The sequence below is a fragment of the Micromonospora qiuiae genome (assembly GCF_016863555.1).
GTDB classification, from domain to species: domain Bacteria; phylum Actinomycetota; class Actinomycetes; order Mycobacteriales; family Micromonosporaceae; genus Micromonospora; species Micromonospora qiuiae.
This window is the reverse complement of record NZ_BOPC01000039.1, coordinates 1-57,671: the sequence shown is the minus strand read 5'-3', so window position 1 is coordinate 57,671 and position 57,671 is coordinate 1. Positions and strand designations below refer to the sequence as shown.

45 protein-coding genes and 2 pseudogenes (1 of these 47 running past the window's edge) are annotated in these 57,671 nt (G+C 71.2%); 24 read left to right on the top strand and 23 right to left on the bottom strand.

Annotated features, from left to right (window positions below; translation table 11 throughout):
- The 5 genes from Vqi01_RS15505 to Vqi01_RS15485 form a co-directional block, all read left to right on the top strand.
- Window positions 1-861: the 3' portion of an acyl-CoA dehydrogenase family protein gene (locus Vqi01_RS15505; protein WP_204035502.1), read on the top strand. 354 nt of this gene lie to the left of the window's left edge; 861 of the gene's 1,215 nt are visible here — the last part of the coding sequence; its start codon lies off the left edge, out of view; the stop codon is at window positions 859-861.
- Between the two features lie 46 nt (window positions 862-907).
- Complete coding sequence (locus tag Vqi01_RS15500) at window positions 908-2,470, top strand: AMP-binding protein (protein ID WP_204035501.1); 1,563 nt, start codon at window positions 908-910, stop codon at window positions 2,468-2,470.
- A gap of 192 nt (window positions 2,471-2,662) precedes the next feature.
- Window positions 2,663-4,033, top strand: coding sequence for a gluzincin family metallopeptidase (locus Vqi01_RS15495; RefSeq protein WP_204035500.1), 1,371 nt, complete (start codon window positions 2,663-2,665; stop codon window positions 4,031-4,033).
- Complete coding sequence (locus Vqi01_RS15490; RefSeq protein WP_204035499.1) at window positions 4,030-4,665, top strand: hypothetical protein; 636 nt, start codon at window positions 4,030-4,032, stop codon at window positions 4,663-4,665. The genes Vqi01_RS15495 and Vqi01_RS15490 overlap by 4 nt, the downstream gene beginning before the upstream one ends.
- A gap of 353 nt (window positions 4,666-5,018) precedes the next feature.
- Window positions 5,019-5,579 carry a hypothetical protein gene (locus Vqi01_RS15485; RefSeq protein ID WP_204035498.1) on the top strand — a complete coding sequence of 187 codons (561 nt, stop codon included), beginning with the start codon at window positions 5,019-5,021 and terminating at the stop codon, window positions 5,577-5,579.
- A gap of 29 nt (window positions 5,580-5,608) precedes the next feature.
- Here Vqi01_RS15485 and Vqi01_RS15480 read toward each other — a convergent pair whose 3' ends face one another.
- Window positions 5,609-6,292: a response regulator gene (locus Vqi01_RS15480; RefSeq protein WP_204035497.1), complete on the bottom strand. Its 684-nt coding sequence runs from the start codon at window positions 6,290-6,292 to the stop codon at window positions 5,609-5,611.
- Window positions 6,289-7,620 (bottom strand): sensor histidine kinase, encoded by a 1,332-nt coding sequence (locus tag Vqi01_RS15475; RefSeq protein ID WP_204035496.1) that lies wholly within the window; start codon window positions 7,618-7,620, stop codon window positions 6,289-6,291. The genes Vqi01_RS15480 and Vqi01_RS15475 overlap by 4 nt, the downstream gene beginning before the upstream one ends.
- A 195-nt stretch (window positions 7,621-7,815) precedes the next feature.
- On the opposite strand from Vqi01_RS15475, the gene Vqi01_RS15470 reads away from it, so the two are divergent.
- Complete coding sequence (locus tag Vqi01_RS15470; RefSeq protein ID WP_204035495.1) at window positions 7,816-8,682, top strand: N,N-dimethylformamidase beta subunit family domain-containing protein; 867 nt, start codon at window positions 7,816-7,818, stop codon at window positions 8,680-8,682.
- Window positions 8,683-8,746: 64 nt separating this feature from the next.
- Here the strand turns inward: Vqi01_RS15470 and Vqi01_RS15465 are convergent, their stop codons facing one another.
- The 6 genes from Vqi01_RS15465 to Vqi01_RS15440 form a co-directional block, all read right to left on the bottom strand.
- A complete protein-coding gene (locus Vqi01_RS15465; protein WP_204035494.1) occupies window positions 8,747-13,780 on the bottom strand; it encodes a DNA repair ATPase in 5,034 nt (1,677 codons plus the stop codon).
- On the bottom strand, window positions 13,773-15,794 hold the full coding sequence (locus Vqi01_RS15460) for a flotillin family protein (RefSeq protein WP_204035493.1): 2,022 nt from the start codon (window positions 15,792-15,794) through the stop codon (window positions 13,773-13,775). Before Vqi01_RS15460 ends, Vqi01_RS15465 begins: the two co-directional genes overlap by 8 nt.
- A 170-nt stretch (window positions 15,795-15,964) precedes the next feature.
- Window positions 15,965-16,597: a hypothetical protein gene (locus Vqi01_RS15455; protein ID WP_204035492.1), complete on the bottom strand. Its 633-nt coding sequence runs from the start codon at window positions 16,595-16,597 to the stop codon at window positions 15,965-15,967.
- Between the two features lie 216 nt (window positions 16,598-16,813).
- Window positions 16,814-18,064 (bottom strand): phosphoribosylamine--glycine ligase, encoded by a 1,251-nt coding sequence (gene purD, locus Vqi01_RS15450; RefSeq protein ID WP_204035491.1) that lies wholly within the window; start codon window positions 18,062-18,064, stop codon window positions 16,814-16,816.
- A gap of 84 nt (window positions 18,065-18,148) precedes the next feature.
- On the bottom strand, window positions 18,149-19,084 hold the full coding sequence (locus Vqi01_RS15445; protein ID WP_204035490.1) for a type IV toxin-antitoxin system AbiEi family antitoxin domain-containing protein: 936 nt from the start codon (window positions 19,082-19,084) through the stop codon (window positions 18,149-18,151).
- Between the two features lie 185 nt (window positions 19,085-19,269).
- The gene (locus Vqi01_RS15440; RefSeq protein WP_204035489.1) at window positions 19,270-20,559 is read right to left on the bottom strand and encodes an adenylosuccinate synthase; all 1,290 of its coding nucleotides are present in this window, start codon (window positions 20,557-20,559) and stop codon (window positions 19,270-19,272) included.
- Window positions 20,560-20,685: 126 nt separating this feature from the next.
- On the opposite strand from Vqi01_RS15440, the gene Vqi01_RS15435 reads away from it, so the two are divergent.
- Both Vqi01_RS15435 and Vqi01_RS15430 read left to right on the top strand, forming a co-directional pair.
- Window positions 20,686-21,684 carry a diacylglycerol kinase family protein gene (locus Vqi01_RS15435; RefSeq protein ID WP_204035488.1) on the top strand — a complete coding sequence of 333 codons (999 nt, stop codon included), beginning with the start codon at window positions 20,686-20,688 and terminating at the stop codon, window positions 21,682-21,684.
- A gap of 67 nt (window positions 21,685-21,751) precedes the next feature.
- Window positions 21,752-24,049: a MinD/ParA family ATP-binding protein gene (locus tag Vqi01_RS15430; RefSeq protein ID WP_204035487.1), complete on the top strand. Its 2,298-nt coding sequence runs from the start codon at window positions 21,752-21,754 to the stop codon at window positions 24,047-24,049.
- Between the two features lie 32 nt (window positions 24,050-24,081).
- Here Vqi01_RS15430 and Vqi01_RS15425 read toward each other — a convergent pair whose 3' ends face one another.
- Window positions 24,082-24,510, bottom strand: a complete 429-nt coding sequence (locus Vqi01_RS15425) for a DUF3151 domain-containing protein (protein ID WP_204035486.1) — start codon at window positions 24,508-24,510, stop codon at window positions 24,082-24,084.
- A gap of 251 nt (window positions 24,511-24,761) precedes the next feature.
- Here Vqi01_RS15425 and Vqi01_RS15420 point away from each other — a divergent pair, with 251 nt between their 5' ends.
- A complete protein-coding gene (locus Vqi01_RS15420) occupies window positions 24,762-26,018 on the top strand; it encodes an LOG family protein (protein ID WP_204035485.1) in 1,257 nt (418 codons plus the stop codon).
- 62 nt (window positions 26,019-26,080) lie between these two features.
- Here Vqi01_RS15420 and fbaA read toward each other — a convergent pair whose 3' ends face one another.
- Both fbaA and Vqi01_RS15410 read right to left on the bottom strand, forming a co-directional pair.
- On the bottom strand, window positions 26,081-27,106 hold the full coding sequence (gene fbaA / locus Vqi01_RS15415; RefSeq protein WP_204035484.1) for a class II fructose-bisphosphate aldolase: 1,026 nt from the start codon (window positions 27,104-27,106) through the stop codon (window positions 26,081-26,083).
- Between the two features lie 221 nt (window positions 27,107-27,327).
- A complete protein-coding gene (locus tag Vqi01_RS15410; RefSeq protein WP_204035483.1) occupies window positions 27,328-27,711 on the bottom strand; it encodes a phage holin family protein in 384 nt (127 codons plus the stop codon).
- Window positions 27,712-27,868: 157 nt separating this feature from the next.
- On the opposite strand from Vqi01_RS15410, the gene Vqi01_RS15405 reads away from it, so the two are divergent.
- Together Vqi01_RS15405 and Vqi01_RS15400 are read left to right on the top strand one after the other, a co-directional pair.
- The gene (locus Vqi01_RS15405) at window positions 27,869-28,081 is read left to right on the top strand and encodes a hypothetical protein (RefSeq protein ID WP_204035482.1); all 213 of its coding nucleotides are present in this window, start codon (window positions 27,869-27,871) and stop codon (window positions 28,079-28,081) included.
- A gap of 334 nt (window positions 28,082-28,415) precedes the next feature.
- A complete protein-coding gene (locus Vqi01_RS15400; protein ID WP_204035481.1) occupies window positions 28,416-29,351 on the top strand; it encodes a DUF368 domain-containing protein in 936 nt (311 codons plus the stop codon).
- A gap of 51 nt (window positions 29,352-29,402) precedes the next feature.
- On the opposite strand, the gene Vqi01_RS15395 is transcribed toward Vqi01_RS15400, so the two are convergent.
- From Vqi01_RS15395 to Vqi01_RS15360, 8 genes and pseudogenes are all read right to left on the bottom strand, one after another.
- Window positions 29,403-29,780, bottom strand: coding sequence for an ArsR/SmtB family transcription factor (locus Vqi01_RS15395; RefSeq protein WP_111244082.1), 378 nt, complete (start codon window positions 29,778-29,780; stop codon window positions 29,403-29,405).
- A 57-nt stretch (window positions 29,781-29,837) separates the two neighbouring features.
- Window positions 29,838-30,368 (bottom strand): orotate phosphoribosyltransferase, encoded by a 531-nt coding sequence (gene pyrE / locus Vqi01_RS15390; RefSeq protein WP_204035480.1) that lies wholly within the window; start codon window positions 30,366-30,368, stop codon window positions 29,838-29,840.
- Window positions 30,369-30,537: 169 nt separating this feature from the next.
- Window positions 30,538-31,347 carry an SDR family NAD(P)-dependent oxidoreductase gene (locus tag Vqi01_RS15385; protein ID WP_204035479.1) on the bottom strand — a complete coding sequence of 270 codons (810 nt, stop codon included), beginning with the start codon at window positions 31,345-31,347 and terminating at the stop codon, window positions 30,538-30,540.
- A gap of 161 nt (window positions 31,348-31,508) precedes the next feature.
- Window positions 31,509-32,105, bottom strand: a pseudogene (locus Vqi01_RS15380) (hypothetical protein); the annotation flags it as partial.
- Window positions 32,106-32,183: 78 nt separating this feature from the next.
- A complete protein-coding gene (locus Vqi01_RS15375; protein ID WP_204035477.1) occupies window positions 32,184-33,035 on the bottom strand; it encodes a cation:proton antiporter family protein in 852 nt (283 codons plus the stop codon).
- Between the two features lie 140 nt (window positions 33,036-33,175).
- Window positions 33,176-33,553 carry a hypothetical protein gene (locus Vqi01_RS15370; protein WP_204035476.1) on the bottom strand — a complete coding sequence of 126 codons (378 nt, stop codon included), beginning with the start codon at window positions 33,551-33,553 and terminating at the stop codon, window positions 33,176-33,178.
- Between the two features lie 46 nt (window positions 33,554-33,599).
- Window positions 33,600-36,191 (bottom strand): ATP-dependent chaperone ClpB, encoded by a 2,592-nt coding sequence (clpB, locus tag Vqi01_RS15365; protein ID WP_204035475.1) that lies wholly within the window; start codon window positions 36,189-36,191, stop codon window positions 33,600-33,602.
- Window positions 36,192-36,288: 97 nt separating this feature from the next.
- The gene (locus tag Vqi01_RS15360; RefSeq protein ID WP_204035474.1) at window positions 36,289-37,380 is read right to left on the bottom strand and encodes a hypothetical protein; all 1,092 of its coding nucleotides are present in this window, start codon (window positions 37,378-37,380) and stop codon (window positions 36,289-36,291) included.
- Window positions 37,381-37,453: 73 nt separating this feature from the next.
- Here Vqi01_RS15360 and Vqi01_RS15355 point away from each other — a divergent pair, with 73 nt between their 5' ends.
- The 4 genes from Vqi01_RS15355 (at window position 37,454) to Vqi01_RS15340 (ending at window position 40,308) form a co-directional block, all read left to right on the top strand.
- Window positions 37,454-37,954 (top strand): cation:proton antiporter regulatory subunit, encoded by a 501-nt coding sequence (locus tag Vqi01_RS15355; RefSeq protein WP_204035473.1) that lies wholly within the window; start codon window positions 37,454-37,456, stop codon window positions 37,952-37,954.
- Between the two features lie 5 nt (window positions 37,955-37,959).
- Complete coding sequence (locus tag Vqi01_RS15350; RefSeq protein WP_204035542.1) at window positions 37,960-39,171, top strand: cation:proton antiporter; 1,212 nt, start codon at window positions 37,960-37,962, stop codon at window positions 39,169-39,171.
- Between the two features lie 181 nt (window positions 39,172-39,352).
- A complete protein-coding gene (locus tag Vqi01_RS15345) occupies window positions 39,353-39,781 on the top strand; it encodes a hypothetical protein (RefSeq protein WP_204035472.1) in 429 nt (142 codons plus the stop codon).
- A gap of 212 nt (window positions 39,782-39,993) precedes the next feature.
- Window positions 39,994-40,308 (top strand): hypothetical protein, encoded by a 315-nt coding sequence (locus tag Vqi01_RS15340; RefSeq protein WP_204035471.1) that lies wholly within the window; start codon window positions 39,994-39,996, stop codon window positions 40,306-40,308.
- A gap of 283 nt (window positions 40,309-40,591) precedes the next feature.
- Here the strand turns inward: Vqi01_RS15340 and Vqi01_RS15335 are convergent, their stop codons facing one another.
- The 4 genes from Vqi01_RS15335 to dnaK form a co-directional block, all read right to left on the bottom strand.
- A complete protein-coding gene (locus Vqi01_RS15335) occupies window positions 40,592-41,029 on the bottom strand; it encodes a heat shock protein transcriptional repressor HspR (protein WP_204035470.1) in 438 nt (145 codons plus the stop codon).
- Between the two features lie 29 nt (window positions 41,030-41,058).
- A complete protein-coding gene (dnaJ, locus tag Vqi01_RS15330; RefSeq protein ID WP_204035469.1) occupies window positions 41,059-42,234 on the bottom strand; it encodes a molecular chaperone DnaJ in 1,176 nt (391 codons plus the stop codon).
- 85 nt (window positions 42,235-42,319) lie between these two features.
- Window positions 42,320-43,096, bottom strand: coding sequence for a nucleotide exchange factor GrpE (gene grpE, locus Vqi01_RS15325; protein WP_204035468.1), 777 nt, complete (start codon window positions 43,094-43,096; stop codon window positions 42,320-42,322).
- A gap of 46 nt (window positions 43,097-43,142) precedes the next feature.
- On the bottom strand, window positions 43,143-45,020 hold the full coding sequence (gene dnaK / locus Vqi01_RS15320) for a molecular chaperone DnaK (protein WP_204035467.1): 1,878 nt from the start codon (window positions 45,018-45,020) through the stop codon (window positions 43,143-43,145).
- Window positions 45,021-45,241: 221 nt separating this feature from the next.
- Between dnaK and Vqi01_RS15315 the strand changes: the two genes are divergently transcribed.
- The 9 genes and pseudogenes from Vqi01_RS15315 to Vqi01_RS15275 form a co-directional block, all read left to right on the top strand.
- Entirely contained in the window at window positions 45,242-47,080 is a 1,839-nt protein-coding gene (locus Vqi01_RS15315; RefSeq protein ID WP_204035466.1) for an ABC transporter, read from the top strand.
- A gap of 64 nt (window positions 47,081-47,144) precedes the next feature.
- Window positions 47,145-48,821 (top strand): GTPase, encoded by a 1,677-nt coding sequence (locus Vqi01_RS15310; RefSeq protein WP_239098419.1) that lies wholly within the window; start codon window positions 47,145-47,147, stop codon window positions 48,819-48,821.
- A gap of 72 nt (window positions 48,822-48,893) precedes the next feature.
- A complete protein-coding gene (locus tag Vqi01_RS15305; RefSeq protein ID WP_204035464.1) occupies window positions 48,894-50,114 on the top strand; it encodes a hypothetical protein in 1,221 nt (406 codons plus the stop codon).
- A gap of 146 nt (window positions 50,115-50,260) precedes the next feature.
- A complete protein-coding gene (locus Vqi01_RS15300; RefSeq protein ID WP_204035463.1) occupies window positions 50,261-50,740 on the top strand; it encodes a hypothetical protein in 480 nt (159 codons plus the stop codon).
- 637 nt (window positions 50,741-51,377) lie between these two features.
- Entirely contained in the window at window positions 51,378-52,553 is a 1,176-nt protein-coding gene (pdhA, locus tag Vqi01_RS15295; protein ID WP_204035462.1) for a pyruvate dehydrogenase (acetyl-transferring) E1 component subunit alpha, read from the top strand.
- Entirely contained in the window at window positions 52,553-53,542 is a 990-nt protein-coding gene (locus Vqi01_RS15290; RefSeq protein WP_204035461.1) for an alpha-ketoacid dehydrogenase subunit beta, read from the top strand. Before pdhA ends, Vqi01_RS15290 begins: the two co-directional genes overlap by 1 nt.
- 5 nt (window positions 53,543-53,547) lie before the next feature.
- Window positions 53,548-55,005: a dihydrolipoamide acetyltransferase family protein gene (locus Vqi01_RS15285; protein ID WP_204035541.1), complete on the top strand. Its 1,458-nt coding sequence runs from the start codon at window positions 53,548-53,550 to the stop codon at window positions 55,003-55,005.
- Between the two features lie 215 nt (window positions 55,006-55,220).
- Window positions 55,221-55,358, top strand: coding sequence for a hypothetical protein (locus Vqi01_RS15280; RefSeq protein WP_204035460.1), 138 nt, complete (start codon window positions 55,221-55,223; stop codon window positions 55,356-55,358).
- A 328-nt stretch (window positions 55,359-55,686) separates the two neighbouring features.
- Window positions 55,687-57,671 (top strand): annotated as a pseudogene (locus tag Vqi01_RS15275) (hypothetical protein); the annotation flags it as partial.

The window sequence follows — 57,671 nt, the reverse complement described above, 5'->3', positions numbered from 1 at the left end:
GTCGACTCGCCGGCCGTCGCCGCATTCTGCTCCTCCGAACCGGAGGCCGGCTCGGACGTCGGCGCGATGCGCACCCGGGCCCGCTACGACGAGGCGACCGACGAGTGGGTGCTGCGCGGGCAGAAGGCGTACGCCACCAACGGCGGGATCGCCGGGGTGCACGTGGTGATCGCCTCGGTCGAGCCGGAGCTGGGGTCACGGGGGCAGGCGGCCTTCGTCGTACCGCCGGGCACCGCCGGGCTCAGCGCCACCCGCAAGCTGCGCAAGCTGGGCCTGCGGGCGTCACACACGGCGGACGTCTTCCTCGACGACGTACGGGTGCCCGGGCGGTGCCTGCTCGGCGGCAAGGAGGCGCTGGACGAGCGGCTTGCCCGTGCCCGGTCCGGGCAGCGCGCATCCGGACAGGCCGCGATGCGTACGTTCGAGCTGTCCCGGCCCACCGTCGGCGCCCAGGCGCTCGGCGTGGCCCGGGCCGCCTACGAGTACGCGCTGGACTACGCCAAGGAGCGCGTCCAGTTCGGCCGGCCGATCATCACCAACCAGGCGGTCGCCTTCGCCCTCGCGGACATGAAGATGGAGATCGACGCCGCCCGGCTGCTGGTCTGGCGGGCCTCCTGGATGGGCCGCAACAACCGGCCGTTCACCGCCGGCGAAGGGTCGATGTCCAAGCTCAAGGCCGGCGAGGTGGCCGTCTCGGTCACCGAGAAGGCCGTCCAACTGCTCGGCGGCGCAGGCTTCCTGCGTGACCACCCGGTCGAGCGGTGGTACCGGGACGCCAAGATCTACACCATTTTCGAGGGCACCTCGGAGATCCAGCGCCTGGTCATCTCGCGGGCGATCTCCGGAATGCAGATCCGCTGACCCGACGATCCATCGCGCCCCGGCGAGGAGAAGGAGGTACGCGGGTATGGACCTGCCGTTCATCGTCACCACGCTGACCCGCCGTGGCCTGCTCGCCCCCGGCCGCCCGATCCGCGTCGCGTCCCAACTCAGCGCCCTGCGCAAGTGGGGGTGGAGCCTCGCCGGTGAGCTTCGCCAGGCGGCGGCCCGGGACCCCGACCGGGTGGCGATCATCGATGAGCAGGGTGCGGAGCTGACGTACGCCGAGCTGTTGGACCGCTCCGAGCGGCTCGCCCGCGCCCTGCGCGCCGGGTTGGGCGTCCAGACCGGCGACCGGATCGCCGTGCTCTGCCGCAACCACCCGGGCCTCATCGAGACCGTCGTCGCCGGCACCCTGCTCGGCGCGGACACCGTACTGGTCAACACCGGTCTCTCCCCGGCGCAGCTGGCCACCGTGGCCGAGGAGCAGCAACTACGGGTGCTGGTGCACGACGACGAGTTCACCGAACGGGCGCTCGGGCTCCCGGCCGCGCTGCACCGCCTCGACGAGCGGGCCCGGGAGGAACTGATCCGCACCGCCCTCCCCGGCGAGCTGCACCCGCCCGAACGGGACGGCCGGATCATCGTGCTGACCTCCGGCACCACCGGGGCGCCGAAGGGCGCGCGCCGACCGACCCCGAACGGTTTCGGCCCGCTCGTGTCCATCATCGACCGGATCCCCCTGCACGTCCGGGACCGGGTCATGATCGCCGCGCCGGTCTTTCACACCTGGGGGTACGCGGCCCTCCAGGTCTGCTTCGCGCTGCGCGCCACCATCGTGCTGCACCGGCGCTTCGACCCCGCCGCCACCCTGGACGCCCTGGCGCGACACCGCTGCCAAGCACTGTTCGCGGTGCCGGTGATGCTGCAACGGCTGATGGAGGTGCCGGCGCCGAATCCCCAGCCGCCGCTGAAGGTGGTGGCCGTGAGCGGCTCCGCGCTGCCCGGCGGCCTCGCGTCGGCCTTCATGGACACCTACGGCGAAGTGCTCTACAACCTGTACGGCTCGACCGAGGTTTCCTGGGCTTCCATCGCCACCCCCGCCGACCTGCGTACCGCCCCCACCACCGCCGGCCGACCACCGCATGGCACCCGGCTGGCGATTCTCGACGACGCCGGCGAGCCGGTTCCCGCCGGCCGGGTGGGTCGCATCTTCGTCGGCAACGAGATGCTCTTCGAGGGCTACACCACGGGTACCGACCGGGAACGCCACGACGGCCTGCTCGACACCGGCGACCTGGGGCGGGTCAACGCCGACGGCCTGCTTTTCGTGGACGGTCGGGCCGACGACATGATCGTCTCCGGCGGGGAGAACGTCTTTCCGTCCGAGGTGGAACAGTTGCTCGCCCAACTCCCCCAGGTGCGCGAGGCCGCCGTCATCGGCGTACCCGACCCGGAGTACGGCCAGCGCCTCGCCGCCTTCCTCGGGCTGCACCCCGGCGAGACCCTCGACGCCGACGCGGTCCGCGAGTACGTCCGGCACTACCTCGCCCGCTTCTCCGTGCCCCGCGACGTCGTCTTCGTCAGGTACCTGCCCCGCAACGCCACCGGCAAGGTTCTCACCCGCGAGCTACGCCGCTACTACGGCTGAGCCCGTACCGCGCTGGTTGTAGGAGGCCGGACGACTACCGCGACGGGTGGAACCGAAGATCAAACCTGTACCGGATGATTCGCCACGCCGCCGTCCCTAGCGTGTTGGTCGGTGCCTTGCCTGCCCGGTGTCGCATGGGGGGCCGCCGGAGGGCAGGGCACCGACATCAGTCACCTCGAGGAAGGTCTGTGCGTGTCGACGGGGAACTGGCTGGGCACCAAGGCCGGTGGGGCGCGGTTGTCGAGGCGGGGCATGCTGATCGCGGGCGGCCTGCTGCTCGCCGGCTGTGGCGGGCGCGAGCGGCCGCAGATCGAGAGCAAGGACGCCGGAAGCACCAGGGACAAGAACAAGCGCCGACTGCGGGAGATCCTCGACCGGCAGGCCAAGGCGGTGAAGGAGAAGGACGAGAAGGCGTACCTCGCCGACCTGGACAGCTCCAACGCCGAACTGATTGAGCACGAGCGGATGGTCTTCGCGAACCTGCGCCAGTTCGAGTTCGCCGAGTTCGGCTACAACACTCAGCGGCTCATCGCGCACGGCGATCACACCTTCGGGCCGGTGTTCCGGATCGCCCAGTTGGTCGCCGACGAGAGCCCGGTAGGCGCGGCACCAGCAGAGACCTTTCGGTACCGGCTCGCTCCGAAGGACGGCGGCCAGCTGGTGATCGCCGAGATCACGCCGGCCACCAATGAAAACCAGAACGATGCGATGCTGAACGGTCCGCTGGCCCACGAGGCGTGGAACATGACCCCGCTACGGGTGGTGCAGGCCGCGGAGGACGTCTGGTTGGTCGGCGACAAGAGCGTGCCGGATCTTGAGAAGTACGCCAGGGCCGCAGCCGCCGAGGCGGCCATCGTGGGGAAACTCTGGGGTAGCCGGACGCGCTTCCCTGGCAACGTCATGTATCTGACTCGCGACGACGACAACTACCGCGAATGGTTCAGCCTCGGCCGCTCTTCCACGTTCCTGCCAGAGATCAGCGGTTTCCAAACATCCCGGATAGGCGTACGCAAGAACGGTCAGGTCTACCCGGACCAGCACGCTGGCGCCGCCACGGTGATCAATCTGAAGAACATCCGGGACTACTACTCGGGCGAGGACCCCCGGGTGACGATGCATCACGAACTGGCGCACTCCGTGACCGCCCAGATGCGGGCCACACCCTCCATCCTCTCTGACCTGGGCGCGCCGACCTGGGCGGTCGAGGGCTTCGCCACCTGGGCGACCGGTGTGCGGTGGCCGTCGGAGGCAGGTAGATACCGCAGGCAGCTACGAGCAAACCTTGGCTCGTTCAAGGGCTTGCCGTCCTCGAAAAACTTCTACGGCGCGAAGCGCGGCTTCAACTACCTGTTGGGCTGGTCGGTCTTCGCCTACATCGCGCAGACCAAGGGGCGGGACGCGGCCGTCGAGTTCTATGCCCAGGTCATCCCGCTCAATGACACGCTGGAGCCGTTCGTAGAGCTGCCGATCTTCGACGGCATCTGCGAACGGGCGCTCGGCACCTCGGCGGGCGCCTTCCTTGAGGGATGGAAGCGTTTCGTGCGCGGGGGTGCGGGGGCATGAGCGATCCCACCCTCTCGCGACCCGGTGGCACCTCACCGTCCGACCCGCCACCCGGTCCGCCGGCTGGCGTCCCCGCGACGACGACCAGGGTACGGAGCTGGCGACGTGTGCTCATGGTCTCGGCGATCGTCGGTCTGCTCGGCGCACTGGTCGCCGGGGTCGGCGCCTACCTGCCAACCAACCGGTACCAGGCCACCGCGACCACCGTGCCCTGCCGCCGGGTTGTCTGTATCCCGGTCCTCAAAGCCAGTACCGTCGTTGACGCGCTGCGGGCCAAGGGACACCCCTGTGAGCAGGAACGGGACCGCTACTGGAAATGCGAACTGGTGGTCGGCACCATCACCTTCGAGACCACGATTGACGAGGTTGAGGGGTTGATCTCCGACGTGAGCGTGCTGGTCGCACGCCCGGCCGACGAGGAGCCGACGGAGGCGGTCATGGACTACCTGCTGTGGCTCGCGGCACTGCCCTACACCGCCGACGAGGCGCTGACCGAGGAGGTCAACAACTGGGTGATCGATCGGATCGAGGCCAACGAGGACACCGAGGCGGAGATCGGTGGCTACAACTACACCGTGACCACGAGCAGTCCGGGGTCCATCCGCCTCCGCATTAGCGGAGCCCTGCGATGAACCAACGACCACCCGTGCACTACTCACCCGACGGCAGGTACTGGTGGGACGGCGCCGCTTGGCGTCCGGTCGCCCCCGGCACTCCGGCTCCGCCCGCTCCACCGGCCGCTAGCCCTTCCACTCAGCCTGCGCCGCCCGTCCCGCCCGTCCCGCCCGTCCCGCCCGTTCAGGCCGTTCAGGCCGTTCAGGCCGTTCAGGCCGTTCAGGCCGTTCAGGCCGTTCCGCCGGTCCCGCCTGCGCCGCCGGTCCCGCCGGTGGTCCCACCACCCCCGCCTGTTCAGCCCGCTATGCAGCTTCCCGGGCCCCCGATGCCGGTTCGGCCTCCCGTCCGGTCCACCGGCCCAGGGAAAGCAGTGACCGTGCTGGTGACCGTCGCCGCGCTGCTGGTCGGCATGCTCGGTGGCGGCGTCGTCGGGGCGCTGGCTGGCACAGTGACCGGCACACCGCCGGGCAGCAGCGAGCCACCGCCAATGACCGAGAACTTCCCTGAGGGGGACGACCGTTACCTCCCGGGCGTCACCGTCACGCTGATCGCGAAGCAGTGGCTGGAGCAGGCAAACTCGTGGACCTGCACCCCGGGACCGGATCCCGACCTGGAGCGCGCTAAGCACGAGACGCGGTGCGAGGGACCTGGCAGGACGGACCTCTACCTCTCGGCCGTCATCAACCACGACGATGACGCGAAGGTGACGGACATCCGGGTCGAGTGCAGCTACCGCGCCGGTTCGCCGATGTGCCGGAGCCTCTTCGAAAAGTTCGCCGACGCGCTCCTGCAGTCGCAGCGAGAGTTGATCAAGCCAGCCACCGACTGGGCGGAGAAGAACGTCGACCGGGACAGCGCAGCCGTCTTCGGTGGCATCCGGATGGAGATCTCACTGTCGCCGCACGAGATGCGGGCCACCCCGTGGGTGTGAGTGCCAGGTCGATCGGATCGGCCCCGGCATCAGTCCGGTCGATGCCGGGGTGTCACCAGACCGGTCTCGTACGCGAGCACGACGGCCTGCGCCCGGCTCGTCAGGTCGAGCTTGCCCATGGCCCGGTTCAGATGGGTCTTCACGGTGGCCTCGGAGATGACGAGCTGGCCGGCGATCTCGGCATTCGACAATCCACGGCCCACCATCTGCAGCACTTCGCGTTCACGGGCGGTCAGCGCATGCAACTCCCGCCGCTGCTCGGGCACCGGCACGGACCCGGGCAGCGACCGGGCCACGTACGCCTCGACCAGGCGCCGCAGGATGCTCGGCGCGAACAGCATGGTCCCGGCCGTGACGGCGGCCACGGCGTCGAGTAACTGCTCCGGTGGTGTGTCCTTCAGCAGGAAGCCGGACGCGCCGGCGCGCAGCGCCTCGTAGACGTACTCGTCCAGGTCGAAGGTGGTCAGGATGAGCACCTTCGGAGCCGGGCCGTCCACCGTCGCGGCGATCCGCTCGGTGGCCGCGATCCCGCCCATCCCCGGCATCCGCACATCCATCAGAACGACATCGGGTGCGGTGACGGCGGCCAGCCGGACCGCCTCCTCCCCGCTGCCGGCCTCGCCCACCACGACGATGCCGGGCGTGGCCCGCAACAGCGCGGCGAGTCCGCTGCGGATGAGGACCTGGTCGTCCACCACGAGCACCCGAGTCATTCGCTCATTGTGGACGACGGCGGCGACGCGGCACCGTCGCCGACGATCGCTGCCGCGCCGGGGTCGGACTTCGGCGGCGAAGGCGGCGGCGTGGGCAGGGTGAGCCGGACGGTGAAGCCGCGCTCGTCCCGCTCGACCCGCACCGTGCCGCCGTACTGCCGGGCGCGTTCGGCCATCCCGATCAGCCCGCGCCCACCGCCGGTTCCCGCCGGACGTGGTAACCGGCGGGGAGTGTGCTGAGGCCCCTCGTCGGCCACGGTGGCGACGAACCGGTCGTACTGGTAGTCGAGCGTGACGGTGGTCGCGCCGCCGGAATGGTTCAGCACGTTCGTCAGGGCCTCCTGAAGGAACCGGAACACGCACAGGTCAGGACCGGGCGGCAGGGCGCGGGGGACGCCGGTCATCACGGTCCGGACGGGGACACCGGCGGCCCGGATCCGGGAGACCAGGTCATCGAGGCGGGCCAGCCCCGGCGCCGGCTGCTCCGGCGAAGGCGGGTCGGTGGCCTCGGGCTGCCCCGGCCGCAGGACACCGAGCATGCCACGCATCTCGGTGTGCGCCTCGCCGACGGTGTCCAGTACGTTACGCAGCGCCGTGCGAGCCGTCGGCGGGTCGGAGGTCAGGACGTACCAGGCGAGTCCCGCCTGAACCGACACCACCGACAGGTGGTGAGCGACGACATCGTGCAGGTCACGGGCGATACGCAGCCGCTCGTCGGAGACCGCTCGCCGGGCCAGCTCCTGCCGGTCACGGCGCAACTCCTCGGTCAGTGCCGCGAGTTGCTGGCCGCGTTCATTGAGACGCCGGGCGGCGCTGCCCAGGTAGCACACGACCGCTGGCCACACCAGACTCTGCGTGAGGGCACCGACGAGCGATCCCTGCCGATCGAGCAGGCCGCCGTAGATCCAGACCACGGCGGGCGCCGAGGCTGCCGCAACGGTCGGGCCGGCCGACCGGGCCGCGGCGACGGTGTAGAGGGCCAGAAGGGCACCGGAGCTGTTCACCACCGGGTGGTAACCCAGGGTGATGTACATCGCCCAGATCGCGCAGAGAAGCAGCAGTACGATCACCGGTGCCCGGCGACGGCCCACCAGGGTCAGGGTCGCCAGGCAGGTCAACGCCCACGCCGGGCCATCGAAGTCGCGGTACAGCCCGCTGGAGTCGCCGGCACCGATGCCGAGATTCACTGCGCCGGTGGCCGCCGCGATCGCGCCGTCGAGCAGCCACGGGTGACGGCCGCCGAGGCCTCGCAGGCGCGCGTACGCGATCGACCGTCGCCCTCCCCCGGGCCCGCCGGCCGGCTGCGGGTGCTCTGGTCCTCCCCTCACCGGGACTCACCGTGGCCCTGCCGCATCCAGGCACGGTAACCGTTGCTTCTCCACCTCCTGGCGGGCGGTGGCCTCGGGTGCCTCGGCCGGATCCAGAGAGGTGACCTTCGACGAGGCAGGACGGACGCGGACGGCGATGCTATCTTTTATCAGGCGCTGGCCCCGGCGGCTTCGTCGCTTCTCAGGAGTCATCGCATGCCTCGATTGTCCCGACGTGGGGTGCTCGGCCTGCTCGTCGGCAGCGCCTCCGTCTCGTCGCTTGGTGCGGCCGAGCCGGTTTTGCAGGATCGCCGCACCGGGACCCTGATCGAGGTGGAAAACCAGGCTTCCGGTGAGCGGTGGTGGCCGACCCGGAGCCAGCACCGGGCTGCGGACGACCGGCAGCGACAGATTCAGGGGTATGCGTCGGCGACGAGTGTGGCACCCGGCGAGTCCATCGACTTCCACGTCACGGTCAACCCCGCCGGCCGGTACCGGATCTCCATCCACCGGCTCGGTTGGTACCGCGAAACGGCGAACAGCGTCTACTGGCACATCCGGTCACGCCCGGCTGCCGGCGGACAGCCCGATCGGGTGGTCGCCTGCTACCGCACAACTCCTGATCCGGGGCAGGACTCTGCTGGCCCGACCGTCCGGTGGCGCGACATCAAGGCGGCCGAGCAGAAGTTGATCGGAGTGCAGTTCAACGGCATCGTCGACAGCCCGCAGCCGCTGGTGGTCCAAGCAGCGGATCACTGGTTCTGGAAGGGCACCGGAGTGGCCGACGGCGATCGGATTCCCGGTGTGGTCGATGGCGAGGCGGACGGTGTTGACCCACATCGCCCGCACCCGGTCGCCGTAAGCTCCACCGTGCTCAGTGCGTCGCCGTACCAGACCCGCGACGGTCGGCAGAAAGTGCAGAACACTCACCTGTACGAGACGCCGCAGGGTGGGCTCGTCTTCGGCGCCGGCACGCTCGGCTGGACGATGGCGCTCAACCGGTCGGGTCATCGGGACCAGCGGATCGAGCGGGCCACCACGAACATGCTGGACCGGATCATCGCCCGCTCTGAGGGCGCATGATCCAGTCCCGGCGGCCCGGCCCCCGGGCAGGTGTTAAAAGGGGGCCCTTCCTATACACGAGGCGTTAATAAGGTGCCCTTCCTTTCCCGATGGCGGCGGCTACGGTGCTGACGCGATCGGCTAGCAGGCCGAGAGCGCCGACGGCGCGATCCACCGGGTCGTCGCCGGCACCGCCGAGGGCCTTGGAGCGCTGGTAGGCGTCCTTCACCTCGGCCCAGCGGTGGGCCTGCTCCGGGGTCAGCCGGCCGCGCAGCTCGGCGAGCTTGAGCAGGTTCGCCTCGGCACCCGCAGCGAGAGTCTGCGCCTCGCCCAGGTAGTGGTCGTCGATCACCTGCTCGAGTTCCTCGTCGGTGAGCACCGGGACGATCCGCTCGGCCAGCTTGTTCATGTTGCGGTACGACCCCTGTAGCTGGAACGGCGGCTCGGTGCGCGCGTCGTCGGACTGCGCCGCCGAGGCGATGTACGCCTGGTTGTTGGCGAGCACCACCTGCTGCACCCGCAGCAGCTTGCGCAGCACCGACACGATCTGCTCCAGCTCCACCGGCGGGTACGGGTGGGACAGCTGGTCGGGCCGGACGGAGTCGTCGCCGCGCGCCAGCCGGACCAGCAGCTCCAGGTCGGCACGGTCCCGCCCGGACAGCGGCGCCAGCACCGGGTTGGCGGTGAGCGCATTCTCGATGTAGCTGAGCGCGAAGACCTCCTCCCGGCCGGAGAGCACGTCGCCGAGATTCCAGACGTCGGCCCGGTTGGCGAGCATGTCCGGGATCCGGAACCGCCGCCCCGACTCGGTGTACGGGTTGCCGGCCATGCACACCGCGAAGCGCTTGCCACGCAGGTCGTACGTGCGGGTGCGGCCGTCCCAGACGCCTTCCATCCGGCGTTGCCCGTCACAGAGCGAGATGAACTTCTGCAACAGCTCCGGGTTGGTGTGCTGGATGTCGTCGAGGTAGAGCAGGACGTTGTTGCCCAGCTCGAGGGCGAAGGAGATCTTCTCCACCTCCTGCCGGGCGGTGGCGTCGGGTGCCTCGGCCGGGTCCAGCGAGGTGACCTTCGAACCCAGGGCCGGCCCGTTGACCTTGACGAAGACCAGGCCGAGTCGGCTTGCCACGTACTCCATCAGGGTGGTCTTGCCGTAGCCGGGCGGTGAGATCAGCAGCAGCAGGCCGGACTGGTCGACCCGCTTGCCGTCCCCGGTCGCGCCGAGCTGCCGGGCCAGGTTGTCGCCGATCAGCGGCAGATACACCTCGTCGAGCAGCCGGTTGCGGACGAAGGCGTTCATCACCTTCGGGCGGTACTCCTCCAGCCGCAGCCGGTCCCGCTCGGCGTCCACCAGCGCGTTGCGTCGCCGCTGGTAGTCCCGGTACGCGGGGACCAGCTCGGTGCGGAACGACCGGGTGCGGGCCAGCGTCTCGTCCAGCCGTACGGCCAGCGTGGAGCCCTCGATGCGTGGGTGTGCGCCGAGCAGGCCGCCGACGGTCTCCGTCATGGTGGCGGCACTCTCCTGGCGGGGCAGTTCGGCGCCGCACAGCTCGACGGCGATCGCCTCGGGCAGGTCGTACCCGGACAGGTTGCCGTCGTCGGTGGCGAGGAAGGCGGTCAACCACGCCTCCACCAGCTGGTGGCGTCCGGCCAGATCGGCGCCGAGAGCCCGCAGGTCGTCGTCGAATGCGCGGGACGACCGCGACTGCGGGCCGCCGAGCGCCCGACGGAAGCGGTCCAGCAGGGCCCGCGCCCCGCCGCCGGTGACGAACCGCACCGGCGGCGCAGACACCTCCTCGAACAGGTACTCGCCGGCCAGACCGGTCCCGCCGTTTGGCAACGGCAGGCCGGCGTCGCGCAGGAAGGCGTCGACCGCCTCGGCCAGTTGACCGCAGAGTCGGTCGGCGGCGTCCTCGCCCTCCGGGCGGCCGAACCGCTGCCGGGCCCGGGCCAGCGAGGCGGCCCGAGCGCTCCAGGCCGCGCGGGTCGGCTCGTCGGTGCCGTACCGCCAGAACAACTGGGCGGCGGCGCGATCAGCCGGCGGGTAGCGCAGCAGTCCCGCGCCGGCGTGCAGGCGCAGCAGCACCCGCAGGATCTCGGCGGTGTCGTGGTCGTGCACGCCGCGCTCGTATCCCTCGTCGTAGCGGGTCTCGGCGACCCGCCGGACCAGCTCCCGCAGCCCGTCGCCGTCCACCGCCGCCCCGTGCAGCGCGTCCAGGGTGAGGCCGTCGCGGCCCGCCTCGGCGGCGGCCAGGATCGTGGTGGCCAGGTGTTCCGCCCGGTACACCTGAGCTGACTCGGAGACCAGCAGTTGGTCCCAGAAGCGTCGGGTCTGCTGGAACTCCTCGTCTCGAACGGGGGAGCGGTAGTCGGTGCCGGTCACGGCCACCGCCATCCGACCCTCGTGCGGCACCACCGCCACGTCGATCGGCTGGGTGTTCACCGCGAATCGGTGCCGGCCCAGCCGGATCGTCTCGCCGCCGTCGGCGTACAGGTCCAGACGGTCACGCAGGCCGCGCCCGGCCTCCTGGCGAGCGGCCCGGACCCGTCCGTCCAGCTCCTCGGCCCGGACCGCGTCGCCGAGGGTACGCAGCTCCTCGACCACCGTACGCAGCTTGCCCACCATCGGGTCGGCCGCGAAGTAGGTGTTGATCTCGGCCAGCGAGCCCAGCGTGCCGGCCCGCCGCTGCACGCTGACCAGGATCCGGTCGGCCGAGGCGACCAGCCGGTCGGCCCGCCGGGCCCGCTCGTCCAGCAGTGCCTGCTTGCGGCCGGAGAACGCTTCGTAGATGTCGGTACGCCGGGTGGCCAGTTCGGCGAGGAAGTCGTCGAACTCGCCGAACCGGGACTCCAGCTCCTCCACCCGCAGCAGCAGCCGGCCGAGTTGCTCGTCGCAACGCTCGGCGGTGTCCGCCGCCGCCAACGCGCCGGTCACCGCTTGCCCGAGCAGGGCGAACTCGGCGGCGAAGCCGGCCCGCCCCTCCACGGCCGCCAGCTCGCGGCGGCGCTTGTCGAGCACGGCCCGGGCCCGGTTGACCGCGCCGAGCACCTCGCCGACCCGGCCCAGGATGTCGGTACGGACGGTGGCGTCGGCGATGTCCAGCCCGCCCACCACCTCGGTGATGGTCTGCAGGCCCTCGGTGCGGGCGGCCAGCTCCTCGCTGACACTGCCGGACTCGGCCACCGTGCCGATCTCGGCGGACCGCGCGGCGAGCCGCTCCACCTCCTGCTGGTAGCCGGCGAACGCCTCGTCCCGGCGAAGGAACTCCACCGCCCGCCGGCCGGCCACCGCCAGTTCCTCGTCCAACCGGCCGGCCAGCTCGTCGATCCGGTCGTGGTCGACGTAGCGCAGTTCGCGCAGCGTCTCCAGGTGCCCGCGCGCCCGACGCAGGCCACCGAGTTGGGCGACCCAGTCGTCGGCGGTCAGCGGCGCCTCGCCCCGGACCCGGCGGGCCAACGAGGCGATCTGCTCGGCGCTGGCGTCCACTTCGGCCCGCGCCCGCTCGGTGAGCGTACGAACCTTTTCGTGCTCCTCCAGCACGGCGGTGGCGGTGCGGCGAAGCCCGGCCAACGGCGTGGCCAGGTCGCCGAGCTCGTCCTCACCGAGCCAGTGGTAGTGGTCGGCGATCCGGGCACAGGCGGCGATCATGGCCTCGTACACCTCGGCGGTGGCGGTGCCGTCGACCATCCGGGTCACCGAGAGCGCGTCCGAGATGCCGCGTACCAGGTCCGCGTTGCCGACCCGCTCCAACGGCCCGGTCCCCGCCGGCTGCGCGGCAGCGTACGCGTCGGAGACGTACGGCGTCTGCCAGATCTGCATCGGGTGGACCCGGGTCGGCTCCTCGGAAACCGCCCGGAAGACCACCAGCGTGCCGTCGTCGAAGAGCGAGAACCCGTGGCACGGGATCGGCGCCGCCACCTCCTTGCGGATGGCGTTGTACGGCAGCAGCAGCGAACGCCCCTCGGCCCGTGCGTGAAAGACGTAGAGCACGTCCTCGCCGTTCGGCGACCGCACCACCCGCTCGAACTCCAGGTCGGCGACCTCGGTGTCGAAGGTACGCGTGACGCCCGTGGCCAGGTGGTAACCGCCCGGGAAGATGATGCCGTGGTCGTCGGGCAGCCGCTGGCAGGCGACCCCGATGCCGTCGAGCCGGATCACCTCCCGGCTCAGCGTGTTGAAGACCAGGTGCCGCCACTGTGTCTCCTTGTACGGCCGCAGCCGCAACAGGATCAGCGGACCCACCCGGGCCCAGTGCACGTCGGCGTCGGCGAGGCTCTGCAACGGCTCGTCCACCGGCTCGCTGTAGATGCCTTCGCCGACCTCGGTGTTGTTCTCCACCTTGACGGTCAACGTGCCGCCCACCGTCTCGACGAAGACCTCGCCGTCGATGGAGATGTGCGGATGCCGGCCGAGGACGTGGTCCTCGCGGGTGGTCTCGATCCACTCGAAGTCGTGGCTCGGCGGGAAGACGTGGTCCCGCTCGCCCCGGCTGTCCAGGTACTCCGGCACCCCGTCGATGCCGACCTGCCAGCGCAGCACCCGGATGTCCTCGGTGCGCGGCCCGGTCTGGAACACCGCCAACAGCCGGCCGTCCACCCCGCGCAGTTGCAGCAGCCGGGCCTGCCGGTAGTAGCGGTACAGCTCGGAGAAGTCGCGGACGAACTGCGGATGGCGCAGCAGGCCGGGCAGCTCGTCGTGGCCGGCCTCGTCGAACCGGAACGTGTCCGTCTCGTCGCCGGGTTCGTGGACGAACCGGTGCAGCGAGAAGACGTCGTCGACGGTCGTCTCCGGCTTGAGGCCGATGAAGACGTTGTAGCCGAACAGCATCAGCCCGCCGACGGAGACGATGTCCCGGGGCACGCAGTTGTGCTCGGTGCGGATCCGCTCGGTGCTCAGCAGCCGCAGCTGGGTGCTGCCGAAGACCTCCAGCCGGCGGGCGTTGAGCCGCTCCGCCCGGCGGGCCAGCTCGGCGGCCTGCGCGGCGAGGCGCTTGCGCAACACCTCGTAGCTGCCGTCGTCCAGCCCCGGCCGGCCGCTCTCCGACCCGGCGGTGTCCGCCGGTCCGGCGTCACCGGGCGTACGCCCCGCAGCCGCCGGACCGGTGGTCGGCTCACTCACCGGCGCGCTCCCGCGAGCCCGTCAGGGCGGCGACCGGAGTCTCCGCCACGCCCAGGCGCTGCGCGGCCTTCAGCAACTCCTGGAGCTTGCCCTGGTCGGCGCTGCCGGCGCGCATCTGCTGCACCAGGAACGCCGACAGGGTGAGGTTCTGCACGTCGGCGCTGTGCAGCGAGCCGACCATCCGGGTGAGGTCCTCGGTGAAGCTGGCGCTGCCGTCCAGCCACGGCTGGGCCAGGTTCTTCGCCACGTCCGAGTGGGCCACGAAACCGTCCACGCTCTTGCCGAACGAGATCGAGCTGAGCAGCCGGTCGAAGAAGACGCTGTCCCCACCGACGATGTCGATGTTCGCCTTCTCCAGGCCGGTGGCCACCAGCGTCGCCTGCGCCTCGGCGACCTGCCGCTGGGTGTCCAGCCCGGCCAGGCGGACCTCCTTCTCCAGTTCCAGGCGCAGCCGGTACTCCTCGTGCTCCCGGGTCGCGTCGTCCAGCGCGGCCATCGCGGCGGCCTTCTCGGTGAGACCCTCGGCCTCGCCCTTCAGCTTCTCGCGCACCGCGTCGGCGGCGGCCACCGCCTTCTCCCGCTCCACGGCGGCCTCCGCACGGCCGACCTTCTCGATCGCCTCGGCGCTGCGCTCCTGGACCTGCACCTCGGCCAGACCGGCCGCCGCCGACTCGGCCTGGATCCCCTCGGCCAGCCGGATCTTCGCCCGGGTCTCCAGCTCCGCGGCCTGCTGCCGGGCCTCGGCCAGCACCAGTTCCTCGCGGGCCTTGTGCTTCGCCGCCGCCTCGGCGGCCTCCGCCGCCTTGATGTCCTTGACCAGGTTCTCCTGCGCCTCGGCCTCGGCCTGGATGACCAGCGCCTGGCGGGTCCGCTCGGCCTCCTCGACCACCCGCAGCCGCTTGATGTTCTCCTCCTGCTCGGCCACGGTCTTCTCGACCGCGATCCGCTCCCGGACCACCTCGGCGATGGCCCGCTTCTCCGCCTCGACCTCCTTGTCCTTGGAGATCGTGCTCAGCTCGGTCTCCCGGTCCCGGCTGATCACCTCCAGCAGGCGATCCTTCTCGATCCGCTCGGTCTCGATGGCGATGACCCGCTCGCGGTTCTTCTCCGCGACCGCGATCTCCCGAGCCCGGTTCTCGTGCTGGATGCCCAACTGCTCCTCGGTACGGATGTTCGCGGTCTCGGCCCGCAGCCGCTCCTCGGCGCGTACCCGGGTGATCTCGGCTTCCTCGCGGGCCCGCACGGTCTCGATCTCACGGCGCTGCTTGGCCTCGGCGTCCGCCTGCCGCCGCTCCAACTCCAGGATCGCCTCCTTGGCGTCCACGTTCTGGCGGGTGATCTCCTTCTCCTCGCTGCGCCGGAACTCGTTGGTCCGGACGTTCTCCTGTGCGGTCAGCTCGGTGATCTTTCGGATGCCCTGGGCGTCGAGGATGTTGGCCGGGTCGAGCTGCGACATCGGCGTCTGCTCCAGGAAGTCGATCGCCGCGTCCTCCAGGCTGTAGCCGTTGAGGTCGGTGCCGATGACCCGGATGATCTGGTCCCGGAACTCGTCGCGCTTGGTGTAGAGGTCGACGAAGTCGAGCTGCTTGCCGACCGTCTTCAGCGCCTCGGAGAACTTCGCGTTGAACAGCTCCTGCAAGGTCTCACGGTCGCTGGCCCGCGCGGTGCCTATCGCCTGCGCCACCTTGACGACGTCCTCAATGGTCTTGTTGACCCGGACGAAGAAGGTGATCCGGATGTCGGCGCGGATGTTGTCCCGGCAGATCAGGCCCTCGTTACCGGTCCGTTCGATGTCGATCGTCTTGACCGAGATGTCCATGATCTCGGCCTTGTGCAGTACGGGCAGCACGACCGCGCCGGTGAAGGTCACGTCGACCCGCCGGATCTTGGAGATGATCAGCGCCTTGCCCTGCTCGACCTTGCGAAACAACCGACTGACCATGAACACCACGCCGAGCGCGACGAGCAGGACGACGGCGAGGAGTACACCGATTCCGGTGGTGATGACATCCATGACTTGGGCGCGCGGGCGGTGACGGCCGGCGGATGAGCCGCAGGTGCCCGCGCATCCTCCTTTCGAGGTTTCTCGAGGGGCAGCGTGGGGCAGACCGGCCGGTGGGGGTTGATCCGGCTGCCCGGTTGACGTCGGGGTGATCCGCGGGCGGCGCGTCTCACCAGGGGCGGCTACTTGGGGGCATGTCTCAGGGGGTCGAAGGCGGGCCCGGCGGGCATCACCCAGAAGAACTCGCCCTCGGTGTCGTAGTCGTAGATCAGAGCGGAGCTACCGGAGGTCAACTTCTCGTCGCCCGGCTGGCGGATCTGCACCACCGCCGACGAACCGTCCGCGGCGGTCACCTCGGCCTGACCAAAGTCGGCGGTGACCGTACCGGTGCGCACCACGCACAATCGGCCGACGAAAGCGTGCCGGGTGGCGTCCGTCTCCGCCGGGAAGAGCCGACCCAGCGGCACCGCGACCAGCCGGGTCACCAGCCACGCGCAGGCTGCGGCGGCCAGCAGGACACCGATCGAGACTGCGATCCGGGTGCCGGCACCGAAGCCGACGCCGTCGAGCAGCGCCGTACCGGCGAGGCTGACGAACCACGCCACCGCGACGAGCAGGGAGAAGATGACGGCGCTGGGCACACCACCGAGGCCGAGGCCGGCCAGGACCGCACCCGGTACGCCGTCGACGTCCAGGTCGTCGCCGAGATCCAGCACGCCGGTCAACACCAGCAGCCAGTAGCCGATGACGACCACCAGAAGGAAGCTGAACAGCACGGTGGGAAAGCTCAGCGCCGCGCCGAGGAAGTCGGTCACCGCGTTCTCCTCCCCGTAGCCCGCAGCCCGTGAAGGCCACGATGATCGTGACACGGAGTGTCAACGCCTGATGGTGGCCGATCGGCTGATCCGACCTGGCCTGACCAGCCAAGCCCGCGCATGCCGAGCACCGTCGGCCAGACCTCGGGCTCCTCCCCTTCACCGCCGCACGACCGCGCGTGCGGCGCGTCCGCGCTCATCGCCCTGCGGTGGTGGTCAGGCCGGAAGTACGATCCGGCCGTCGACCGCTACGGCGGCGATGTCCGAGCGGTGGTGCGAGCCGGCCAAGTCGATGCCGCGTACCAACTCGTAGGCGGCGTCGCGGGCGGCGGCCAGGTCGGGGCCGGTGGCCGTACCGCAGAGGACCCGGCCGCCGGCGGAGAGCAACGCGCCGTCGGTGTCCCGGCGCGTGGTGCCGGCGTGGATGACCCCCGGACGCGCCGCGCCGGTGATCACGTCGCCGGTACGCGGCTTCGCCGGGTAGCCCTCGGCGGCGACCACCACGGTCACCGCGGCACCCGCACGCCAACGCAGCGGCGGGTGCTCGGCCAGCGTGCCGGTGGCGGCGGCGTGCAGCAGCCCGGCCAGCGGTGTCTCCAGCAGGGCGAGCACCACCTGGGTCTCCGGGTCGCCGAAGCGGGCGTTGAACTCGATCACCCGGGGGCCGGCCGCAGTGATCGCCAGCCCGACGTAGAGCAGGCCGGCGAAGGGCGTACCGCGGCGGCGCATCTCGGCCAGGGTCGGGTGCACCACATCGCGCATCACCTCGTCGACCAGACCGGGCGGTGCCCAGGGCAGCGGGGCGTACGCGCCCATGCCGCCGGTGTTCGGCCCGGTGTCGCCGTCGCCGACGCGCTTGAAGTCCTGCGCCGGCAGCAGCGGCACCGCCGCCTCGCCGTCGGTCACCACGAAGAGCGAGACCTCGGGGCCGGCGAGGTACTCCTCGACGACCACCCGGCCGCACTCGCGGGCGTGCTCCAGCGCGGCTGCCCTGTGGTCGGTGACGACAACGCCCTTGCCTGCGGCGAGGCCGTCGTTCTTGACCACGTACGGCGGGCCGAACGCGTCGAGCGCCTTACCGACGTCCTCGGTTTCGGTGCAGGTGTGCGCGCGAGCGGTGGGTACGCCGGCGGCGGTCATCACGTCCTTGGCGAACGCCTTGGACCCTTCCAGCCGGGCAGCCTCGGCACCCGGACCGAACACCGCGATCCCCTTGGCCCGGACCGCGTCGGCCACTCCGGCGACCAGCGGCGCCTCCGGCCCGATCACCACCAGGTCGGCCTGCACCTCGACCGCCAGTGCGGCGACAGCGGCCGGATCAACGGCATCCACGGAACGCAGCTCCGCCACCGCGGCGATCCCCGGATTTCCCGGAGCCGCGATCAACTGCTCAACCGCCGGATCCTCGACCAGCCCGAGCGCGAGCGCATGCTCCCGCCCCCCACCACCCAGCAACAGAACACGCACAACCCGGCATACTACCCACCCCCTCTCCGACGCTGTTGATCATGAAGTTATTGCCCCGACACGCCGGGAAGAGTGACAACAACCTCATGATCGACGGCGTTGGGCGGCGCGCATGGCTTGCCGGACGGTCCACGGGATGTAGTCGGGGCGGAGGGTGTCCGACCAGGTGAAGCGGAGAACCGTCCAGCCCGCGTTGAGCATGCGATTCTGCCTGCGGCGGTCAGCGAAGACCGCGTCCGGGGTGCTGTGGACGTCCCGGCCGTCGGCCTCCGCGACGATCCGGTCCCGGCGCCAACCCAGGTCACCGACACCGAGCAGATAGCCGTCGTGGTCACGCACCTCGAGTTGGAGTACGTCGGGTGGCACCTTGCCGTCGACACAGCGCAGCCGGGTACGCGTCTCGAGCGGAGACTGCGCCCGACCGTCCGCCTCGGCCAGATGATTGCGGGCCGCCACCGCACCACGCCGCCCTCGGATGAGTCGTTGTATCTCGGGCAGATCGTCCGCCACGACGAGCCGCTGATTGAGCCCCGAGTCGAGCAGGCACACGGCCGAGTAACGGTCCAGCCGCAGGATCAGGTCAGCGACGGTGCGTACGGGCCCGGTGGCGGGTACGCCGTTGACCTGCACGAGATGCCTCGGATCGATGACCAGTTGATGCAGGACCACCTGGGGATGATCTCGCCGGTTCGGCTTCGCGGCGCAGCTCGGGACCGAGAGATGGATTTCGTCCGTCGGACCAGGCCCGGTCAGCCGATGCAACTCGGCGGCCGTTGACAGGACCGCAGCGGCCGAGGGCCCGAAGGATGCCACCGCCGCCCTGATCTGCGCCCGGCGGGGAACACCATCGTGCAGGTCGGCATCGACCAGGTAGGCGCCTCTGGCCACCGCGCGCCACCGGCCGGCCCGACACAAGCGGTGCACCTCGTGCACGCTGAATCCGGCAGTCCGCGCCTGCTCGAGAGTGACCACGCCGTCCTGGGCGGCGGCCACCCTTCGCACCACCGTCAATGCATCCACGTCGACCGACTGTCCCGGTCCACGGAGATCGACAAAAGCCCCTGTGGATAACCACCCCGGCCCTGTGGATAACCCCACCGGCTCCCGCTGGGCTTCCCGCTGCGTTGATCATGAAGTTATTGCCCCGACACGCCGGAGTGGATGGCAACAACTTCATGATCAACGCGGGATTCAGCCCCGGGGGGTTAGGGGAGGAGAGGGTGGCGGGTTACGTTTTCCTCGCGGCCGGGGCCTACGCCCACCACGGAGACCTGGGTGCCGCAGAGTTCCTCGATGCGGGCGAGGTAGCGTCTCGCGTTCTCGGGCAGCTCAGCCTCGGTGCGGGCCTCGGTGATGTCCTCCCACCAGCCGTCATGCTCCTCGTAGATCGGGGTGGCGTGGTGGAAGTCGGTCTGGGTCATCGGCATCTCGTCGAACCGCTTGCCGTTGATCTCGTACCCGACGCAGATCGGCACCTTCGGCAGCCCGGTGAGCACGTCCAGCTTCGTGATGACCAGGTCGGTGACGCCGTTGAGGCGGCAGGCATACCGGGCCACCACCGCGTCGAACCAGCCGCACCGGCGCTCCCGGCCGGTCGTGGTGCCGTACTCCCGGCCGACCTTGCGCAGGTGCTGACCGTTCTCGTCGAACAGTTCCGTGGGGAACGGTCCCGAGCCGACCCGGGTGGTGTACGCCTTGCTCACCGCGATCACCTTCGTGATGGCGGTGGGCGGGATGCCCGCGCCCACACACGCCCCGCCCGCCGTCGGGTTCGACGAGGTGACGAAGGGGTACGTGCCGTGGTCCATGTCGAGCATGGTGGCCTGAGCGCCCTCCAGCAGCACGGTGTCGCCGCGATCCAGCGCGTCCCAGAGCATCCCCCGGGTCTCCGCGATGTACGGCCGCAGCCGCTCCGCGTACGCCAGGTACTCCTCGATGGTGGCGTCGAGGTCGATCGCCTTGCGGTTGTAGACCTTGAACAGCACCTGGTTCTTCTCGCGCAACGCGAGTTCCAGCTTCTTGCGCAGGATCCCCGGGTCGAGCAGGTCCTGCACCCGGATCCCCATCCGGGCGACCTTGTCGCCGTACGCCGGGCCGATGCCCCGGCCGGTGGTGCCGATCCGCGCGCTGCCGAGGTACCGCTCGACCACCCGGTCCAGCGCCCGGTGGTGCGGCATGATCAGATGCGCGTCCCCGGAGATGCGCAGCCGGGAAACGTCGACCCCGCGCTCGGCCAGCCCGTCGATCTCGGTGAGCAGCACCTTCGGGTCGACCACCACACCGTTCCCGATGACGATCACCGCGTTCGGGGAGAGCGCGCCCGACGGCATCAGGTGCAGAGCGTACTTCTGGCCGTCCGGCGTGATCACCGTGTGGCCGGCGTTGTTGCCGCCGGAATAGCGGACCACGTAGTCGACCCGCTCACCCAGCAGGTCGGTAACCTTGCCCTTGCCCTCGTCGCCCCACTGAGCGCCGAGAAGCACGATCGCTGGCATCTCTTTCGCCTCCAGAAGGCTCGGGTGCCAGATGGCGACCGGTCAGCGAGCCCGGGGTGTCAGGTTAACAAGTAGTGACGGCACGACCGGCAGGGGTCGCGCCGAGAGGCAGGAGGAGCTCTACCCGTGTACGACGTGGTACTGCTCACCCTGGGCTCGGAGCGGAACGCTCCGGGGGCCGGGTGCGGCAGCGGCGGCGCCTGCTGCGGCGGCGCGACCGACACTGCCCAGGGCCCGGAGGAACGCTGCGAGACTCCCCGCGTACCCGTGTTGGCCTGCGCGGATGCCCTGACCGCCCGGGGTGCACGGGTCGAGATGGTGACGGCCCGATCGGACGCCGAGATCGACAAGGTGCTGGCCCGGCTGGACGGCCCGCCCAGGCCGGACGGCCTCACCTGGCCCGATCCGGATGCCAAGACCAGGCTCGTGGTCGCGGTCGCCGGTGACGCACAGTTGCGCGCCGTGCTGCGCCGACTGGTCCGGCGGTACGCGCCACCGCCCAGCCGTCGACCGGCCGACCTGGCCGACAACCGGACCGTGCCGGACCTGCCGCCGGTCGGCGTACTGCCGCTCGATCCGGCGCAGAGCACGGCGCACCGTGACCTCGCCGCGCAGCTCGGGCTGCCGCGTGACCCGGCGGCGGTGGCCGCCGCGGTCCTCGACGGCCCGGTCCGTCGCCTCGATCTGCTGCGCAACGACGGCGGTTCGGTGACCCTGGACGGCGCACTGCTCGGTGCCGCCGCCGAGGACGGACGCCCACTGCACTGGCGCGGCCGGGTGGAGGTGGACGACGCGGTGCTCTCCAACGGCGACGACCCGCTGCTGGCCTGTGCCATCGGTAACGCGGGCGGGTACGCGCAGCTGGACGACGTCGCTCTGCTCACCACGGCCGACCCGACCGACGGTCTGGTCGAGGTGGCGGTGGCCGTACCGGTGGTCACCCGGTCGAGGCTGGGCCGCCGTCGGGTACGCCTGGAGGTGCGCCGCACCCGAGGGCGGGCCGTGTCGGTCCTGCCCCGCGACGAGGTCGCGCTGCCCTATTTGGACGACGGTGTGGAGGGGCAGTTGACCCGCAAGCGGTCCTGGTGGACCGAGCCGGGTGCCTGGGCGGTCTGGACGACCTGAGCCGAACCGACACCGACGGTCGGGTCGGCTGGTGGGCCTATCCTCGGCAGGGGAATGGGGAGGAACCGTGGTGGACGAGAACGCCGACCGGGCGCACACGCCCGGCCAGCAGGGGGTGCCGGAACGGGACATCGAACCACTCTGGCCACCCGATCAGATCGACGGCTTCGGGGCACCGGCATGGGGCGACCCGCCACCTGCCGTTCCGCCGGTGCCCGGACAACCGGCGCCGCCGTACCCCGGCCAACCGCCGACGCCGCAACCCGGACAACCGGCGCCGCCGTACCCCGGCCAACCGCCGACGCCGCAACCCGGATATCCGACGCCGCTGTATCCCGGGCAACCGGCGCCCGACCAGGCGGCACCGCTGCCCGGGCACCCGGCGGCGCCGCATTCCGGGCACCCGACGCCCGGCCACCCGGCCGTTCCACCCTCGCCCGCCGACTATCCGTCGCTGACCGGCGGGGGGCCGACCGCCACCGGCTGGGAGTCGCCCGCGCCACCCAGCACCGGTCCGGAATCAGGAGCACCGACGGTTCCCGGCGGTGAGTCGGGCGGGCCGACCGCGACCGGCCGGGCTTCGCTGCCCGACGGTCCCCTGCCGGAAGCCGCCCAGGTCGACCTGAACCAGCCGTTCACCCTCGACGGGCCGACCTCGCTCACCACTGGCAGGCACAACACCTCGGCCGACGCCGGCCCATCTCCGGCGATGCCCGGCAGGGTCGACGGCGGCCCGTTCCCCACGGTGCCCGTCGCCGACGATGGGTCGACGGCCATCGCCGACGTGAGCGGTACGACGGACGCCCCGACCGACTCCGGTGCGGACATCCACGACCAGACAGGCGATCCACCCCCGGTGTTCCGTCCGCAGGCAGAATCACCCTGGGCGCAGCCACCGCAGCGTTCCGCTCCCGAGGTCGCAGCCCCGGTCGAGTCCGGCGAGGGGCCCGCAGTCCCGCCGCGGCCCACCTGGGCCTCACCGGCCCAGCCGTTGCCACCGGTGCCGCAGCCCCTTCCCGGCCCGCCGGGATCTCAGCATCACGGGATGCCACCCGCACCACATTACGGAATGCCACCCGCACCACATCACGGCACGGCACCCGCACCACATCACGGCACGGCGCCCGTGCCGCCGCCTGATGGTGCCGCCGGCCCGGTCACGCCGCAGTTTCCTGGCCCGTTGCCGCCGGCGGCGGAGAGCGGGCCACCCGTTCCGCCGCACGCCGGGCCGATGCCGCCCCCGGCCGAGCCGGCGTACCCGGCAGTGCCGCCCGGACCGTTCCCACCGCAGCCGGCCTGGAATCCGGTGCCCTGGCAGCAGCAGGGCGCACCGACGCCGATGGCTCACCCGCTGCCGCACCAGCCGTACCAGCCGGCCGAGACCGCGTCCCGGGTGCCGCCGGCGTACGCCGAGCAGGACTGGAACCCGGAGGTGGGTGGCGCGCCGACCGCCGAGGACTTCGCCCGGCGGCGGCAGGTGCGCCCGGCCGATCCGGTCGCGACGATGGGCGTCCGCGCCGTGGTCAACAAGACGGGCCTGGTGAAGCTCGCGCCGGGACGGCACGAGCTGGAACTCAAGCGCGACATCGAGACGGTGCGCCGCAACTTCGGCGGGCTCCGGCAGGTGACCGTGGTCAACCCGAAGGGCGGGGCGGGCAAGACCGTCGCCATCCTGCTGCTCGCGATGACCTTCGGGCAGAAGCGCGGCGGGTACGTGCTGGCCTGGGACAACAACGAGACCCAGGGCACCCTCGGCATGCGCGCCCAGCAGGACTTCCACTCGCGTACGGTGCGGGACCTGCTGCGCGACCTGGGCCAGTTCCACGGCGCGCACGGGCGGGTCGGCGACCTGTCGCAGTACGTCCGCTCGCAGGGCGAGGGGATGTTCGACGTGCTCGCCTCCGACGAGTCGGCCACCGGCGGTGAGATGCTCACCGCGGCCGCCTTCGGCGAGATCCGCGAGGTGGTCAGCCGCTTCTACAAGTTGATTTTCGTGGACACGGGGAACAACGTACGCGCGCAGAACTGGCAGGCCGCGATGGACGCCACCGACCAACTCGTGGTCACCATGTCAGCGCGTAACGACTCGGCCGAGACGGCCGCCCGGATGCTCGACCACCTTGAGCAGAGCGGGCGGCAACGGCTGGTCCGGCAGGCGGTCACCGTGGTCTCCATGCCACCGTCCCGCAAGGAGATCGACCTGCCCGCGATCCAGGAGCACTTCGCTGCGCGGACCAGGGCCGTACTGCTGGCCCCGTACGAAAGGCTCATCGACACCGGAGAGCCGATCCGCTACGCCCAGCTATCCTCGGCCACCCGGGACGCCTGGCTCAAGATCGCCGCAGCGGTGGCCGAAGGGCTGTAGCCGACCACCCGACCGACCCCGGCCGCCGGCGGTCAGTTGCTGGCCAGTGCGTCGGCAGCGGCCGGATCGCAGTCGCGGAGGAACTGGGCACAGCGGGCCGCCTCGTCCGCCTCGCCGATCTCGTCGGCGGCCCGGGAGAGCACGTACAGGCAGCGCAGGAAGCCACGGTTCGGCTCGTGCGACCACGGCACCGGGCCGTGACCCTTCCAGCCGTTACGGCGCAGCTGATCCAGGCCCCGGTGGTAGCCGGTCCGGGCGTACGCGTACGCCGGAACGAACTGGCTCTCGGTGAGAGCCCGGGCGGCCAGCGCAGCCCAGGCCGCGCTGTGCGTCGGGAACCGGGCCGCCACCGAGGCGAACGCCTCGTCATGGCCGTCCTGCTCGGCCGCTGCCAGGTCAGCGTCGGCCTCCTCGTTGGCGGGCAGGAACGTGGCGGGTGGCTCAGGCAACAGGTTCTGCATCGCCTCATTCAACCCGCTCCGGACCGGGATACGCGAGGGGGTCCGGCAAGCCCGTTGGCTGAACGGGCGAGAGGTCCGTCACGCCTGCGGTCCATCCCCCCCGCCCCGGTGATTTCCACTACAACTGGAAGTCCGGAGCCTCCCCAGGAGCCGGATGTGCGGGAGCCCGGCCAGGCCGCCGGGCTCCCGTCCGATTTCCGGGTCGTCAAGCCGCGTCCGACAGGGTTGAGCCGGGCGGGCAGGATGAGCCGATGCCGACTCCACCCCCCGCAGACGTCATCGAGCCGCACACCTGGACCAACGAGATCCAGACCCGGTCGGAATTCGACCGGCGGCTGGCCACCGGCAGCCTGGTCGGCCTGACCATCCAGGGGCTCCAACTGAATCTGGACCCCGTTCCCGATTTCACCGGCGTCGAGGTGGCCGGAACCCTTTTCGTCGGCTGCCGGTTCGCCTCCCGCCAGGTCGGCGCCGACCTGGTCCAGCGAGGTGCCAACGTGGTGCCGCCGTTCTCCGGGCTGCCGTACCCGACCCAGCCGCCGCACCTCTACACCCCCGAGGAGTTGGCGGCCGGCTTCGCCGAGGGCGGGTTCGAGGCGATGTACGACACCCGGGTGTACGCGCACTTCCGGGCCCACGGCGGCGCGCTACCCGACGTACGGGAGGCCCTCGGCCAGCGGTTGCACGACCACGGCGTGGACAACGCGCTCGCCGACGCCACCCGCACCTGGTTGACCAGCCACGGACCGCAGTCGGTGGTCGGTGTGATGGGCGGGCACGCGGTGCCCCGGGGCAGTGCGTCGTACCGGATGGCCGCGGTGCTCGGCCGGGAACTGGCCAGGGCTCACCGCCTGGTGGTGACCGGCGGCGGACCGGGGGTGATGGAGGCCGCCAACCTGGGCGCGTACCTGTCGACCCGGCCGGCGGAGGAGCTCTCCGACGCCATCGACCTGCTCGCCACCGCGCCGGACTTCACCGACCACGACCGTTACACGGCTGCCGCGCTGAAAGTCAGGGAGGTGTTCGGTCAGTCGATCACCCCGCCGGGCGGCGGCAGCGAACCGGTCACCGCATTCACCACCTACCGGGCGGACTCGGCCGCGTTGACCAGTGGCGATCTGGACTGGGCAAGCTGCGGTGGGCTGGCCATCCCCACCTGGCTCTACGGCCACGAGCCGGCGAACCTGTTCGCCGGCCGGATCGCCAAGTACTTCTCGAACGCCATTCGTGAGGACACCATCCTGCGACTGGCGCGGGGCGGGATCGTCTTCGCCCCCGGCCGGGCCGGCACCGTGCAGGAGGTGTTTCAGGCAGCCACCAAGACCTACTACGGCACCGACGGGGTCAGCGGCGCGTACGTCTTCCTGGACCGCAGGTACTGGACGGAGGAGTTGCCGGTGGAGTCCTTGCTGCGCCCTTTGCTGGCCACCTCACCGTTCGGCGACCTGTCGGACACCGTGCACCTCACCGACGACGCCCACGAGGCCGTTCACCTGCTGACCCGGTGACGACGAGGCGGCCGGCCCGAGCAGATCGGACCGGCCGCCCCGGCGTGTTCAGCGTCGATACGTCACTTGGTCATCGTGGTGCCGGTCGAGCGCAGGTGCTCGCAGGCATCCACGATGCGGGCGGCCATGCCGGCCTCGGCGGCCTTGCCCCACACTCGGGGGTCGTACATCTTCTTGTTGCCGACCTCGCCGTCGACCTTGAGCACCCCGTCGTAGTTGCGGAACATGTGGTCGGCGACCGGGCGGGAGAAGCAGTACTGCGTGTCGGTGTCGATGTTCATCTTCACCACGCCGTAGTCCAGCGCCTCGCGGATCTCGGACAGCAGCGAGCCGGAACCGCCGTGGAAGACCAGGCTGAGCGGCTTCTCCTTGCCGTACTTGGCGCCGACCGCCTCCTGGATCTCGTTCAGGATTTCCGGACGGAGCTTCACGTTGCCCGGCTTGTAGACACCGTGCACGTTGCCGAAGGTCAGCGCCGCCATGTAGCGGCCCTTCTCGCCCAGGCCCAGCGCATCGACCATGGCCAGGCCGTCCTCGACGGTGGTGTAGAGCTTGTCGTTGATGGCGTTCTCGACGCCGTCCTCCTCGCCACCGACGACGCCGACCTCGATCTCCAGAACGATCTTGCCCTTGGCAGCCTCGTCGAGGAGTTGGGCAGCGATCTCCAGATTCTCCGCCACCGGCACGGCCGAGCCGTCCCACATGTGCGACTGGAACAGCGGCTCCTGGCCGTTGCGGACCCGCTCCTGAGAAATGGCCATGAGCGGCCGGACGAACGTGTCCAGCTTCTCCTTGGGGCAGTGGTCGGTGTGCAGCGCGATGTTGACCGGGTACTTCTTGGCCACCTCGTGGGCGTAGGCGGCGAACGCCACCGCGCCGGTGACCATGTCCTTCACGGAAGGACCGGAGAGGTACTCCGCACCACCGGTGGAGACCTGGATGATGCCGTCGCTCTCCGCGTCGGCGAAGCCCTTGAGCGCCGCGTTCAGCGTCTGCGAGGACGTCACGTTGATCGCCGGGTAGGCGTACCGGCCGGCCTTGGCGCGGTCCAGCATCTCGGCGTAAGCCTCCGGGGAAGCGATGGGCATGTCGAACGCTCCTTACTTGCCGCTGTCGGCCGTGCGGCCGCTGTTCTCCTTGCGCCGGCCCTACGGCCGCCTGGATCCCCTCGGACGGTCGGCCGGACGGCCGGCTGATCTCCATGGGCGGTCGGCCGTGCGGCCGTCCGGTCTCCACGGGTCCGCCGGACCGCGCTGTCCTCCTCCGGAAGTATCCCGTAGCTGGCCCGGCCGGGCACAACCGGGCTGGTTCACCGCCGGTCTGCGGTATCCGGTACCACCACGCTGATCAGCCAGGTCACCACTGCCATCACGATCGCCCCCCAGAAGGCCGGCCAGAAACCATCGACGTGGAACGGAAGGTCGAGCGCCCGAGCGATCCAGTTCGTCAGCAGGAACAGCAGGGCGTTGACCACCAGCGCGAACAGGCCCAGCGTCAACAGGTAGAAAACACAGCCCACCACCTTGATGACCGGCTTGAGCACCGCGTTGACCACCCCGAAGATCAACGCGACGATGATCAGGGTGAACGCACTGTGGTAACCGGTCCGGCCGGTCACCTCGACTCCGGGAACGATCAGCGTGGTGATCCACAGCGCGACGGCGGTCGTCGCCAGCCGGATGAGGAACCCCACGGTGCCATCCTGGCATCGAAGACAGCCCGGGTGGGGGCGATTCGACCGACTCGGTTCTGCGGGTGGCGTACCCTCGCCCGGCGTCGCTTCCCAGCGAGGTGCAGGCGCAGCCCGTACGGTGGATGGGTACCGTCCACCGACATCCCGGAGGGACTTGATGGGCCAGCCCGACGAGGACTTCGCCCCCGGCGACCACCTCAGCCCGGAGGAACGTGACCTGGAGGCCGATCCGGCCGACGCGGTCGAGCAGGCCCGGGTGGTCGACGTCACCGACGTCGAGGACGAGCCGAGCCGCGGCCTGGAGGTCGCCGACTGGGACGCGATGGAGCAGGCCCGGGTGGTCGCGGCCGACGAGGACGACTACCGCTGACCCCCTCCCTGGCGCTACACACCCTCACCAGTACACATCGTCGGCCGACCGGTCCTTACCAGGTACGTCTCCTATCCCTGGCCTGCGCGCCGGCATCGACGTCTCACACATGCGCTCGCCGGTCGTCGGCCCCGACCCCACCGACCAGCAGCCCGCCGCGCGGCTGCGACTGGACCGGCCGCCGGAGCACCCTCACCTGATTGTTAAAAAGGGGCCCTTCCTCTACCGCAGGCGTTAATAGGGGGCCCTTTCTTGCACTGTGGCCGCCGGTAGCCTGGGCCGCCGTGGCAACCGCCACATGATCAGGTCGAGCGGCATACGGAGCGGAATCTTCATGGCATTGGGTGAACGGGTAGGTCACGTGCTGCGCGGCGCGGCCATCGGCGTGGCCGAGGCCGTGCCGGGGATCAGCGGCGGAACCATCGCGCTGGTCACCGGCGTGTACGAGCGGGTGATCGCGTCCGCCGGTCACGTGGTGAGCGCCGCCCGGTACGCGGCCACCGACGTCCCGCGCGGACGCGGCTGGACGCGCGCGGGTCACCAACTGCGGCAGGTGCACTGGGCAGTGGTCGTCCCGCTCCTGATCGGCATGCTGCCCGGTCTGCTGATCGCCGCGAAGGCGCTGGAACCGCTGCTGACCGGGTACCCGGAGCAGACCCGCGGGCTCTTCCTCGGGCTGGTGCTCGCCTCGGTGATGGTGCCGATCTCGATGGTCGGCGCGCCGTGGCGGCGGGTCGAGATCGTCGCGCTGGCGCTCGCCGCGGTGGCCGCGTTCGCGCTGACCGGACTGCCGCAGGCCACCCTCACACCGCACCCGTTGATCGTGTTGGTGGCGGCGGCGGTCGCGGTCTGCGCCCTGGTGATGCCCGGGGTCTCCGGGTCGTTCCTGCTGCTGACCGTCGGCCTCTACGAGCCGACGATCACCGCGCTCAACGACCGCGACTTCGGCTACCTGGCGATCTTCGCGATCGGCATGGTGATCGGTCTGTCGCTCTTCGTCAAGCTGCTGCAGTGGCTGCTGGAGGAGCATCGCCGGATGACCCTCGCGGTGATGTCCGGTGCTCTGTTGGGCAGCCTGCGGGCGCTCTGGCCATGGCAGTCCGACGAGCGTGACCTACACGCGCCCGGCGAGAACATCCTGACCATCGGCACGCTGTTCCTGCTTGGCGTCGCCGTGGTCACGGCAATGGTCATCGCCGAACGTCGCCGGCTTCGCCGGGCCGCTCGGGAGCTCACCGAGGAGACGTACGAGACGTCCCACGTCCGCTGATCCCGTCCCGCTGGTGGCTGCCGGGTCGGGCAGCCACCAGCGGGTCAAGACTCAGCGAGCCCGCTTGGTGGCCCGCTTACGCGGCGGGGTGAGCAGGTCCGCGATCGTGGCGATCGCGCTCGGGACCAGTCGGTAGTAGGCCCACACACCGCGCTTCTCCCGCTCCAGCAAGCCGGCCTCGGTGAGGATGCGCAGGTGGTGGCTGACCGTCGGCTGAGAGAGGCCGAGCGGCGCGGTGAGGTCACACACGCACGCCTCGCCCTCGGGTGCCGACTGGATCAGGCTGAGCAGCCGCAGCCGAGCGGGGTCGGCGAGGGCCTTGAGGACCCCGGCCAGCCGTTCGGCGTCGGCGCGTTCGATCGGCTCGCCGGCAAGCGGCGAGATCTGAGGCATAGTCATTTCGGCCAACGCAGTTCCCACGTATTCCATCCTTCCACCAGCAGCATCGATCCGCCTGCATATCGGCAGATCCGAATCGGCAGACTTTTACGCCACAAGGCCGAGGTCAGCCAACGTATAGGCCGCCCGATAGGGCAATCCGGCGGCTCGCACCGCGTCGCCGGCACCACGATCAACGATAACCGCCACCCCCACGACCTCGGCTCCGGCCTCACGAAGAGCCTCGACGGCGGTCAGCACACTTCCGCCGGTGGTGGAGGTGTCCTCCACCGCCAGCACCCGACGACCGGCCACATCGGGGCCTTCGATCCTTCGTTGCAGCCCGTGCGCCTTGCCCGCCTTCCGGACCACGAACGCGTCCAACGGACGCCCGGCGGCGTGCAGCATCGCCAGGGCGATGGGGTCGGCCCCCAGGGTCAGGCCACCCACCGCGTCGTACGACCAGTCGGCGGTCAACTCGCGCATCACTCGGCCCACCAACGGCGCCGCCCGATTATGGAGCGTGACGCGACGCAGATCGACGTACCAGTCGGCCTCCTGGCCGGAGGAGAGCACCACCCGGCCATGGACCACAGCCAGGTCAGAGATGAATTTGCGCAGGTCGTCGTGGTCCCCCATGGCGATAGAGGGTACTGCGGAAGTCTGTGAGCCGCGTGCGCGGGCCACCTCGGTCAACTCTTCTGGGGACCGACAGGTGACGATGTTCGGTTACCCTGCGTCAATCACTGCCTCGAATGAAGTGACGCCGAGGCCGCCGAGGCGAAGCCCCCCGTAGCCCGTGGGCGAATCATCCGTGATCGCGGCCGATCCGACCCCGAGTGTCCCGGGCCACCCGGGCGAGCAACCGGCGCGGGGCGTGTCGAAGGCCCGCCACGGCCAGTTTGTACTTCCAGGACGGGACACTGACGAGCTTGCCTTTCCGCAGGTCACGCAAGGCTTCGTCGACCACAGCCGGCGCGCTGAGCCACATCCATTCGGGAGTTTTCGACATGTCGATGCCGGCCCGCTGGTGAAACTCGGTGCGGGTGTAGCCAGGGCAGAGCGCCATCACGCGTACGCCGAAGGGGCGGGCAGACTGGCCGACCGACTCGCTGAAGTTGGTGACCCACGCCTTGCTGGCGGAGTACGTCGAGCCCGGCATGAGCGCGCCGAAACCCGCGACGGAAGAGACATTAATCACTGCCCCGCGGCGTCGCTCAGTCATCGTATGCAGGGCGGCGAGGGTCAGCCGCAGCACCGCGTGCACGTTGAGCCGGAGTAGTCGGACCTCGTCCGCGGGCGACGAACGGAGGAACGGGGTGTTCAGGCTGATGCCGGCGTTGTTGACGAGCAGTTCGACGGACGGAGCTTCGGCCAGTCGTCGTTCGACCCGGGCGCAGCCGTCGTCGGTGGACAGATCGGCGGCGATCGTCTCGGTCTCGACGCCGTGCCGCCCGGTCAGTTCGGCCGCCTGCGTGGCGAGCCGCTCCGCGTCTCGAGCGACGAGCACCAGGTGCCAACCATCGGAGGCGAGTCGCCCAGCGAACGCCGCCCCGATGCCCGCGGTCGCTCCGGTGATCAACGCCCAACGTTCGCCGGACGGTGGGGTGGACGTCACGGACCTCTTCACCTCGGCGGGTAGGGGGGCGACGGCGGTGCCCCGAGCGGCGGATAGGGCTGGTGCGGCGGTGCCGGCGACGGGTAACCGGACGACGGTGCCGGTGGGTGACCCGACGGTGCTGACGGATAACCGGACGGTGCTGGCGGGTAACCGGCGGGCGGTCCGGCCGGTGGTGGAACCGACGGCGGTGCCGGGCTCCGGCGGAACCAGGCGTTGGCCGACGGAATCGCCAACAGCGCGGCGACCACAAGGTAACCGAGCACCTGGGCGACCGAAAGGGTCGCGGTGAGCGGAATCCACCACGACGGGTGGGCGTCGGCGACCAGGCTGACCAACTCTGCGGCGACCCGATCGTCGCCGAAGTCCAGGGGCGCGGCGCGTTGCACGACGAGGGCCGCGATCCCGCAACAGCCGAGCAGCAGGCCGAGCCCGGCGACCACCCAGGTGGCGACCCGGGCACCGGGCCGTCCGGCGGCCAGACCGAGCGCCAGACCGGCAAGAAGGAAACCCGCGAGCAGGCTCAGCACCGCCGACAACATGACCGAGCCCCGCAGCAGGGTGACGACCGCGTCGACCTGGCCGGCGTCGGCCGAGGTGCCGGCAGCAGCCGTACGGAACCGGGCCACAGTGCCGCCGACGGTGCTCAGGCCGGCCACGGCGTACCCGAGCGCGCCGAGCGCCATCACCGCCAGCACCGCCACGGCCAGCACGACCACGGCTGGCCGTCGGGCCGGTGCCTGTTCGGGGTACGACACGACGAATCCCTCCGGTAGGCGCTTTCGGATGCAACCTACTCGGAGGGACCGTCGCAGTCGCGGTCAACTCACCGGCGCTCAGCCGGGCCGGTCGGTGGGGGGCGGCTGCTCGCCGGGCTGCTGCGGGCCGCCGGTCGGTGGGTTCTGCCCGCTCGGCCCGCCGAGCTGTTCGCCCGAGGGCGACTGACCGGGCGTGCCTGGCTGCCCTGGAGCCGGCGGGTAGCCGGGCTGGCCGGAGGTGGGTGGGTAGCCCGGCTGCTCCGAGGTGCCGGGGTAGCCCGGCGCTGGCGGGTAGCCCGGAGTCGGCGGGTAGCCGGGCTGGCTCGGGTAGCTGCCACCGGGCATCGGCGGCTCCCACTGCTGAGTCGGCTTGCGGAAGAACTCGTTGGCCTTCGGCAGGGCCAGCAGGATCAGCGCCGCCAGCAACGAAATCAGGCTGATCACGCCGAGCAGCGTGCTGACCGGGTTGACCCAGGACGGCAGAGCCTCCTCCAGCCGGCGCTGGACTTCCGCTTGGCTCGGCATGTCGCCGCTGCTCTCGCCCGGTGCGCTGATGCCGCCGGCCACACCGCTGAGCACGCCGAAGCCGACGCAGCAGAACAGGATGCCGCCGACGATCCAGGTGGCGATCCGCGTGCCGTTCTTGCCGCGCAGGTTCATCAGGCCCAGGCCGAACAGCGCGAGTGACACCAGCAGCGTGAAGACGGCGGTACCGACGCCGACGATCACCACAAGGTCGGCGACGTTCTCCACCCCCTCGGCGGTGGAGCCCCGGTACGCCTCCTCCATCACCTTACGGACGGTGCCGATGGTGGTCAGCGAGATAATCACGCTGATGAGTTGGCAGATTGCGAACAGCAACAACAGGTACGCGGATATCGTCACCACGCTCGGCCGGGTTCGGGCCGGCGTGCTCTGAGGATCGGCCATCTCTCTCCTTCCCTGGAACGCGCTTCACCGTATCGGTACCAGGCCATTCCGGCGTGACACGACGCCAGCCGAACGGCGCGTCACCAGCGCGGAGTCCCATTCCGGTTCGATCAAACGGCCGATGCCGTGGGTCAGGAGGGTCACGCTCCGGTGAGCCGCTCCACGGCGTACTCGCCCACCGTGGTGGTGCCCATGACGCACCCGGTCATGGTCGGCAGCTCAGCCGGGTCGCCTCGCAGCGCGGTCCAGGCCGCCCGGCCGGCCGCCGGGTCGAGCTGCTCCAGCAGCGTGGCGGCGTACACCCGGCCCGCCGGTGCGCCGGCTGAGAGCAGTCGGTGAAGCTGTTCGCGTACCTCGTCGGGCTGTTCGGCGATGGCCGCCGCCACCCGCTGGTACGCCTCGGTCTCCGGAAGCAGCGACCCCGCGAGCCCCACCCCGCCGAACGCGACCGTCCCGGCGTCGGCGAGTCGCGCGATGGCCGCCGCCAACCCGGAGCCCTTCTTCCCTCTTCCGAACATGCTTCCATCGTGACCCTGACCGCCGGGCCGCGCAGCACGGCGGCCGTCAGGCGCTGGTCACCGTCAGGCCGTCCTTGGACTCGGTGAGGTCGACCCGCACCGTGTCGCCGTCGCGAATCTGACCGCCGAGCAGGGCCTTGGCCAGTTGGTCACCGATCGCGGACTGGACCAACCGGCGCAGCGGCCGCGCACCGTAGATCGGGTCGTACCCGTGCTCGGCGAGCCAGGTGCGCGCCGCCTCGGTGATGTCCAGCGCCAGCCGGCGGTCCGCAAGACGGTTCCGCAGCCGCGACAGCTGAATGTCCACGATGGCCCGCAGGTGGTCGCCCCGGAGGGCGGCGAAGACCACGATGTCGTCGAGCCGGTTGAGGAACTCCGGCTTGAAGTGCGACCGGACCACCGCGAGGACGCCCTCGCGGCGCTGCTCCTCGGCGAGCGTCAGATCGCTGATCACGCCCGAGCCAAGGTTCGAGGTGAGGATCAGGATCGCGTTGCGGAAGTCGACCGTGCGGCCCTGGCCGTCGGTGAGCCGGCCGTCGTCGAGCACCTGGAGCAGGAGGTCGAAGACGTCCGGGTGGGCCTTCTCCACCTCGTCCAACAGGATCACCGAGTACGGCCGGCGACGCACCGCCTCGGTGAGCTGGCCGCCCTCCTCATACCCGACGTAGCCGGGCGGGGCACCGACCAAACGGGCCACCGAGTGCTTCTCGCCGTACTCGCTCATGTCGATGCGGACCATCGCCCGCTCGTCGTCGAAGAGGAACTCGGCGAGCGCCTTGGCCAGCTCGGTCTTGCCGACACCGGTCGGACCGAGGAAGAGGAAGCTGCCGGTGGGGCGGTCCGGGTCGGCCACCCCGGCCCGGGCACGGCGGACCGCGTCCGCGACCGCGCCGACCGCCTCGGCCTGGCCGACGACGCGCTCGCCCAGCGACTCCTCCATCCGCAGCAGCTTGGCGGTCTCGCCCTCCAACAGCCGGCCGGCGGGGATGCCGGTCCAGGAGGCGACCACGGCGGCGATGTCGTCCGCGCCGACCTCTTCCTTGAGCATCGCGCCGTCGGACTGGAGCCGGGCCAGTTCCTCCTCGGCCCTGGCCAGGTCGGCCTTGAGCGCGGGGATGCGGCCGTACCGCAGCTCGGCGGCGCGCTCCAGCTCACCGTCGCGCTCGGCCCGCTCGGCCTCGCCGCCGAGCCGTTCCAGCTCCTCCTTGGCCGTGGAGAGCTTGGTGATGTGGCTCTTCTCCAGCTTCCAGCGCTCGGAGAGGGCGGTGAGCTGCTCGCGCTTGTCGGCCAGCTCCTTGCGCAGCCGTTCGAGGCGCTCGGCGGAGGCCGCGTCCGGCTCCTTGGCCAGCGCCATCTCCTCGATCTCCAGCCGGCGTACCGCCCGCTCGATCTCGTCCACCTCGACCGGACGCGAGTCGATTTCCATCCGGAGCCGGGAAGCCGACTCGTCGACCAGGTCGATCGCCTTGTCCGGCAGGAAGCGGTCGGTGATGTACCGGTCGGAGAGGGCGGCGGCGGCGACCAGGGCGGCGTCGGTGATGCGTACGCCGTGGTGCACCTCGTAGCGCTCCTTGAGCCCGCGCAGGATGCCGATGGTGTCCTCGACGGTGGGCTCGCCCACCAGCACCGGCTGGAAGCGGCGCTCCAGGGCCGGGTCCTTCTCGATGTGCTCGCGGTACTCGTCCAGCGTGGTGGCACCGACCATTCGCAGCTCACCGCGGGCCAGCATCGGCTTGAGCATGTTGCCGGCGTCCATCGAGCCCTCGCCCTTGCCGGCGCCGACCACGGTGTGCAACTCGTCGAGGAAGGTGATGACCTGCCCGTCGGAGTTCTTGATCTCCTCCAGGACGGACTTGAGTCGCTCCTCGAACTGGCCCCGGTACGACGCACCGGCGACCATCGCGCCGAGGTCGAGCGAGACCAGCTTCTTGTCGCGCAGCGACTCGGGCACGTCACCGGCGACGATCCGCTGGGCCAGACCCTCGACGATGGCGGTCTTGCCGACGCCGGGCTCACCGATCAGCACCGGGTTGTTCTTGGTGCGCCGGGACAGCACCTGGATCACGCGGCGGATCTCGGAGTCGCGGCCGATCACCGGGTCGATCTTGCCGTCCCGGGCGCTCGCGGTCAGGTCGACGCCGTACTTCGCGAGGGCCTGGTAGGTCTGCTCCGGGTCGGCGCTGGTGACTCGGCGGTCTCCGCCACGCACCGTCGGGAAGGCTGCGACCAGGTTCTCCTCGGTGGCGCCGGCGGCCTTCAGCGCGCCGGAAACGGCGCCGCCGACGCGGGCCAGACCGGCGAGCAGGTGTTCGGTGGAGGTGTACTCGTCGCCGAGCGGCCGGGCGATCTGCTCGGCGGCGCCGATGGCGTTGACGAACTCGCGGGCCAGGGTCGGCTCGGCGATGCTGGAGCCACGGGCGGCGGGCAGCGCGTCGATGGCCCGCTCGGCGGCCCGGCGCAGCTCGGCGGGGTCGGCCCCGACGGCGCGCAGCAGGCCGGCAGCGGTCGACCCCTCGGTGTCCAGCAGCGACAGCAGCAGGTGCCACGGCTCCACGGTGGCGTGCCCGCGCTGGTTGGCCAGGGCGACGGCAGCGGTGATGGTCTCGCGACTCTTGGTGGTGAGACGTTCGGTGTTCATGGGCTCCCCTGGATCGGCGTGTCCACTGTTACCGACAGAACCAGACTTGAGTCTATTCCACTCAACCCTAGCGCTGTGACCTACACCACTCGTCGCGTCAATCCGTCTCGATGACCACCGCCGCCCAGGTGCGGTCGCCGAAGCGGCCGGTGCCGAGCAGAATGCTCTCCGGCCCACTGGCCAACAGGGTGCCGTCCGGCAACAGCTGCAGGTAGTGCTCGGCGGTCACCGGCCAGGGCAGATCGACGTACAGGCCGCCGACCAGCGCTCCCGCGCCGCGCGTACTGACCACCGCCACCACTCCGGCACCCAACGGAACGGTCTGTCCCGACTCCGGCTGCCCCTCGGCGCGCACCCGCTGCCAAGATTGGCCGGCAAGCCGCCACAGCGCCGGGAAGCTGATCCGATCGGGCCGCTCGCCGACCAGCCACAATTCACCGCCAGCGGACACGACCCGAAGCACACCCACCGCGCCGTCGGGCTCCGGCACCGGCGTCTGCTGCCAACTCCGCCCCTCGCTCCAGGAGATCGCGGCGTACGGCCGGCCGTCCTCGTCCGCCCCGGCCGCCACCATCGGCCCGCCGAAGTTCGTACCGTCCGACGAGACGGTACGCCCGTTCGCCTGGAGCACCGTGTTCAGCGCAGGCAGCCCCGGTTGGGCGGGCAGCGGGCGCAGTTCGGTGCCGGTCCACCGGCCAACCTTTCCCGTGCCGTCGACGAGCTGGAATCGCCCCTGAGCGGCCCGCCACTGCGAGGGCTCGGCCTCGCCCGGGCTGTGCCGGAAGGTCCGGCCACCGTCGGTGGACGTCCACCAGCCATGCGGCTTCGCCAGCAGGGCCAGTACGCCCGGCGCGGTGTACATCTGCTGTTCGTCGGCCACCGGCTTTGGATGCCGCAACCGCTGCCAGGACCGACCGCCGTCCCGGGTCGACCAGAGCAACGCGCGGCAGTCCGGGCCGGACGGCTCGCCGTCGCAGGCGGCGAAGAGGGCGTACCCCAGCTTGGCGTCGACGAACTCCACGTGCGGCCGTTCGTACCGCTGCGGGACGGCGAGCCGATGACGGCGGACCTCCGCGACGGGATCGGTGGTCGGCACGTTGGACGGTTCGGGCGCCTCGGCGCTGTCCGTCGGCTTTGCGGGCGGGGTCCGGCGGATGTCCCCGATCGAACAGCCCGAAACGGCAGCCACCAGAAAAAGTGCGACCACCCAACGAGCCCGGCGGGAAAACATTGCGCCTCCGTCGTGTAAGTAGCCTGAGGCCGTGCGAGTACGCGTGGAACAGACGGCCCTGCCGGGGATCGGCGTACGTCACGACATGATGACGGAATCCGGCCGCCGGTTGGGGGTCGTCTCCCACCGCACCGGTCAACGCAACCTGGTGCTCTACGACCCGGACGACCCGGACGCCTGCACTGCGGACATCCCGCTCACCGACGAGGAGGCGACCGTGCTGGCCGACATCCTCGGCGCGTCGCTGATCCTCGAGCAACTCTCCGGGCTGCGCGAGCAGGCCGCCGGGCTGCTCACCGAGCAGATCGCCATCCCCGCCTCGTCGACCTACGTGGACCGACCAATGGGTGACGCGCAGATACGCAGCCGTACGGGTGCCTCGATCGTGGCCGTCCTGCGTGCCGGTGAGGTGATCGTCTCGCCGGCACCGGCCTTCCGCTTCAAGGCCGGCGACGTGGTGGTGGTGGTCGGCAACCGGCAGGGTCTGGACGGGGCGAGCGCGATCTTCGCCGACGACGGCCCAGCTGGCTGACCGTGGTGCACGACTTCACGACCCTGCTCATCCAGGTCGGCGCGCTGCTGTTCCTGCTCGGACTGCTCGGCCGACTCGCTCGCCGGATCGGCCTGTCACCGATCCCGCTGTACCTGCTCGCGGGGCTCGCGCTCGGCCACGGCGGCATCCTGGAACTGCACGCCAGCGAAGAGTTCTTCGCCGTCGGTGCGGAAATCGGCGTGATCCTGCTGCTGCTGATGCTCGGTCTCGAATACTCAGCCGTCGAGCTGGTCGGCAACCTGCGGTCGGCCGCCCCGGCCGGGTCGATCGACGCAGTGCTCAACGCGCTGCCGGGCGCGGCGTTCGCCCTGCTGCTCGGCTGGAACTGGGTCGGCGCGGTGGTACTCGCCGGGATCACCTGGGTCTCCTCTTCCGGGGTGATCGCCAAGATCCTGGCCGACCTGGGCCGGCTCGGCAACCGGGAGACGCCGGTGATCCTCTCGGTGTTGGTGGTCGAGGACCTGGCGATGGCGTTCTACCTGCCGCTGGCGACCGCGCTGCTGGCCGGGGTCGGGTTCGTGCGGGGCGGTGTCGCCCTCGGAGTCGCTGTGCTGACCGTGGTCACCGTGCTGGTGGTCGCCATCCGCTACGGGAAGCTCATCTCGAGGGCCATGTCCGTCGACAACTCCGAATCGCTGCTGCTCGGGGTGCTCGGCCTTACCCTGCTCGTGGCCGGGGTCGCGGCGAAGCTCCAGGTATCGGCTGCGGTGGGCGCGTTCCTGGTCGGAATCGCGCTCTCCGGGCCGGTGGCTCACCACGCCACCGAACTGCTGACCCCGGTGCGCGATTTGTTCGCCGCTGTCTTCTTCGTCTTCTTCGGGCTGGCCACCGACCCGCGACACATCCCGCCGGTGCTGCTGCCGGCGCTGCTGCTGGCGGCGGTCACCATGGCGACCAAGACGCTGACCGGGTACCTCGCGGCACGGCGGGTGGGCATCGCCGAACCGGGTCGCTGGCGGGCCGGCCTGGCCCTGGTACCCCGAGGTGAGTTCTCCATCGTCATCGCCGGGCTCGCGGTGAGCGCCGGCAGCGTCACCCCGGAGCTGGCCGCGCTCGCGGCGGCGTACGTGCTGATCACAGTGGTGGCCGGACCGATGCTCGCCCGGCTGCCGGACCTCGCCTGGTTCAAACGGTGGCTGCGGGCGCGCGCGGCGCTCCAGCAGACCAGGACGGCATCGGCCACCGGGCCAGCCTGACTCCGCCCGGCCAGCCTGACTCCGCTCGGTCGGCCGTCCGGGTGACCCGGCCGCCACCGGCGGATGCGGAATTGCTTCCTGTAGGGGCTACCCATACTCACCGGTACCGCGCTACGGTGTCGCCGCCAGGGTTCGCGGAGAGCGGGCACTCCCCCCGGCGAGCAGAGCGGAAGGTTGGCCGGTGAGCGTGCAGGATTCAGCGTTCCACGGCTTCGCCAACCCCGTCGATCCAAGCCCGGCGGAGTTGCGCGCGTGGGCGTACCACCCGGATTCGGTCTCGCTGGCGTCCATGCCACCGGACTGGGACCTGCTGGTCTCCGGCGACCGGTTGATCACGACGCTGTTCGACCTGGCGATGGATCCGAGCTGTCCGGCCCGCCGGTTCGCGCTGCACTGCCTCTACATCTACGCCGCCGACGGAATCCGGACGAATTTCCGCGCCCACCCGAAGCGGCGCTTCCGCAAACTGGTGGATCAGGCCGAACGCAACGGTGACGAGATGATGCGCACCTGGGCGCACAACAGCCGGGTGTTGCTGACCCGGCCGGAGCTGTTCGTCTACCGCGAGTGGTGCGAGGGCGGCCTGGTCCGCGAGAATCGCCGGCTTTAGCCCCGATCCCGGCCGGCCGGTTCGACTAATCGACGCAACTTCGGCGAAGTTGCGGTGTCAGCGCGCCCTTGAGGCAGCAACTTCGCCGAAACTGCGTGGATCACGCGCGAGGATTCCGTCGTTGACGGCGAACGGGCCGGGACCCCCCGTGGCTCCCGGCCCGCACGTCATCGGCGGATCGATCGTCAGCGCGATCCGCCCCGCTCCCGGCGATGCTGATCGGTACGCGACTGTCCCGCCCCGTGACCACCCCGGCCACCCTGAACGCCCTCGCTGGCAACACGGCTGCCTTGGCCACCGCTGTTGACCTCGCTGGCAACACGACCGCGGAGCCTGCCGGCCTGGCCGCTGAACCTGCCGGCCTTGACCTGATCGGAGAAGCGCTCCTTGATGATCCGGTCGAATCGCTGCCGGACATCCTCAGCCAGGTTGTCGAGCCGGTGCTCCGCGTCTTCGGCCACCTTCTTCGCCGCTTCCGTCATGCTTTCCGCCAGATCGGAGTCCGGTTTGAGATAGTTTGCAACTGACTCCTGAAGGCTAACGAAGACAACCCGTTCACCGCTCGGATTTTCCGAAATGCCATCAGATCAGGCCGCAGAGCACATCCGATCGAAGGCCGTCACCGAATCGGCTTGCGGACCCAGCCGATAAAACGCAGGTGCATCGCCAGTGGGTCCGGCGGCTCCGGGCCGAGGCGGATCAGGTCGGCTGCCGCCTCCTGCAACAGGTCCCGGCGGAGGGATCAAGCCTGACCGCCCGGAGCCGGGCACGGTGGGGCCACATCAGACCGGAATCGGCGAAAAGCGCAGGTCAGCGACCCGGGCTGCGGGGACGCCAGACCACCAGGGCGGTGCAGGTCTGGTTGATCGGCACCAGGTCGCGGCCGGGGAAGCGGGCCAGCGACTCGAGTTCGGCCATCCGGCGGTACGCCGCCTCCAGTTCGGCCTCCAGCTCGGCGACCCGCTGCTGGGCCTGCTCCAACAGCCGCTCCAGGCCGATGATCCGCTTGATCCCGGCGAGGTTGACCCCGTCGTCCTGGCTGAGCCGCTGCACCTCGCGCAGCAGCACCACGTCCCGAACGCTGTACCGCCGCCCACCGCCAGCCGCCCGACCCGCCTGCACCAGGCCGAGCCGGTCGTACTGGCGCAGCGTCTGCGGATGCATTCCCGCCATCCGTGCCGCGACCGAGATCATCAGCACCTTGGCCTCGTAGGCAGGGTCATCCGAACCGACGAAACCGTCCGCCATGCCGCTCACCTCCGTACCGCTTCACCGAGTCAATCGAACCGACGCACCCGCGCGTCGAGATGTTCCCGCCCGGCCGGCGGGGTCTGTGCGGCGAAGGTCTCCAGGGCCGCCCGGGCCTCGGCGGACAACCGTGCCGGCACCACCACGTCGAGCGTGACGAGCAGGTCACCGGCCTGACCGTCCCGACGGACCACACCCTTGCCCCGGGCCCGCAGGATCCGTCCGCTCGGCGTACCCGGGGGCACCCGCAGAGTGACCGCGCCGTCGAGGGTCGGCACCCGCAGGTCTGTGCCGAGCACCGCCTCCGCGAACGTGATCGGGACGGCCAGGGTGAGGTCGTCGCCGGTGCGCCCGAACAGCTCGTCCGGCCGGACCTTTACGTGCACGAACAGGTCGCCCGCCGGGCCGCCGCGCTCGCCCGGCTCGCCCCGGCCAGCCAGTCGGATCCGCTGTCCGTCGGCCACCCCGGCCGGGAAACGGACGTTGAGCGTACGGGTCTTGGTGACACCGCCGGTGCCCTGGCATTCCGGGCACTTCTCGTCGACAACGGTGCCGACGCCCTGGCAGTTGCGGCAGGGCTCGGAGAAGCTGAACGCCCCCTGGTTGCGGGTGGTCACCCCGGCACCGTGACAGACCGGGCAGTTCCGCGGCTGGGTGCCCGGCTTGGCGCCGCTGCCGTGACAGGTGTCGCAGACTCCGGGGGCCCGCAGCGTCAGCGGCAGGGTGACCCCCCGGACGGCATCGTCGAAGTCGAGCGCCACCTCGGTCTCGATGTCGCGACCGCGCGCCGGACCGGGTGCGCCCCCACCTCCCGCACCGCCCGAGAAGATCGAGCTGAACAGGTCCGAGATGTTACCGCCGGCGAACCGGCCCCCGCCGGACGAGCCAGCGCCGAACAGGTCCGACACGTCGAACGGCATACCGCCGGGCTGGCCCGCCTGGCGGGCGCCACGCCGGAACGCGCCCGAGCCGAACAGCGAACGCATCTCGTCGTACTCGCGGCGCTTGGCGTCGTCGCCGAGCACCGCGTACGCCTCGGAGACCGCTTTGAAGCGCTCCTCGGCCCTGGGATCACCGGGGTTGTGGTCCGGGTGCGACTCGCGGGCCAGCTTCCGGTACGCCTTCTTGATCTCGTCAGCGGGGGCGGTCTTCGCCACGCCCAGGACCGCGTAGTAGTCCTTTTCGATCCAGTCCTTGGAACTCAACCGTCCACCTCCTCCCCGCCTCCGGGCCGGGGCCGTCCCTGCCGCCGACGCTCGGCGGCAGGGACGGCCCGGTCACCGTCGTGCACTATTCCGGATCGGCGACCGCGACCAGCGCGGGCCGCAGCAGTCGCTCACCGATCTGGTAGCCCCGGCGCATCACCTGCACGCAGGTCGGCTCGGTGACGTCGGCCGAGGTCTGGTGGGTCACCGCCTCGTGCCGCGTCGGGTCGAACGGATCGCCCTGCTCACCGAAGGGGGCCAGCCCGAACTTGCCCAGCGTGCTGATCAACTGCTCGGCCACCGAGCCGAACGGGCCGACCAGGTCGCCGTGGTCCCGGGCGCGGTCCAGGTCGTCCAGGATCGGCAGCAGTGCGGCGAGCACTGAACCGATCGCCTGCTCGGTGACCAGGCCACGGTCGCGCTCGACCCGCTTGCGGTAGTTGGCGTACTCGGCCGACACGCGTTGCACGTCGCGCGTACGCTCCTCCAGCTCGGCGCGGAGCGCCTCCAGCTCGGCGGCGAGCCCGCCACCGCCGGCCTCCGCCGATTCCCCGGCCGGCCGATCTTCCGCCGGCTCTGCGGGAGAGTCCACCACCGGCGGGCCGTCCGTCGCCGAGTCGCTGAGCGCCGTGGTCTCCATCTCGATCGCGTCGACCACGACCTCGGCCTCCTCGACCAGCCCTTCCGCCGGGGCGTTCGAGCCGGCGTCGGCAGCCGCACCGTCCGGCTCGCGGGTCTGGTTGATCTTGCGATTGTTGCGGATGACAACCCGCGGCGCCTCGCCGGGGGCCGGCTCGGACGCCGAGCCACCCGGCGCCGACCCGGTGGCACCCGGGTCAGCGGCTCGGGGCTTCTCCGTCATTCGATTACCTCATCCCTTGCCTGTGAGTTCGAGTCCGCCAGGACCGTCACTTCTTGTCCTCGTCCACGATCTCCGCGTCGACCACGTCGTCGGCACCGCCGGCCTGGGCACCGCCGGCCTGGGCACCGCTGGCCTGGGCACCGCCGGCCGCGCCCGCACCGGCCGCACCGCCCGCCTGGGCCTGCTCGGCCTGCTGGGCGTAGAGCAGCGAGCCCGCCTCCTGCGACACCTGCGCCAGCCGCTCGTGCGCCGACTTGATCTTATCGATGTCGCTGCCACCGAGCGCGCCGCGCAGCTCGCCGAGGGCGTCGTTGAGCTTCTCGCGGTTGTCGGCGGGGAGCTTGTCCCCGTTCTCAGCGAGGAACTTCTCGGTCTGCCACTGCAGAGCCTCGGCCACGTTGCGGCTCTCCGCCTCGTCGCGGCGGCGCTTGTCCTCCTCCGCGTGCTCCTCGGCGTCCCGGCGCATCCGCTCGATGTCGTCCTTCGGCAGCGAGGAGCCACCGGTGATGGTCATCTTCTGTTCCTTGCCGGTGCCCAGGTCCTTGGCGTGGACGTTGACGATGCCGTTGGCGTCGATGTCGAAGGTGACCTCGATCTGCGGCACGCCGCGCGGCGCCGGCGGAAGACCGGTCAGCTCGAAGGTGCCGAGCTTCTTGTTGTACGCGGCGATCTCGCGCTCGCCCTGGAAGACCTGGATGAGCACCGACGGCTGGTTGTCGTCGGCGGTGGTGAACACCTCGGACCGCTTGGTCGGGATGGTGGTGTTGCGCTCGATCAGCTTGGTGAAGATGCCGCCCTTGGTCTCGATGCCCAGGCTCAGCGGCGTCACGTCGAGCAGCAGGACGTCCTTGACCTCGCCCTTGAGCACACCGGCCTGGAGGGCGGCGCCGACGGCGACGACCTCGTCCGGGTTGACGCCCTTGTTGGGCTCCTTGCCGGTGAGCTGCTTGACCAGGTCGGTCACGGCCGGCATCCGGGTCGAGCCACCGACCAGGATGACGTGCTCGACGTCGGAGACCTTGATCCCGGCGTCCTTCACGGCCTGCTCGAACGGGACCTTGCAGCGGTCCAGCAGGTCCTGCGTCATCCGCTGGAACTCGGCGCGGCTGAGCGACACGTCGAGGTGCAGCGGGCCGGCGGCGCCGGCGGTGATGTACGGCAGGTTGATGTTGGTGGTGGTCGCGGCGGACAGCTCGATCTTCGCCTTCTCGGCCGCCTCCTTGAGCCGCTGCCCCGCCATCTTGTCCTGCGAGAGGTCGATGCCGTGCTCGCCGCGGAAGGTCTTGACCAGGTGGTCGATGATGCGCTGGTCCCAGTCGTCACCACCGAGCTGGTTGTCACCGCTGGTCGACTTGACCTCGACGACGCCTTCGGCCAGCTCGAGCAGCGACACGTCGAAGGTGCCACCACCGAGGTCGAAGACCAGCACGGTCTGCTCCTTGGAGCCCTTGTCCAGCCCGTACGCCAGGGCGGCCGCGGTCGGCTCGTTCACGATCCGCAGCACGTTGAAGCCGGCGATCTCACCGGCCTCCTTGGTGGCCTGGCGCTGGCCGTCGTTGAAGTAGGCCGGGACGGTGATCACCGCGTCGGTGATCTGCTCGCCCAGGTACGCCTCGGCGTCGCGCTTGAGCTTCATCAGCGTCCGGGCCGAGATCTCCTGCGAGGTGTACTTCTTGCCGTCGATGTCGACGGACCAGTTGGTGCCGACCTCCCGCTTGACCGAGCGAATGGTCCGATCCGGGTTCGTCACCGCCTGGCGCTTGGCAACCTCGCCGACGAGCACCTCGCCGTTGCGGGCGAACGCGACGATCGACGGGGTCGTCCGCGAGCCCTCAGCGTTGGCGATGACGGTGGGCTCACCGCCTTCCAGGACGCTGACGCAGGAGTTCGTCGTGCCGAGGTCGATACCGACCGCACGTGCCATCTTCGCTTCCTCGCTTCGTGACGTTGATCAGGGGACGGGCCCACCCGTCGCCGCTGTCCGGCGGGCGCCGCCCGCAGCGACCCCACCTCAAGTTGAGTGAACTTGACTCAATAGTGCCACGCCCGTCGCAATCGTCAAGTCAAGTTGAGTCGGATCGGCGCAACTCGGTGCTCGCCGCGGACTGGTTGTCTTAACTTGTGTCGGTCGGGCACGCTTTAGCGGTGACGACGAACGGCGATCCCGCCTCTCTCTCCGGCGCGCCCGCCGTCGCAGCTCGCACCGGCTTCAACGCCGGGAAGGACCGGCCCGCAACCGGGGACGACCGCCTGCCCGACGCCCTGACCGGCCTGCGCGCCGCGATCGGGGCAGCCCGGTTTCCGCTGGCCCTGCCCTCGGCCGAACCTGCCGAGCGGATCGGCACCGCCCTCGCCGACCAGCTCGACGACTACCTGCTGCCCCGACTCGCCCGCCTCGACGCGCCGCTGCTCGTGGTGGTGGGCGGTTCCACCGGCGCCGGCAAGTCGACCCTGGTCAACAGTCTGGTACAGGCTCGGGTCAGCGCCGTCGGAGTGCTGCGACCCACCACCCGGTCCCCGGTACTGGTCTGTAATCCGGCCGACTCGCCCTGGTTCCGCCGGGGAGAGCTGCTGCCCGGTCTGACCCGCACCAACCACCCCAGCGCGGACCCCGGCACCCTGCAGCTGGTCACCGCCCCGGCGCTTCCCCCCGGGCTGGCGTTTCTGGACGCCCCCGACATCGACTCGGTGGTCGACGCCAACCGGGCGCTGGCCGGTCAACTGCTCGCCGCCGCCGACCTCTGGCTCTTCGTCACCACCGCCGCCCGCTACGCCGACGCCGTCCCCTGGGAGTTGCTGCACGGCGCGCGGGCCCGCGGCGCGGTGATCGCCCTGGTGCTCGACCGGGTGCCGGCGGAGGCCACCGACGAGGTCGCCGCCCACCTCGCCGAGATGCTCGCCGAGCAGGATCTTGGCTCGGCGCCGCTATTCGTCCTGCCGGAGACCTGGGTCGACGGGCAGGGCCTGCTGCCCGACCGGGTCACCGCCCCGCTGGCGGACTGGTTCGCCCGGCTCGCCGCCGACGCGGACGCCCGCTCGGCGGTGGTGCGGCAGACCCTGGGCGGCGCCCTGGCCGCGCTGCAACCGGCGGTGCAGAGCCTCGCCGAGGCCGCCGACGAGCAGGTGGCCGCCGCCGACGCATTGGACGACCGGGTACGCGCCGCGTACCGGGCCGCGAACCGGACGGTCGAACAGGGGCTGCGTGACGGCCGGATGCTCCGCGGCGAGGTGCTCGCCCGTTGGCAGGAGTTCATCGGCACCAGCGAGTTCTTCCGCAGCCTGGAGGCGCGGGTAGGCCGGCTGCGCGACCGGATGATGGCCGCGTTCAGCCGACGGCCGGCACCGACGGCGCAGCTACGCGACGCGATCGAGTCCCAGCTGTCGACCCTGCTGCTCGGCGTGGCGGCCGAGGCGGCCGAGCACGCGTACACCGGGTGGAAGGCGCACCCCGCCGGGGCCGCACTGCTCGACCCGAGCCTGGCCCACCACTCTCCCGAGCTGCCCGAACGGGTCGAGCGGTTGATCCGTGACTGGCAGCGTGGCGTGCTGGAACTGGTTCGCGCCGAAGGTGGCGACCGGCGCTTCGTGGCCCGGACGGCGGCGTACGCGGTCAACGCCACCGGGCTGGTCGTGATGATCGCGGTCTTCGCCTCGACCGCGTTCATCCCGACCGGGTTGGAGGTTGCCACCGGCGCGGGCACCACCGTCGCCGGGCAGGCGGTGCTTCAGGCGATCTTCGGCGATCAGGCCGTCCGGACGCTGGCCGGCAAGGCCCGCGATGACCTGCTGAAGCGGATACGGTTCCTGCTGGACGCCGAGGCCGCCCGCTACCTGACCCGGACCGAACAGTCGCGACCGGCCGCCCGGACCGCGGCAGAGCTGCGCCGGGCAGCCGAACGGGTGGAGGCGGCCCGGCTGCAAAGCGGATTTGCCGGCGCGGCGCCGCGACTGAGCGCGCCGGCCGATGAGGGGCGGCACCCGTGAACGACCAGACCAGATCGGCTCCGCGCCCGCGCTCTGTCGCTCAGGCGCCGGGCAGGGAGTCGCGGTGAGCGGCCTGGGCGGACGCCTACGCGAGGCGTTGCGGGCCGACGGGCGGGTGGACGCCGATCAGCTGGTCGCCCGGCTTGAGGCGGTGCAGCGGTTCCTCGGCATCGTCGACGGGCTCCTGCCGGACACTCCGCTGGTGCCGGCGCGCACCGTGTTGGAGCGGGCCGGGGCCCGGCTGGCGCTGTCCCGTGATCACACCGTCGTGGCACTGGCCGGCGCGACCGGCAGCGGCAAGTCGAGCCTGTTCAACGCGATGGCCCGAATGGAACTGTCACCCGTCGGGGTGCGCCGACCCACCACCGGCGTCGCCCACGCCTGCGTCTGGGGACCGCTCGACGGCGGCAGCCGGCTGCTCGACTGGCTCGGCGTGCTGCCCCGGCACCGGTTCGTGCGGGAAAGCGTGCTGGACGGCGACGACGAGTCCACACTGCACGGGCTGATCCTGCTCGACCTGCCGGACTTCGACTCGGTGCAGCACTCGCACCGGATCGAGGTGGACCGGCTGCTCGGCCTGGTGGACCTCGTGGTCTGGGTCGTCGATCCGCAGAAGTACGCCGACCGGGTGGTGCACCGCAGCTACCTCCGGGAGTTCCACCGGCACCGCGACGTCACCCTGGTCGTGCTCAACCAGGCCGATCGGCTGGCGCCGGCCGACCTACCCCGGGTGCTCGCCGACCTGCGTCGGCTGCTCGACGCCGACGGGCTGGAGGGAGTTCCGCTGCTGGCCACCACCGTCGCGGACCCGAACGGTCCGGACGGCCTGCGGGAGGCGCTGGAGCGTACGGTCGCCGAGCGGCAGGCCGCGCTGCGCCGGCTCTCCGGGGACGTGGACGCCGTGGTCGCCGCGCTGGACGAGATGGTCGGAGCACCGGGGACGGCGCTCGCCCCGGACGATCCCGCCGTCAACACGCTGGACCGGGCGCTGAGCGCGGCGGCGGGGGTGCCAGCGGTTGCGGCCGCGGTCGAGGACGCCTACCGGCACCGGGCCGCGTCGGCCACCGGCTGGCCGTTGGTCCGGTTCTGGCGACGGCTACGTCCCGATCCGCTACGCCGCCTGCACATCTCCGGTCCGCCGGGCGACCCGGCGGAGAGCCTGGTCGCCGCGACCTCGGTGCCCGAGCCCAGTGCCGCCGACAAGTCCGCGCTGGTATTGGCCCTGCGTGCCGTGGCCGAACGGGCCGGGTCCGGCCTGCCGAGCGCTTGGCCGAACGCGGTGACCAGGGCCACCCGGTCCCGTCTCGGCGACCTGCCGGATGCCCTGGACCGCGCGGTCGCCGGTGCCGACCTGGGCATGGACCGACCCCGGCCCTGGTGGCGGCTGGTCGGCGGGGCGCAGTGGCTGGTGACGCTCGCCGCCCTGGTCGGGTTGGGCTGGCTGCTCCTCGGCTACGCGCTGCGGATCCTCGGCCTGCCCGAGCTGCAGCACCCAATGGTCGGCGAGGTGCCGGCGCCGACCCTGCTGCTGCTCGGCGGGCTGGTGGCGGGGCTGCTGCTGGCCGCGCTGACCCGCCCCGTCGTCCGGTGGGCCGCGCGGCGTGCCCGGCAACGGGCACAGGCACGGTTGACTGCGGCGGTGGCCGCCGTCGGTGACGAGTACGTCCTCGCCCCGGTGCGCGCGGTGATCGCCGCGCACGCCGACGCGCGAACCGTCCTGGAGGTCGCCCGTCACCGGTGAGGTCCGCTGCCCACGAGCGGGCTCGGCCCGCTCACCGAGTGGATGGGCGGTGAGCGGCGTAGGGTCGGGGTCATGGCCACGCCACAAACCCCCTACGAGGCGGTCCTGCACGCCGCGCGCGACGTGACCAAGCTCGACTCGGCCCTCGACGCGGAAATGCTCGGCGCGGCGCTGCTCGGCAGCGTGTACGAGATCGCCGAGACGGACCGGGAGGCGGCGGTGCGCGAATTCGTCGCTGATTTCCTCGCGGCCACCTCGCGCCGGCGGGCCGCCGCGGCGACCACCGTTCGCGCGGTCTTCGCGGCCCTGGTGCCGGAAGCGACCGGCGCGGACCGGGTACGCCCCGGCGCCAGCGCACCAGCCTGGTCCGGTCAGCTCGGCCGGGTGCACCTCACCGGCAGTTGGGCGTACGGCGACGTCTACGGCGACCAGACCTCCTACCTGGCCACCTTCGCCTACGACGACGACACCGGCGGGCCGGAGCACGCACTGGTGGCGCTGATCGACCACAACATCGGCATCACGAAGGACGTCTTCGTCGGCGGGCCGGCCGACCTGATTCTGGATCAGGTCCGGACACTGTGCGCCGCCGACGAGCTGACCTGGTTCCGGGAGGAGGATCCGATCCGGGTGCGGGGCGAGGTGAGCCGGCACCTGGCGGTCACCGACCAGTTGGGGCAGTTGCCCGGGGCGAGTTCACTGGCCACGGACCGCGCGCTGGTCGGGGCCCGGTTGGCGATTCTGCCCGTCGCGGCGGCACCAGCTCCGCCGGCCGATGATCCGCTGCCGGAGACCGAACGGGGCGAGGAGATCCGGCGTTTCCTGGCCTCACCCGAGGCGGCCCGGGCCGGGCTGGCCACCACCGTCGATGACGCGGAGCTGGCCTCGCTGCACTTCTGTCTGGGTCTGCTGCTCGACCACGCGGCGACCTTCCCGGACGCCGACCCGCTGCGGTGGAGCCCGACGGTGGCCGGGCTCTTCCTGCTCGACTGGGTACACCGTCGCGCCGTGCTGGACATGGACGACGCGGCGATGCTGCCCCGGGTGCTACGCGCCTGGGCCGGGTACGCCGCTCGCCGACGCGGGTTGTCCGCAGCGGCGGCGGCCGCGACCGACGCCGCGATCGAGGAGATGGTGCCGGAGTTCGCCCGGCTCTACGCAACCGGCGAGCGACGTAGCCCGGCGACCGCCGCCGTCGCCCAGTTGATGGCCGACGGCGTCGATCCGGACGATCCGGCCGCCCTCGACGCCTGGATCGATGCCAACCGCCACCGCCTCACCGACGACGGCTGACGGTCCTGCCCGCTCAACCGAAGAGCGCGACCGGGGAGGACGCGGGCGTCTGACCGCTCGGATCGGCCGACGCACAAGGTTCCCCCGGCGCACTCGGTTCCGCCGACGGACCCGGCTCCGCCGACGCACTCGGCTCGACGGAGGCGGTGGGCATCGCCGAGGCACTCGGCTCCAGCGAGGCACTCGGCTCGACGGAGGCGGTGGGCGCCACCGAGGCGCTCGGCTCAGGCGTGGGCGACGGTGAACCGGTGGGTGATGGCGGGCTCGGGTGCGGTGCCGGTGACGGGGCCGGCGTGGGAACGGGCCGGGGCACCGGGGTGATCGTGGGCGGCTCCGGACGGCGTACCGGGGGCTCGACCGACGTGACGGAGGGTACGGGCGCCTCCTGCCCGGCCGGATCGACGGGCGAGTCCGCCGGTCTGGCGGACGGCCACGCCGCCCCGGTGGCCGGCGGAGCGCCGCTGGGCGGCGGCGGGATGACCACCGGGCCGATCGAGGGCGTCGGGATGAACGGCGTCCTGCTGTCCGGCAACGCGGTGCTGCCGACCGTCGCGGAACCGGTGCTGATCGCGGCGAGGACCGGCATCGAGGCGGTACCGGCGAGCAGCGCCACGGTGAGCAGATAACCACGGGTGGGGCCGGTGGTACGGGCGGCTCGGTGCACCCCCACCACTCGGCGGTAGCTGCCGGGTGCCCGGTGCCGGCCGAGGCCCGCCGCCCCGGGGCCCTCACCTGGTTCGGACACCTTCGCTCCTCGTCGTCGTCCCTGGCCAGGCCGTCGGATGCGGGCCCGGCGGACCGACGTAGATGGATCGCCAGCCCGCGCGAACAGCCTGGGTCAGTCACTCTGGGTAGGCCAACCCCACGCCGCGTGTCGACACGCATATCTGGCCGAATGGTGACAAAAGACGGCCGCTCGTTCGCATGGCGTTCCTTTGGACACTCCGGCATTTCAGGTAACGAAGCGGATCGCCGCCGGGATGTGGGCCGGGCGGGCTGTGGGAGGACTCACCCCTGATGGGACTATGGAGGTCACGACGGCAGCGCAGCCGCGATCTCCGCGCACCCACGCGGCAGACACGACTGGGCGCCGGCGCTCCCGAACCGGGTTCGGCCATGAATCCGGCTCACGCCGCGCGGCAACCCCCACCGGGGCTAGGCGCGGCCGCCAGGAACCGATCCCGGCACCAGCCGGGGCCGGCGTACGAGTCGCGCGGCCGGGTGACCCCCCGGTGCCGACGCAGACACGACAGGGAGAGACGGATGGCAAAGGGCGACCCCGGGGCCAGCACCCGCGGCCGGCGAGCCGCACCCCGATCCAGGAAGGCCGTGACCGGCGACCCGGAACTGGTGCAATTGCTCACCCCGGCGGGTGAGCGGATCGACAGCGTGACCGGCCCGGACGGCACCGAGTACCGCGTCGACTTCACCGACGAGGAGTACCGCGGCCTCTACCGCGACCTGGTGCTCGTACGGAAGTTGGACGCCGAGGCGACGGCCCTGCAACGGCAGGGTGAGCTGGGCATCTGGGCGAGCCTGCTCGGCCAGGAGGCGGCCCAGGTCGGCTCGGGCCGGGCGCTGCGTACGCAGGACATGGCCTTCCCCACCTATCGCGAACACGGCGTGCTCTACTGCCGCGGCATCGACCCGATCATGCCGCTGGGCCTGTTCCGCGGCGTTGACCAGGGCGGCTGGGACCCGAACGAGTTCAAGTTCAACATGTACACGATCGTGATCGGCGCGCAGACCCTGCACGCGACCGGTTACGCGATGGGCGTCACGATGGACGGCAGGACCGGCACCGATGACGGCGAGGCGGTGATCGCCTACTTCGGCGACGGCGCCAGCAGCCAGGGCGACGTCAACGAGTCCTTCGTCTGGGCCGGGGTGTTCAACGCCCCGCTGGTCTTCTTCTGCCAGAACAACCAGTACGCCATTTCCGAACCGCTGGAGCGGCAGACCCGCATCCCGCTCTACCGGCGGGCCGCCGGTTTCGGCTTCCCGGGCACCCGGGTGGACGGCAACGACGTGCTGGCCACGTACGCGGTCACCCGGCACGCGCTGGACAACGCCCGGCACGGGCAGGGCCCGAGCCTGATCGAGGCGTACACCTATCGGATGGGAGCACACACCACCTCCGACGATCCGACCCGCTACCGGATCGCCAGCGAGGTCGAGGCGTGGCAGGCCAAGGACCCGATCGCCCGGATGAAGGCGTTCCTGGAGCGGGAGAAGATCGCCGACGAGGGCTTCTTCACCGACATCGACGAGCAGGCCCGCCGAGAGGCCATCGACCTGCGCGAACGGGTGCTGGCGATGCCGGACCCGGAGCCGGTCACCCTGTTCGACCACGTCTACCCGAACGGGTCGCCGCTGCTGGACGAGCAGCGCGCGCAGTTCAGCCGGTACCTGGAGTCGTTCGAGGGGAGCGTGCACTGATGGCCACGGAGACGCTCACCCTCGGCAAGGCCCTCAACATCGGTCTGCGTAAGGCCCTGGAGAACGACCCGAAGGTCGTGATCATGGGTGAGGACGTCGGCAAGCTCGGCGGCGTCTTCCGGATCACCGACGGCCTCCAGAAGGACTTCGGCGACCAGCGGGTCATCGACACCCCGCTCGCCGAGTCCGGCATCATCGGCACTGCCGTCGGCCTGGCCATCCGCGGCTACCGGCCGGTCTGCGAGATCCAGTTCGACGGCTTCGTCTACCCGGCGTACGACCAGATCGTGTCGCAGGTGGCGAAGATGCACTACCGCTCGCGCGGCAAGCTGAACATCCCGATGGTCATCCGGATCCCGTTCGGCGGCGGCATCGGTGCGGTGGAGCACCACTCGGAGTCGCCCGAGGCGTACTTCGCACACACCGCCGGACTCAAGGTGGTCTCCTGCGCCAGCCCGCAGGACGCGTACGTGATGATTCAGCAGGCCATCGTCTCGGACGACCCGATCGTGTTCCTGGAGCCGAAGCGGCGCTACTGGGAGAAGGGGCAGGTGGACCTGGACGCCCCGCTGGCCGAGGCGTACCCGCTGCATGCGGCCCGGGTCGCGCGGGCCGGCACCGACGCCACCCTGCTGGCGTACGGTCCGATGGTCCGCACCTGCCTGGACGCCGCGGCCGCCGCCGCCGAGGACGGCCGCGACCTGGAGGTCATCGACCTGCGTACGCTCTCCCCGCTGGACCTGGGCGTGGTGTACGAGTCGGTGCGGCGCACCGGACGCGCGGTGGTGGTGCACGAGGCACCGTCCAACGTCGGCCTGGGCGCGGAGATCGCGGCCCGGATCACCGAGGAGTGCTTCTACTCGCTGGAGTCGCCGGTGCTGCGGGTGACCGGTTTCGACACCCCCTACCCGGCCGCGCGGATGGAGGAGGAGTACCTCCCCGACCTCGACCGGGTGCTCGACGCCGTCGACCGCACTTTCGGCTGGTGAGCAGCATGTCCCGGATCAAGGAGTTCAACCTGCCCGACCTGGGCGAAGGGCTGACCGAGGGCGAGATCCTCGCCTGGCTGGTCAAGGTGGGCGACACGATCGAGCTGAACCAGCCGATCGTCGAGGTGGAGACCGCCAAGGCGGCCGTGGAGATCCCGGCGAAGTGGGCCGGCCAGGTCCAGGCCATCTACCACCCGGAAGGCACCACGGTCGCGGTCGGCACCCCGATCATCGCGATCGACACCGATCCCGGGGCCGGGCCGGTCGAGTCGTCGTCGACTGCGGACCTGCCCACTCCCTCGGCCGCCTCGCTGGCCGCCGTCGAGGTCGCGCCGGCCGAGGGGGCGGTCGAGCCGGGCATGATCGGCGGCCCCGCCCCGGGCGGTCGCACGGCGGTCCTGGTCGGCTACGGCCCCCGGACCACCACAGCCAAGCGCCGGCCTCGCAAGGGAGCCGCCCCGGCTCAGGCCACCTCTGCTCCGCTTGTGCCGGTGCCGGTCCAGGCCGCGCCGGCCACGGTGCCGACCGTTGCGGTGTCGCCCGCCCCGGCGGTGAACGGCACCTCCCGGGGCGGTGGGCCGGTGCTGGCCAAGCCGCCGGTGCGCAAGCTCGCCAAGGATCTCGGCGTCGACCTGCGCACGTTGACCGGGTCCGGGCCGCTGGGTTCGATCACCCGGGAGGACGTGCAGCGGGCGGCGGCAACGGCGACAGCCGAGCCGCTGGCGGTCGCCCCGCCCGGCCCGTCGGCGGCGAGCTTCGGCGCCGACCGCGAGCAGCGCATCCCGGTGAAGGGGGTACGCAAGCTCACCGCCGAGAACATGTCCCGCTCGGCGTTCACCGCACCGCACGTCACCGAGTTCCTGACCGTGGACGTGACGCGGGCGATGAAGGCCCTGGACCGGCTGCGCGGCCGGCGGGAGTGGCGCGACGTACGGGTCTCGCCGCTGCTGCTGGTGGCCAAGGCGGTGCTGCTGGCGGTCAAGCGGCATCCGATGGTCAACTCGACCTGGGCCGGCGACGAGATCGTCGTCAAGGAGTACGTCAACCTGGGCATCGCGGCGGCCACCGAGCGGGGCCTGATCGTGCCGAACATCAAGGACGCCGGCCGGCTCACCCTGCGCGAGTTGGCCGACGCACTGACCGACCTGGTGCAGACGGCCAAGGCCGGGAAGACCTCGCCGGCCGACATGTCCGGCGGCACCCTGACCATCACCAATGTCGGTGTGTTCGGGGTGGACACCGGCACGCCGATCCTGCCACCGGGTGAGTCGGCGATCCTGGCCTTCGGGGCGGTTCGCGAGCAGCCCTGGGTCCACAAGGGCAAAGTCAAGCCGCGCCTGGTCACCACGCTCGGGCTCTCCTTCGACCACCGGATCATCGACGGTGAGCTGGGCTCGAAGTTCCTGCGCGACGTGGGCGACTTCCTCACCGACCCGGAGGCGGCGCTGCTCGCCTGGACCTGACGCAGCACGACGACGGCCGGTGTGCCAAGGGGTTGACCCCCGGCACGCCGGCCGTTGCCATTGACTGAAAAAATAGGCCTTAACGCTGGCTCAGGCTTAAGATTCTTAGGCAGGTGTCCAAACTCACCTTACAATCGCTGGATACCGGCATGGGTTTGCGGTTCAATGGAGACATCGGCAGGTCGACAACCGAATAGCCAGGAGGAGAGACCACCATGAGCATGATCGAGCGAATCCGGAACCGCCGCGAGGCCAACCGCCGCGCCCGCGCCATCGAGCGGGCCCTGCGCTCCGCCAGTTCGCCCTCGGTCCGTGACGAGATCCTCGCCATCGCCCAGCGTCACATGCACTGACGCCATCCGACCTTGTTCGCCTCCTCCAGACCGACGACCCGCCCGGGCCACCGGGCGGGTCGTCGGCGTTCGTACCGGGCGGCTGACACCGGGATACCGCCCCGCCGCAGCGCCCGGTACGGTGGGGCTCGGTCGTCGTCCGCAGTCGGGGACAGGTCGAGGCGATAGAAGCATCTCGACACCATCCGGCAACGGACAGTGACGATCAATGCTCCCCGGAGGCCCACCGGCGGCCACCGGGATACGGTGCGGGGAGCCGGCACCTGCCGGCTTGCCCTACCGAGACCATCGGCGACAGCGGCCAACATGTGATGGAGGAGGCGCACGCATGACGTCCGAGGGCCCGCACCGCCCCGGCCAAGAGCCGGACGAGGTGCCGCCGGGCGGCGGCGGACCGGCTCAGCAGGACAGCGGGTATGGCGCGAGCGCCCCCGACCTCGGCTGGGCCCCCGCACCGCCCGCTCAATCCGATGCAGCCACGCCCGCCTGGACCAGCCAGCAGGGCGCCCCGTGGGGCAGCGCCCAGGTGACCCGCCAGGCGGAGTCACCGGCCCCCGCCGCCTGGGAGACGACCGGCGGCAGCCAACCGTCCTGGACGCCCCAGGGTGAGCAGACCGGTCAGCGTTGGCCACCGGCCACATCATCCGCATCGGACCAACCATCTTGGGCGTCCGATCAGAGCAACCCGGCTCGGACCGATCCCACCACCTTGGATGCGGCCCAGCCGACAGAATGGACGCCGAACCAGGCCGGACCGGGCTGGGCCGGCCAGTCATCGTCCGGCCAACCCGCGGCATGGGCCGGCGGCCAACAGCCGGAATGGTCCTCCGCATCGCAGGCCGAGCAGCAGACGCCGAGCTGGGCGGCAGCCGCAAACATCTCCGAGCCGGCCAAGCCCGACTGGGCACAGACCGACCAGCCCGCACCGGTCCACTCGGAGTCGGCGGCCCGGGCCACGGCGCAGGTGCCGCAACCGAATGCCGCGCCGCAGCACCGGCCTGCCCCCGACGAGGCGGCCCGATCCGGCGGGTGGCAGACCGACCAGCCGGGGCAGCCCGGATGGGCCACCGGCCAGCAGCCGGAGCCAGCAGCCGGTGGATGGGCTGGTGACCAGCAGCCGGCCGAGGGCTGGCCGGCCGGCGACCAGCAGCCGGCCGAGAGTTGGCAGGCCGGCGACCGACTGGCGCAACCCGACTGGGCCACCCCACAGCCGGCCGATCCGGTCGGCTGGTCCGGTAGTGGCAACGGGACCGATGCAGGTCCACAGTGGTCGCCGTCGGCGCAGAACCCGCCGACGGCAGCGTGGACGCCCGCCGAGCCCGCCACCGGATCGGCACGACCCGGCGACCCCGCACCACCGCCGTCCTGGAGCCCGTCGCAGGAACCGCTGCCGTCCCGTACCGCAGCCGAACGGCCGTCGCTCGACATGGAGCCGTGGGCACCCGGCGAGGCGTGGGGCAACGCTGGCTCGGCGGAGCCCGAAGCGGCTCGGCCGGGCACCCAGTCCGAGGCGGGGCGCGCCGACGGCGGCCCGATCTACCAGCCCGCGCCGAGCCCCGGTATCTCGCCGGCCAACATGGTGCCGCTGCCGCCTCAGGAGCAGCGGGTGCCGGGCGCCAGCCTGGCGGCCACGCCCCCCGCTGACTACGTCCCGCCGGCCGCGTTCCCGGCGGACCAGGCCGGCCAGGGCCTACCCCTGGGCACCGACCAGCCGGCCGGCGGCATGAGCTGGGGGCAACCCGAGCCACGGCACGACGAGCCGCAGTCGCCCGCCATCCCGTCACCACGCACCTCCCCGGAGTCCGCCGGCCGGGCGACCCCGCCGGCGAACGCTGGCGGCGTCTCGGCAAGCGCCTCGGTACCACTGGCCAGCCGGGTGGCGCCTCCCGCCGACCACGCGGCCCTGCCGGCGGGCACGCCCCCGCCGCAGCCCCGGGTGTACGGCCGAGCCACCCAACCCGAACAACCGGCGGAGCCGGCCCAGGAGCGGGACGATCACTCGCCCCGGTTCGACCAGGGCCCCGATCCACGCTTCGGCGACCGGGACACCCCGGACGCCTTCTCGGCGGCGAACGCTCCTGCCTCGCCGGCCCCGGCACCGTCCTTCCCACCGGGGCTGCCCGCCTTCGCCGACGCGCCGCCGACCAGTCGGGCGATGAACGGTGTCAAGCCGCACGCCGATCCGGAGCGGCCGGCCGACCCGTTCGCCCCGCCGTCCGGCGACCGCTTCGGCGGCTCGAGTGGTGACCCCTTCGGGGGTCCCGGCGGTGGTTCCTTCGGCGGCCCGGGTGCCGGCTCCTTCGGCGGCCCCGG

What these genes read in the sequence shown, in the direction of transcription:
- Vqi01_RS15425 (WP_204035486.1), bottom strand. Translation starts at nt 24,510, where the DNA reads ATGCAGAACCTGTTGCCTGAGCCACCCGCCACGTTCCTGCCCGCCAAC.
- Vqi01_RS15375 (WP_204035477.1), bottom strand. Translation starts at nt 33,035, where the DNA reads ATGGCCGATCCTCAGAGCACGCCGGCCCGAACCCGGCCGAGCGTGGTG.
- Vqi01_RS15285 (WP_204035541.1), top strand. Translation starts at nt 53,548, where the DNA reads ATGTCCCGGATCAAGGAGTTCAACCTGCCCGACCTGGGCGAAGGGCTG.
- Vqi01_RS15340 (WP_204035471.1), top strand. Translation starts at nt 39,994, where the DNA reads ATGCTGATCGGTACGCGACTGTCCCGCCCCGTGACCACCCCGGCCACC.
- Vqi01_RS15490 (WP_204035499.1), top strand. Translation starts at nt 4,030, where the DNA reads ATGAGCGATCCCACCCTCTCGCGACCCGGTGGCACCTCACCGTCCGAC.
- Vqi01_RS15500 (WP_204035501.1), top strand. Translation starts at nt 908, where the DNA reads ATGGACCTGCCGTTCATCGTCACCACGCTGACCCGCCGTGGCCTGCTC.
- pyrE (WP_204035480.1), bottom strand. Translation starts at nt 30,368, where the DNA reads ATGGGGGACCACGACGACCTGCGCAAATTCATCTCTGACCTGGCTGTG.
- Vqi01_RS15400 (WP_204035481.1), top strand. Translation starts at nt 28,416, where the DNA reads ATGGCATTGGGTGAACGGGTAGGTCACGTGCTGCGCGGCGCGGCCATC.
- Vqi01_RS15280 (WP_204035460.1), top strand. Translation starts at nt 55,221, where the DNA reads ATGAGCATGATCGAGCGAATCCGGAACCGCCGCGAGGCCAACCGCCGC.
- Vqi01_RS15420 (WP_204035485.1), top strand. Translation starts at nt 24,762, where the DNA reads ATGCCGACTCCACCCCCCGCAGACGTCATCGAGCCGCACACCTGGACC.
- fbaA (WP_204035484.1), bottom strand. Translation starts at nt 27,106, where the DNA reads ATGCCCATCGCTTCCCCGGAGGCTTACGCCGAGATGCTGGACCGCGCC.
- Vqi01_RS15405 (WP_204035482.1), top strand. Translation starts at nt 27,869, where the DNA reads ATGGGCCAGCCCGACGAGGACTTCGCCCCCGGCGACCACCTCAGCCCG.
- Vqi01_RS15335 (WP_204035470.1), bottom strand. Translation starts at nt 41,029, where the DNA reads ATGGCGGACGGTTTCGTCGGTTCGGATGACCCTGCCTACGAGGCCAAG.
- Vqi01_RS15370 (WP_204035476.1), bottom strand. Translation starts at nt 33,553, where the DNA reads ATGTTCGGAAGAGGGAAGAAGGGCTCCGGGTTGGCGGCGGCCATCGCG.
- Vqi01_RS15440 (WP_204035489.1), bottom strand. Translation starts at nt 20,559, where the DNA reads ATGCCAGCGATCGTGCTTCTCGGCGCTCAGTGGGGCGACGAGGGCAAG.
- Vqi01_RS15305 (WP_204035464.1), top strand. Translation starts at nt 48,894, where the DNA reads ATGGCCACGCCACAAACCCCCTACGAGGCGGTCCTGCACGCCGCGCGC.
- Vqi01_RS15395 (WP_111244082.1), bottom strand. Translation starts at nt 29,780, where the DNA reads ATGGAATACGTGGGAACTGCGTTGGCCGAAATGACTATGCCTCAGATC.
- Vqi01_RS15470 (WP_204035495.1), top strand. Translation starts at nt 7,816, where the DNA reads ATGCCTCGATTGTCCCGACGTGGGGTGCTCGGCCTGCTCGTCGGCAGC.
- clpB (WP_204035475.1), bottom strand. Translation starts at nt 36,191, where the DNA reads ATGAACACCGAACGTCTCACCACCAAGAGTCGCGAGACCATCACCGCT.
- dnaK (WP_204035467.1), bottom strand. Translation starts at nt 45,020, where the DNA reads ATGGCACGTGCGGTCGGTATCGACCTCGGCACGACGAACTCCTGCGTC.
- grpE (WP_204035468.1), bottom strand. Translation starts at nt 43,096, where the DNA reads ATGACGGAGAAGCCCCGAGCCGCTGACCCGGGTGCCACCGGGTCGGCG.
- pdhA (WP_204035462.1), top strand. Translation starts at nt 51,378, where the DNA reads ATGGCAAAGGGCGACCCCGGGGCCAGCACCCGCGGCCGGCGAGCCGCA.
- Vqi01_RS15480 (WP_204035497.1), bottom strand. Translation starts at nt 6,292, where the DNA reads ATGACTCGGGTGCTCGTGGTGGACGACCAGGTCCTCATCCGCAGCGGA.
- Vqi01_RS15290 (WP_204035461.1), top strand. Translation starts at nt 52,553, where the DNA reads ATGGCCACGGAGACGCTCACCCTCGGCAAGGCCCTCAACATCGGTCTG.
- Vqi01_RS15460 (WP_204035493.1), bottom strand. Translation starts at nt 15,794, where the DNA reads ATGGATGTCATCACCACCGGAATCGGTGTACTCCTCGCCGTCGTCCTG.